51 protein-coding genes and 2 pseudogenes (2 of these 53 cut by a window edge) are annotated in these 57,671 nt (G+C 72.8%); 42 read left to right on the top strand and 11 right to left on the bottom strand.

Translation table 11 applies throughout. From position 1 onward, the window contains the following. On the bottom strand, positions 1-116 hold the 5' portion of the coding sequence (locus tag ACFVWY_RS27010) for a DUF397 domain-containing protein (protein ID WP_389877002.1). 100 nt of this gene lie to the left of the window's left edge; the window shows 116 of its 216 coding nt (coding positions 1-116); its start codon is at positions 114-116; its stop codon lies beyond the left edge, outside the window. Continuing rightward, positions 113-949 (bottom strand): helix-turn-helix domain-containing protein, encoded by an 837-nt coding sequence (locus ACFVWY_RS27005; protein WP_389877000.1) that lies wholly within the window; start codon positions 947-949, stop codon positions 113-115. The genes ACFVWY_RS27010 and ACFVWY_RS27005 overlap by 4 nt, the downstream gene beginning before the upstream one ends. Before the next feature lie 107 nt (positions 950-1,056). Here ACFVWY_RS27005 and ACFVWY_RS27000 point away from each other — a divergent pair, with 107 nt between their 5' ends. Then, positions 1,057-1,272: a hypothetical protein gene (locus ACFVWY_RS27000; RefSeq protein WP_389876998.1), complete on the top strand. Its 216-nt coding sequence runs from the start codon at positions 1,057-1,059 to the stop codon at positions 1,270-1,272. Beyond that, positions 1,269-1,463 (top strand): hypothetical protein, encoded by a 195-nt coding sequence (locus ACFVWY_RS26995; RefSeq protein WP_389876996.1) that lies wholly within the window; start codon positions 1,269-1,271, stop codon positions 1,461-1,463. The genes ACFVWY_RS27000 and ACFVWY_RS26995 overlap by 4 nt, the downstream gene beginning before the upstream one ends. A 19-nt stretch (positions 1,464-1,482) precedes the next feature. On the opposite strand, the gene ACFVWY_RS26990 is transcribed toward ACFVWY_RS26995, so the two are convergent. Both ACFVWY_RS26990 and ACFVWY_RS26985 read right to left on the bottom strand, forming a co-directional pair. Next, positions 1,483-2,151, bottom strand: a complete 669-nt coding sequence (locus ACFVWY_RS26990; protein WP_389876995.1) for a response regulator — start codon at positions 2,149-2,151, stop codon at positions 1,483-1,485. Continuing rightward, positions 2,115-3,386 (bottom strand): sensor histidine kinase, encoded by a 1,272-nt coding sequence (locus tag ACFVWY_RS26985; protein WP_389877025.1) that lies wholly within the window; start codon positions 3,384-3,386, stop codon positions 2,115-2,117. Before ACFVWY_RS26985 ends, ACFVWY_RS26990 begins: the two co-directional genes overlap by 37 nt. Before the next feature lie 275 nt (positions 3,387-3,661). On the opposite strand from ACFVWY_RS26985, the pseudogene ACFVWY_RS26980 reads away from it, so the two are divergent. The 6 genes and pseudogenes from ACFVWY_RS26980 to ACFVWY_RS26955 all read left to right on the top strand — a co-directional run. Beyond that, positions 3,662-3,988: pseudogene (locus ACFVWY_RS26980) on the top strand (FAD-dependent monooxygenase); the annotation flags it as partial. Between the two features lie 219 nt (positions 3,989-4,207). After that, complete coding sequence (locus tag ACFVWY_RS26975; protein ID WP_389876993.1) at positions 4,208-4,945, top strand: ABC transporter ATP-binding protein; 738 nt, start codon at positions 4,208-4,210, stop codon at positions 4,943-4,945. Then, positions 4,939-7,395, top strand: a complete 2,457-nt coding sequence (locus ACFVWY_RS26970) for an FtsX-like permease family protein (protein WP_389876991.1) — start codon at positions 4,939-4,941, stop codon at positions 7,393-7,395. Before ACFVWY_RS26975 ends, ACFVWY_RS26970 begins: the two co-directional genes overlap by 7 nt. Before the next feature lie 69 nt (positions 7,396-7,464). Continuing rightward, entirely contained in the window at positions 7,465-7,782 is a 318-nt protein-coding gene (locus tag ACFVWY_RS26965; protein ID WP_389876989.1) for a DUF6191 domain-containing protein, read from the top strand. A 70-nt stretch (positions 7,783-7,852) separates the two neighbouring features. Next, positions 7,853-8,683 carry a M55 family metallopeptidase gene (locus tag ACFVWY_RS26960; protein WP_389876988.1) on the top strand — a complete coding sequence of 277 codons (831 nt, stop codon included), beginning with the start codon at positions 7,853-7,855 and terminating at the stop codon, positions 8,681-8,683. Positions 8,684-9,185: 502 nt separating this feature from the next. Next, a complete protein-coding gene (locus ACFVWY_RS26955) occupies positions 9,186-10,481 on the top strand; it encodes a cytochrome P450 (RefSeq protein ID WP_389876986.1) in 1,296 nt (431 codons plus the stop codon). 170 nt (positions 10,482-10,651) lie between these two features. On the opposite strand, the gene ACFVWY_RS26950 is transcribed toward ACFVWY_RS26955, so the two are convergent. Together ACFVWY_RS26950 and def are read right to left on the bottom strand one after the other, a co-directional pair. Continuing rightward, complete coding sequence (locus tag ACFVWY_RS26950; RefSeq protein ID WP_389876984.1) at positions 10,652-18,853, bottom strand: type I polyketide synthase; 8,202 nt, start codon at positions 18,851-18,853, stop codon at positions 10,652-10,654. A 109-nt stretch (positions 18,854-18,962) separates the two neighbouring features. After that, the gene (def, locus tag ACFVWY_RS26945) at positions 18,963-19,628 is read right to left on the bottom strand and encodes a peptide deformylase (protein WP_389876983.1); all 666 of its coding nucleotides are present in this window, start codon (positions 19,626-19,628) and stop codon (positions 18,963-18,965) included. Between the two features lie 113 nt (positions 19,629-19,741). Here def and ACFVWY_RS26940 point away from each other — a divergent pair, with 113 nt between their 5' ends. Further along, complete coding sequence (locus ACFVWY_RS26940) at positions 19,742-20,338, top strand: ArsR family transcriptional regulator (RefSeq protein WP_389876981.1); 597 nt, start codon at positions 19,742-19,744, stop codon at positions 20,336-20,338. Positions 20,339-21,114: 776 nt separating this feature from the next. Here ACFVWY_RS26940 and ACFVWY_RS26935 read toward each other — a convergent pair. Further along, positions 21,115-21,967, bottom strand: a pseudogene (locus ACFVWY_RS26935) (MHYT domain-containing protein). A 266-nt stretch (positions 21,968-22,233) separates the two neighbouring features. Then, positions 22,234-22,521, bottom strand: coding sequence for a DUF1905 domain-containing protein (locus ACFVWY_RS26930; RefSeq protein ID WP_389876980.1), 288 nt, complete (start codon positions 22,519-22,521; stop codon positions 22,234-22,236). 151 nt (positions 22,522-22,672) lie between these two features. Here ACFVWY_RS26930 and ACFVWY_RS26925 point away from each other — a divergent pair, with 151 nt between their 5' ends. Together ACFVWY_RS26925 and ACFVWY_RS26920 are read left to right on the top strand one after the other, a co-directional pair. Then, positions 22,673-23,407, top strand: coding sequence for a dienelactone hydrolase family protein (locus ACFVWY_RS26925; RefSeq protein WP_389876978.1), 735 nt, complete (start codon positions 22,673-22,675; stop codon positions 23,405-23,407). 94 nt (positions 23,408-23,501) lie between these two features. Next, positions 23,502-23,894: a glyoxalase/bleomycin resistance/extradiol dioxygenase family protein gene (locus ACFVWY_RS26920; protein ID WP_389876976.1), complete on the top strand. Its 393-nt coding sequence runs from the start codon at positions 23,502-23,504 to the stop codon at positions 23,892-23,894. Positions 23,895-23,905: 11 nt separating this feature from the next. Here ACFVWY_RS26920 and ACFVWY_RS26915 read toward each other — a convergent pair whose 3' ends face one another. Further along, positions 23,906-24,895: a LuxR family transcriptional regulator gene (locus ACFVWY_RS26915; protein ID WP_389876975.1), complete on the bottom strand. Its 990-nt coding sequence runs from the start codon at positions 24,893-24,895 to the stop codon at positions 23,906-23,908. A 151-nt stretch (positions 24,896-25,046) separates the two neighbouring features. Between ACFVWY_RS26915 and ACFVWY_RS26910 the strand changes: the two genes are divergently transcribed. From ACFVWY_RS26910 to ACFVWY_RS26890, 5 genes are all read left to right on the top strand, one after another. Then, entirely contained in the window at positions 25,047-26,456 is a 1,410-nt protein-coding gene (locus ACFVWY_RS26910) for an aminopeptidase P family protein (protein WP_389876974.1), read from the top strand. Between the two features lie 372 nt (positions 26,457-26,828). Next, complete coding sequence (locus ACFVWY_RS26905) at positions 26,829-27,506, top strand: class I SAM-dependent methyltransferase (RefSeq protein WP_389876973.1); 678 nt, start codon at positions 26,829-26,831, stop codon at positions 27,504-27,506. Then, positions 27,503-28,171 (top strand): DUF402 domain-containing protein, encoded by a 669-nt coding sequence (locus tag ACFVWY_RS26900; protein ID WP_389876971.1) that lies wholly within the window; start codon positions 27,503-27,505, stop codon positions 28,169-28,171. The genes ACFVWY_RS26905 and ACFVWY_RS26900 overlap by 4 nt, the downstream gene beginning before the upstream one ends. A gap of 314 nt (positions 28,172-28,485) precedes the next feature. Next, entirely contained in the window at positions 28,486-28,866 is a 381-nt protein-coding gene (locus ACFVWY_RS26895) for a hypothetical protein (RefSeq protein WP_389876969.1), read from the top strand. A gap of 367 nt (positions 28,867-29,233) precedes the next feature. Next, complete coding sequence (locus tag ACFVWY_RS26890) at positions 29,234-30,190, top strand: LuxR C-terminal-related transcriptional regulator (protein WP_389876967.1); 957 nt, start codon at positions 29,234-29,236, stop codon at positions 30,188-30,190. Between the two features lie 138 nt (positions 30,191-30,328). Here ACFVWY_RS26890 and ACFVWY_RS26885 read toward each other — a convergent pair whose 3' ends face one another. Next, positions 30,329-31,549, bottom strand: coding sequence for a hypothetical protein (locus tag ACFVWY_RS26885; protein WP_389876965.1), 1,221 nt, complete (start codon positions 31,547-31,549; stop codon positions 30,329-30,331). A gap of 324 nt (positions 31,550-31,873) precedes the next feature. Between ACFVWY_RS26885 and ACFVWY_RS26880 the strand changes: the two genes are divergently transcribed. The 6 genes from ACFVWY_RS26880 to ACFVWY_RS26855 all read left to right on the top strand — a co-directional run bounded on the left by ACFVWY_RS26880 (position 31,874) and on the right by ACFVWY_RS26855 (position 38,199). Further along, on the top strand, positions 31,874-32,539 hold the full coding sequence (locus ACFVWY_RS26880) for a DedA family protein (RefSeq protein ID WP_389876963.1): 666 nt from the start codon (positions 31,874-31,876) through the stop codon (positions 32,537-32,539). Positions 32,540-32,598: 59 nt separating this feature from the next. Then, complete coding sequence (locus ACFVWY_RS26875; protein ID WP_389876962.1) at positions 32,599-33,804, top strand: sensor histidine kinase; 1,206 nt, start codon at positions 32,599-32,601, stop codon at positions 33,802-33,804. Beyond that, positions 33,804-34,439, top strand: a complete 636-nt coding sequence (locus tag ACFVWY_RS26870) for a response regulator (protein WP_389877024.1) — start codon at positions 33,804-33,806, stop codon at positions 34,437-34,439. Before ACFVWY_RS26875 ends, ACFVWY_RS26870 begins: the two co-directional genes overlap by 1 nt. Positions 34,440-34,592: 153 nt before the next feature. After that, the gene (locus ACFVWY_RS26865; protein WP_389876960.1) at positions 34,593-35,504 is read left to right on the top strand and encodes an aminoglycoside phosphotransferase family protein; all 912 of its coding nucleotides are present in this window, start codon (positions 34,593-34,595) and stop codon (positions 35,502-35,504) included. Positions 35,505-35,710: 206 nt separating this feature from the next. Continuing rightward, a complete protein-coding gene (locus tag ACFVWY_RS26860) occupies positions 35,711-36,592 on the top strand; it encodes a hypothetical protein (RefSeq protein WP_389876959.1) in 882 nt (293 codons plus the stop codon). Positions 36,593-37,182: 590 nt separating this feature from the next. Beyond that, positions 37,183-38,199, top strand: a complete 1,017-nt coding sequence (locus ACFVWY_RS26855) for a carbon-nitrogen hydrolase family protein (RefSeq protein ID WP_389876958.1) — start codon at positions 37,183-37,185, stop codon at positions 38,197-38,199. 247 nt (positions 38,200-38,446) lie between these two features. On the opposite strand, the gene ACFVWY_RS26850 is transcribed toward ACFVWY_RS26855, so the two are convergent. Beyond that, complete coding sequence (locus tag ACFVWY_RS26850; RefSeq protein ID WP_389876957.1) at positions 38,447-39,160, bottom strand: TetR/AcrR family transcriptional regulator; 714 nt, start codon at positions 39,158-39,160, stop codon at positions 38,447-38,449. Positions 39,161-39,273: 113 nt separating this feature from the next. On the opposite strand from ACFVWY_RS26850, the gene ACFVWY_RS26845 reads away from it, so the two are divergent. The 20 genes from ACFVWY_RS26845 to ACFVWY_RS26750 all read left to right on the top strand — a co-directional run. Next, positions 39,274-40,497, top strand: a complete 1,224-nt coding sequence (locus ACFVWY_RS26845) for a saccharopine dehydrogenase family protein (RefSeq protein WP_389876955.1) — start codon at positions 39,274-39,276, stop codon at positions 40,495-40,497. A gap of 295 nt (positions 40,498-40,792) precedes the next feature. Next, the gene (locus ACFVWY_RS26840) at positions 40,793-41,857 is read left to right on the top strand and encodes a 2,3-butanediol dehydrogenase (protein WP_389876953.1); all 1,065 of its coding nucleotides are present in this window, start codon (positions 40,793-40,795) and stop codon (positions 41,855-41,857) included. A gap of 558 nt (positions 41,858-42,415) precedes the next feature. Continuing rightward, positions 42,416-43,162, top strand: coding sequence for a hypothetical protein (locus ACFVWY_RS26835; RefSeq protein ID WP_389876952.1), 747 nt, complete (start codon positions 42,416-42,418; stop codon positions 43,160-43,162). Between the two features lie 40 nt (positions 43,163-43,202). After that, entirely contained in the window at positions 43,203-44,081 is an 879-nt protein-coding gene (locus tag ACFVWY_RS26830) for a diiron oxygenase (protein WP_389876950.1), read from the top strand. Next, on the top strand, positions 44,081-44,326 hold the full coding sequence (locus ACFVWY_RS26825; RefSeq protein WP_389876948.1) for a phosphopantetheine-binding protein: 246 nt from the start codon (positions 44,081-44,083) through the stop codon (positions 44,324-44,326). Before ACFVWY_RS26830 ends, ACFVWY_RS26825 begins: the two co-directional genes overlap by 1 nt. After that, a complete protein-coding gene (locus ACFVWY_RS26820; RefSeq protein WP_389876946.1) occupies positions 44,320-45,150 on the top strand; it encodes a hypothetical protein in 831 nt (276 codons plus the stop codon). The genes ACFVWY_RS26825 and ACFVWY_RS26820 overlap by 7 nt, the downstream gene beginning before the upstream one ends. Further along, positions 45,150-46,154: an NAD(P)H-dependent flavin oxidoreductase gene (locus tag ACFVWY_RS26815; protein WP_389876944.1), complete on the top strand. Its 1,005-nt coding sequence runs from the start codon at positions 45,150-45,152 to the stop codon at positions 46,152-46,154. The genes ACFVWY_RS26820 and ACFVWY_RS26815 overlap by 1 nt, the downstream gene beginning before the upstream one ends. 22 nt (positions 46,155-46,176) lie before the next feature. Next, complete coding sequence (locus tag ACFVWY_RS26810; protein ID WP_389876943.1) at positions 46,177-47,010, top strand: alpha/beta fold hydrolase; 834 nt, start codon at positions 46,177-46,179, stop codon at positions 47,008-47,010. Further along, positions 47,003-47,266, top strand: coding sequence for a hypothetical protein (locus ACFVWY_RS26805; RefSeq protein WP_389876941.1), 264 nt, complete (start codon positions 47,003-47,005; stop codon positions 47,264-47,266). The genes ACFVWY_RS26810 and ACFVWY_RS26805 overlap by 8 nt, the downstream gene beginning before the upstream one ends. Before the next feature lie 12 nt (positions 47,267-47,278). Further along, complete coding sequence (locus ACFVWY_RS26800; RefSeq protein ID WP_389876939.1) at positions 47,279-47,848, top strand: 4'-phosphopantetheinyl transferase superfamily protein; 570 nt, start codon at positions 47,279-47,281, stop codon at positions 47,846-47,848. Positions 47,849-47,874: 26 nt separating this feature from the next. Further along, positions 47,875-48,135, top strand: coding sequence for an acyl carrier protein (locus ACFVWY_RS26795; protein ID WP_389876938.1), 261 nt, complete (start codon positions 47,875-47,877; stop codon positions 48,133-48,135). Continuing rightward, the gene (locus ACFVWY_RS26790; RefSeq protein WP_389876936.1) at positions 48,132-50,861 is read left to right on the top strand and encodes an aminotransferase class III-fold pyridoxal phosphate-dependent enzyme; all 2,730 of its coding nucleotides are present in this window, start codon (positions 48,132-48,134) and stop codon (positions 50,859-50,861) included. Before ACFVWY_RS26795 ends, ACFVWY_RS26790 begins: the two co-directional genes overlap by 4 nt. Continuing rightward, positions 50,858-52,561 carry a fatty acyl-AMP ligase gene (locus tag ACFVWY_RS26785; RefSeq protein WP_389876934.1) on the top strand — a complete coding sequence of 568 codons (1,704 nt, stop codon included), beginning with the start codon at positions 50,858-50,860 and terminating at the stop codon, positions 52,559-52,561. The genes ACFVWY_RS26790 and ACFVWY_RS26785 overlap by 4 nt, the downstream gene beginning before the upstream one ends. Continuing rightward, positions 52,554-54,053, top strand: coding sequence for an APC family permease (locus ACFVWY_RS26780; RefSeq protein ID WP_389876933.1), 1,500 nt, complete (start codon positions 52,554-52,556; stop codon positions 54,051-54,053). Before ACFVWY_RS26785 ends, ACFVWY_RS26780 begins: the two co-directional genes overlap by 8 nt. A gap of 2 nt (positions 54,054-54,055) precedes the next feature. Continuing rightward, the gene (locus ACFVWY_RS26775) at positions 54,056-54,232 is read left to right on the top strand and encodes a hypothetical protein (protein ID WP_389876932.1); all 177 of its coding nucleotides are present in this window, start codon (positions 54,056-54,058) and stop codon (positions 54,230-54,232) included. 140 nt (positions 54,233-54,372) lie between these two features. Then, entirely contained in the window at positions 54,373-55,359 is a 987-nt protein-coding gene (locus ACFVWY_RS26770; RefSeq protein ID WP_389876931.1) for a chlorinating enzyme, read from the top strand. 176 nt (positions 55,360-55,535) lie between these two features. After that, positions 55,536-56,813, top strand: coding sequence for a cation:proton antiporter (locus ACFVWY_RS26765; protein ID WP_389876930.1), 1,278 nt, complete (start codon positions 55,536-55,538; stop codon positions 56,811-56,813). Positions 56,814-56,840: 27 nt separating this feature from the next. Beyond that, a complete protein-coding gene (locus ACFVWY_RS26760) occupies positions 56,841-57,035 on the top strand; it encodes a hypothetical protein (protein WP_389876928.1) in 195 nt (64 codons plus the stop codon). After that, positions 57,032-57,379, top strand: coding sequence for a hypothetical protein (locus ACFVWY_RS26755; protein WP_389876927.1), 348 nt, complete (start codon positions 57,032-57,034; stop codon positions 57,377-57,379). Before ACFVWY_RS26760 ends, ACFVWY_RS26755 begins: the two co-directional genes overlap by 4 nt. A 118-nt stretch (positions 57,380-57,497) precedes the next feature. Continuing rightward, positions 57,498-57,671, top strand: partial view of an acetyl-CoA carboxylase biotin carboxylase subunit family protein gene (locus ACFVWY_RS26750; protein WP_389876925.1) — the 5' end (the start) only. Its footprint extends 1,041 nt past the window's final position; the window shows 174 of its 1,215 coding nt (coding positions 1-174); the start codon lies at positions 57,498-57,500; the stop codon falls past the right edge of the window.

Here is a 57,671-nt window from a genome sequence, read left to right as displayed (position 1 = left end):
CGGACGGGGATCACGCCGTGCGAGGCGGCAAGGTTCGCGGCGACCTCCACGCAGTCGCCGCCGTTGGAGCTGTACGAGGACTTGAACCAGCGGGGGAACCCGTTCGTGGTCGTCACAAGATGCCCTTTCGTGCCTCAATGATCATGGCCACCGATGCCGCCTGGGACAGCGCCTCGGCCTGTAGTTGATGGTAGGCGGCCAGCAGGGGCAGCACCAAGGTCGTATCGCGCTCCACATGGCCCCGCATCTGGGACTCCGCATAGGCGACTGCGGACAGATCCAGCATGGTCAGCAGGTTCATCGGAAGGTTGAACGGACGGTGCCCCGCCATGTCGAACGGGGCGATCTGGAGCACGGTGCTCGGCAGCTCGGCGAACTTCAGCAGCCGGTCGAGCTGGGCGGCCATGACCTCCGGTCCGCCGACCTGCCTGCGGATGCAGCTCTCGTCCATCACCACCAGTGTCGTGGGCGGGCGGGGGCGTACCAGGGCCGCTTGGCGTTCTGCCAGGAACGACACCCGGTCGGCGGCCTGTTCGGGCGTGATGGCGCCGCGCCACACATCGGCTTCCACCAGTGCCCGTGTGTACTTCGGTGTTTGCAGCAGGCCGGGGACAATGCCGACTTGGTACAGCCGGATCTCCGCCGCGCGGCCCTCGTAGCCCACGTACTGCGGGAAACCCTCCAGCAGTGAGCCCTGCCGGAGTTCGCGGAATTGGCGTTCGAACGTGTCTGCTGTTTCTCCGGTGCCGAAAACCTGGTCCGCGTTGCGCGAGAACCGAAGAGTCGGCATCTTGCGACCAGTTTCGACGGCGGATACGTGCGTGCCGGAGTAGCCTAGCCGACCGGCTAATTCCTCCTGCTTCCACCCGTTTTCCTCGCGTAGCTTGCGGACGCGTGCCCCGAAGGCGGCCTCGGGGCTGCTCTCGGGGTCCAACTCCTTGCGGTTCACTGGCTCCCACCTGGCTTTTCGTTCATTCTCAACAAGTTGAAGTGCTCCCGGCGCCAGGCAAGTCTAATCTCGCTCAGTAGTGGAGTGACTACAGAAGGGAGTGGCCTGTGTTCGCACGCATGGACGCCCAGGTCAGGCACGAACTGCCGCAGGAACCACCGCGGAAGCCGGATTCCGGTGACTGTCACGGGTGTCTGGAACTCCGCCGCGCCGAGGCCCTCGCCAGCGAGCGGCGCGACTACAGCGCGGCCACGGACTGCCGGGTGCTGCTCCGGCGCCACCAGGACACGGCGGGCTGCTCGCGGCGGCGAGGAGCGGAGTGAAGGAGCTGGAGCCGGAACCGGAAGAGGGGGCCGCCGGGTTCAACCCGCTGCGCTGGCCGCCGTGCGCGTGCGCGCGGTGCCGGGCCCGCCCGGAGGGCGACGGCGCCGCGGACTCCTCGGTGATACGACGGATCCGGGCCGGGGTCTGCGAGGAGAACGGGCTGAGAGACTCCCTGCGGCGTACGCGGTGAGCCCCCGGACCGGGTCGGGTCAGGACCGCAGGTAGGCCAGGACGGCCAGCACCCTGCGGTGGGTCCGGTCCGTCACCGGCAGGTCCAGCTTGGTGAGGATGCTGCCGATGTGCTTGCCGATCGCGGCCTCGCTGACCACCAGCTCCTCGGCGATCGCCCCGTTGGACCTGCCCTCGGCCACCAGCGCCAGCACCTCGCGTTCGCGCGGCGTGAGCTGCTCCAGCGGATCACGGCGGCGGCGCAGCAACTGCCGTACCACCTCCGGGTCGACGACCGTCCCGCCGTCCGCGACCCTGCCCAGCGCCGCCACGAACTCCTCCACCTGGCCGACCCGGTCTTTGAGGAGGTAGCCCACGCCCGTGCCGTCACCGGAGTCCAGCAGGTCCGCCGCGTACGTCCGTTGCACGTACTGGCTGAGGACCAGGACCGGCAGCGAGGGACGCTGCCCGCGCAGCCGCACCGCCGCGTGCAGGCCCTCGTCCTGGAAGCCGGGCGGCATGCGGACGTCCGTCACCACGATGTCGGGGGCCTGCTCCTCGACCGCCGCGACCAGGGCCCGCGCGTCTCCGACGGCCGCCACCACCTGGTGGCCGCAGCGCTCCAGCAGGCCGATGAGCCCCTCGCGCAGCAGCACACTGTCCTCGGCCAGCACTACGCGCAGCGATCGGCCGTCCCGGTCAACTCGCAAGGAAACTCCACACGCAGCAGGGTCGGCCCGCCCGGCGGACTGGTCAGCGCAAGTCTGCCATCCAGGACCGACACCCGGTCCGCGAGCCCGGTCAGGCCGCTGCCCGCCGCGGCGTCCGCGCCACCGCACCCGTCGTCGTACACCTCCAGGAAGAGCCGCCCGCCGTGATGGCCGCCGCTGATCCGCGCACGGGCGGCCCCGCTGTGCTTGGCGGCATTGGCGAGCGCCTCGCAGACCACGAAGTACGCCGCGGCCTCGACGGCCCCGGACGGACGGCCCGGCAGCTCCAGCTCGACATCGACGGGGACCACGCACCGGTCGGCGGCGTCGTGCACCGCTTCCGTGAGCCCGTAGTCGGTCAGGACCTTGGGATGGATGTTGTGGATGAGCTCGCGCAGCTCGGCCAGCGCCCGTCCCGCGTCCTTATGGGCCGCGGTGAGCAGATCGGCGAGCGGGCCGGGCGGGACGTCCAGGCGGGCCAGCCCGAGCGTCATCGACAGGGCCACCAGACGCTGCTGGGCCCCGTCGTGCAGATCCCGCTCGATACGGCGCCGCTCCGCCTCGAAGGCATCCACCAACCGGGCCCGGGAAAGAGCGAGTTCGACCACCCGCGCGTCCAGCTCCCCTTCCCGCGAGGCGATCAGCAGCCGGGCCAGCCCCGCACGGGCGCCCGCCACGGCGCCGAGCACGTACGCCCCGGCCCCCAGCAGCACCAGCCCCAGCACAAAGAACCCGAAAGCGGCCGGCCAGGTGGTCACCGTCCACTGCTTCAGCACCTTCACCTCATCACCGCCACCGACCGTGGCCATCAGCAACGGGGCAGCCGCCACGGACAGCGGACAGAGCAGCGCGGCCCCCACCGCAAGGGCGTCGACCGGCCACAACAGCCCGGCGAACAGCAGCGCGTACCCGAACTCCCGCCAGGTCGCCTGCTCCCGCAGCCGGGTCGTCAGCCACGCCCACAACCCCGGCGCCCCAGGTGTCCGGTGCCGCCCGGACACCGGCCCGCCGTCCACCAGACGCAGCCTGCGCCGCTCCACCCAGGCCACCGGAATCCCGGCCAGGGCCACCAGGACCAGCAACGGCAGCCCCACCAGGACGACGACGAGCACACCACCGGCCAGCGTCCCCGCCACCAGCCCCACCAGGACGACGGCACCCATCACCGCACCGCTGAGCAGATACCCGGCACAGCGCCAGGGCCACACCGACAGCAGGAAACCCGGCCGGGACATCGCCTGCCACACACTCCGCACATCCCGAGAACGCATGCGCACGACCGTAGACGGCCCGCACCCGCCAGGAACGTCGGGGCGCTGTTGCCGGAGGCTGCCGGCGCGCTGCCGGGGGTCCGGCCATCCGCCGGCCGTCCGACGGCGGCCTGCCCGGCGGGGCCTGCCGCCTTCCGGGAGACGGCCGCCTCCGCACCGGACGGCTGCCCCACCCCGAAGGAGCCACCATGCACACACCGGCCACCACCACCGGCGCGGGACTCGGCGGACTCACACGGGCCCGCGTCCTGCACCCCCACCACACCCTGCCGCCCGGCACCCGGTGGGGCCGGGTGCCGGAGGTGACCCTCCTCGGCGACGCCGCCCACCTCGCGGCCCCCAACGGCGAGGGCGCCAGCCTCGCCCTGCTCGACGGCGCCGGACTCGGCCGTGCCCTCGCCGCCCGCCCCGACGACACCGAGGCCGCGCTCACCGCGTACGAGCAGGCCATGTTCCCCCGCAGCAGCCAGGCCGCCCTTCTCGACGGCGCCGAGATCCTGGAGACCGGCCACGACGGCAACACGGCCCACGCCCTGACCGCCAGGACCACCGGGAACGCCCACTGAGCTGACGGTCCGGGCCGCCGCCTCCCGCGAAGGTTCCCCCACCACCCCGTGAACTCCGTTGGCGCGGCGGTCACCACGGCCGTCGCGCCACCGGCTCCCGCACCCCGGGGTATGCCTGGCCCTACCCCAGTTCTCGGCCTGCCCCTACTGCGCCGCCCGGGGTTCCCGCGGTTTCGTGGACACACCGACCAGAAGAAGCAGGCAGAGGTGGAACAGCACATGACCGAGAACGCGATCCAACTGCGTTCCGTGACCCGGCGGTACGGCGCGGGCGCCACCCTCGCCACCGCCCTCGACCAGGTGTCGCTCGCCTTCCCGAAAGGCACGTTCACCGCGGTGATGGGCCCCTCCGGGTCAGGCAAGTCGACCCTGCTGCAATGCGCCGCGGGCCTGGACCGGCCCACCTCCGGCAGCGTCGTCATGGGCGGCACGGAACTGACCGCACTGAACGAGACCGGACTGACCCGGCTCCGCCGGGGACGCATCGGCTTCGTGTTCCAGGCGTTCAACCTGCTGCCCGCCCTGACCGCCGAACAGAACGTCGCCCTGCCGCTGCGACTGGGCGGACACCGCCCGAAGAAGGCACAGCTGCGCGACGTGCTCCAGCAGGTCGGACTCGGCGACCGGGCCCACCACCGGCCCTCCCAGCTCTCCGGCGGCCAGCAGCAACGCGTCGCCCTGGCCCGCGCCCTGATCACCCGCCCCGAAGTACTCTTCGGCGACGAACCCACCGGCGCACTCGACTCCCGCACCGGCCGCGACGTACTGGCCCTGCTGCGCACCATGGCCGACCGGGACGGCCGCACGGTCATCATGGTCACCCACGACCCCCTCGCCGCCTCCTACGCCGACCGCGTCGTCTTCCTCGTCGACGGCCGCGTCCACGGCGAACTCACCGGCGCCCGCGCCGAGGACATCGCCGCCCGTATGACAGGGCTGGAGGCCGCACCGTGCTGAGCACCCTCCCGCACACCCTGCGCACCCACTGGGTCACCTTCGCCGGAAGCTTCACCGCCCTCGGTCTGGGCGTCGCCCTGATCACCGTCATGGGACTCGCCCTGGCCTCCGGCGCCGACACCCCCGACCGGCGGCCCGAACGGTTCGCCGCCGCACCCGCCGTCGTCCAGGGCCAGCGCACCCTCACCGTGCCCACCCCCGCCGGAGACCGCACCCACCGCCTCGCCCAGCCGCGCACCGTACCCGACGCCACCCTCACGAAACTGCGCCGCCTCGGCACCGTCGTCCAGGACCGCTCCTTCCCCGTGCACACCGGGGACGGCCCCGCCGGCCTGGTCGGCCACCCCTGGTCCACCGCGGCCTACGCACCCTACGAACTGCGCACCGGACGCGCACCGAAAGCCCCCGGCGAAGTCGTCGTCAGCGGCGCCCGGACCCTTCAGGGAACCCGGATACCCACCACCGAAGGCACCGTACGCGTCGTCGGCACCGTCACCCCGCTCGGCTTCGAGAACGCCGTGTTCTACACCGACGCCCGCGCCGCCGCACTGTCCCCGCACACCACCCAGCTCGTCGTCGAAGCCGACCCGGCGGCCGTACGCGCGACAGTGGGCACCGACCCGGGCATCCAGATCCTCACCGGCGACGCACGCCGCTACGCCGACGCCGACCCCGGCCGCGACAGCCGGGCCCGCACCGCGATGAACGCCCTGTTCGGCACCGCGGGAGGCGTCAGCGCCTTCGTCTGCGTATTCGTGGTCGCCTCGACCTCCGCGTTCGCGGTGGCCCAGCGGCGCCGCGAGTTCGGGCTGCTGCGCACCGCCGGAGCGACCCCGGGCCAGATCCGCCGCACCGTCACCCTCGAAGCCCTGGCCGTCGGCGTACTCGCCTCGGCCACCGGCTGCGCCCTCGGCGCCCTGGGAGCCCCGGAACTCGCCGCATGGGCCGTCGGCGAACACCTCGCGCCCCGCTGGTTCACCATCGGCGACCACACCTGGCCCTACCACCTGGCGTTCTGGACCGGACTGCTCGCCACCCTGTGCGGAGTGACCGCCGCGTCCTGGCGGGCAGGACGCACCGCCCCCGCCGAAGCGCTGCGCGAAGCATCCGCGGACACCCGGACCATGACCCGGGGCCGGCTGCTGCTCGGCACCGCCCTGCTGCTCACCTCCGCCGTGACCCTGGCCCTCGCCCTGGCGACGGACCCGGGCGAACTGCTCCAGCGCAAGACCTACATCACCCGCCCGATGCTGCTGATCACCGCGGCCGCCCTGCTCGCACCCCTCCTGGTACGGCCACTGACCCGGCTGCTTACCTGGCTTCCGGCCCAACTGCCGGGAGCCGGAGGGATGCTGGTGCGGGAGAACGCCGCCGCCGGGGCGCGCCGCACCGCCGCCGTCGCGGCGCCCGTACTGGTCATGGTCGCCCTCGCGGGCTCACTGCTCGGCGCCACCACCACCCTCAACGGGGCGAAGGCCGCCGAGGCCCGCGCCCGTACGGCCGCCGACTTCGTACTCACCCCGGCGGGCCCCGACGGCTTCGGCCCCGCGACCCTCCAGCGCCTGCGGGCCGTACCCGGAGTCACGGTCTCCCCGAGCGCGACGAGCGCCGTGTACGTCCTGGAGGACGGCGTGGCGCTCATCAACGCGCAGGCCACGGCCGCCGAACCCGGCCCGCTCGCCGCGACCACCCGCCTCCCGCTCATCGCGGGCCGCCTCACCGACCTCGACGACGACTCCATCGCCGTCACCACCGAATGGGAGCGGCACACCGTGGGGGAACGGGTCGACGTGTGGCTCGGCGACGGCACGAGGAAGAACCTCAGGATCGTCGCCGTCATGTCCACCGGCACCGGCGACAACGGCGCTCTCCTCACCCCGCACAACGCCCCCGGCGCCCCCGTCGGCCGGGTCGACGCCCGCCTCGCCGACGGCACCGACCCGGCCACCGCCGCCGCCGGACTGCGCCGCGCGGTGCACCCCTCGGGCGGGCACGTCCGCACCAGGGACGCCTGGCTCCGGGCGGCCTACCCCGTCACCGACCGGACGACCCGGGCCGGATTCCTCCTGGTCCTCGGCATCGCCCTTCTCTACACCGGCATCTCACTGGCCGCCACCATGGCCATGGCGGCCTCCGGCCGGGTCCGTGAACTGGCCGCACTGCGCCTGGCCGGTGCCACCGGGCGGCAGGTGCTGCGGCTGGTGGCCGCCGAGGCGCTGACGGTGGCCGCGGTCGGCGCACTGCTGGGGGCGGCGGTCGCCGCACTCAACCTGCTGGGCATGCACGGCGCGCTGGCCCTGCTCTCGGTGCGCGCACCCGCAGGGATGCCGTGGGCGGAGCTCGGCACGGTCACGGGCGCCTGCGCGGTGCTCGCCACGCTCTCGGCGCTCGTCCCGGCCGCCCTCACCCTGCGGCGCGGGGCGGCGAGTTCGGCAGGGGTGCGCGCATGACCCCGCGCGGACCCCGCCCGGCCCCGTCCGCACCTTTGCCGCGCGGGGGAGGGCGACGATACTGGCCCGATGGGATTCCTCGTCTTCATGACGCTGCCGGGACTGGTCCTGCTCCTCACCGCGCTCGCCCTGATCGACCAGGTGCTTCTGAGGGCGGGCAGGGCCGGGCTGCTGCCCTGGCGGAACAGCGCCCGGCAGGGGCAGGTCTCCGCGACCGGCTTCGAGCAGCTGCACGCCGCCTTCTCGGCGGGCAAGCAGCACGCACTCAAGGAACGGCAGTCGGCACTGATCCTGCGCGACGACGAGGAGGACGGCGCCCCGCCCCACCGCACCGAGGTGGACCTGGTGCGCGGCACGGCGGTGATCCGGCTGCCGGGAACCTGCTGACCGGCCGGGCACAGAACACCCCGCCGCCCGCGCGGTACCGGCCGGTGCGCACCGCGCATAGGCTCCCCGGATGACGAAGGTGCTGATCTCTGCCGACATGGAGGGCGTCTCGGGAATCGTGCACCCCACCGAGACGAACCCGGACGCCTACGACTACGAACGCGGCCGCGCGCTGATGACGGCCGAAGTGAACAGCGTGATCGCCGGTGTCCTGGACGCCGACCCCACCGCCACGGTGCGGGTCGCCGACGCGCACGGCCCGTTCCGCAACCTGCTGCCGGAACAACTCGACCGGCGGGCCCGGCTGGTCCGCGGCAAACCGCGCCCGCTGGGCATGCTCGGCGGCCTCGACGCACACACCGACGCGGTCCTGCTCATCGGCTACCACGCCCGCTCCGGCGGCGGCCCGGCCGTGCTGGCCCACACCATGAACGACGGCATCCTCGACGTACGCGTGGCCGGGCGCTCCATGGGCGAGATCGGCCTCAACACCGCCATGGCCGGACACCTGGGCGTCCCGGTCGTGCTGCTCAGCGGCGACGACCGCGCCTGCGCCGAACTGCACGACCTGGTCCCCGCCGCGAACACCGTCGCGGTCAAGGAAGCCCTCGGCCAGGCCGCCGCCGTCACCCTCCACCCCGGGGAAGCCCGGGAACTCCTGCGCCGTACGGCCGCCGAAGCCGTCGCCCGCCGCGCCCAGGTCCCCCCGCTCACCCTCACCGGACCACTGGACATCGAGGCCGACCTCTTCTCACCGGTCACCGTCGACCTGGCAGCCCTCGTACCGGGCGTCTCACGCACCGGGGACGGCCGCACGGTCGCCTTCACCGCGGCCGACTTCGCCGAGGCCTACCGCCTGGTCCTGCTGCTCGCCCAACTCGCCACCATCAAGCCCCGGTAGAGCCTTCGGCGTCCCGGCGGACCGGGAGGTGACGCCGGACCTTCCCGACGGCCCGCGGCGTCCGCGACGGCCGTCGGGAAGGGGCCGCGGCCCGGACGAGGAGAGCTCCACGTGCCCCGGGCCCCGGCCGGGCGGCCGGACTGCACCGGAGCGCGGCGCCCGCACCCGGGCGCCGCGAAGACGCCCGGGACGCGAGCGCCCCGGTCAGGCCTCGGGAAACAGCAACGCGCCTTATGGACATACATCGCATTTATGAAAAAATAGGAGATGCCGCATACGGTGAAACAGGCGAGAGGAGCACATCATGATCGCCAGGCTGCTCAGCAAGCTGTCCTTCACCCGCAACTACGGCGCGTACGGGGCCCACGACTGGGGTACGTCCGCCGACAAGGCCTGACCGCACAGCCGGCGGGCACTCCCGGGCTCCCGCCGGCCTCAGGCCGGGCCTTTGGCGTCATCGGCCTGCACAGGCACGAGCGCCAGGGGCGATCTCATGGGCCGGATGAACGAGCCGCCGCAGCTGCCCGACGGCAGCTTCGCGGCCTGGAACCGCGACCGGCTGGCAGCGGCGCGCCGTGGCGCTGCCGAGTGCGGGGACGTCTGGCAGCTGGAACCGGGTGTCTGCGTAGCCGCCGCAGCCGGGCCGTGTGAAGCGGTCCTGCACCGCGCGCAGGACTTCCTCAAGCCGTCCTCCCCCCTCTTCCCGCCGTTGAAGCGGGCTGGCGGAGCACCTGCGCCCGAGGAGCACGCCCACGCGCGCGCCGTCCGCATGCGCGGGCTGCGCCCGCAGGCCGTTGCGGCCCGGACCGGTGAGATCGCGTCCGGCACCGCCCGATGCGCCGACCAGTGGCCCACGGACCGGGACGTGGAGATTCTGCCTCTGGTCCGGCCCGTCCTGGCGGAGACCGGCGTGCGCTACCTCTTCTCCGAGGACGCTCCCGCCCTGCTGCCCTTCGCCTGGCAGCTCTTCGAGGCCCGGGAGGTGCTCGTGCGCCCCTCGCGCTGGGTATGGCCGCGCTGGGTTCCCACCCCGGCACGGCGGTTCCGTACCCGTCAGCAAGCCGCCTTCACCAGCGCTTTGCGGGCCGTCGTCCGCCAGCGCCGTTCATCGGGCCAGCTCGGCGACGACGTGCTGGGGCAGATGCTCCGGCCCTCCTCCCGCTACGGCCTGCTGCCGGAAGAGGTCATCTTCGACACTCTCCCCGGAATCACCGTCGCCACCTTCGAGACGCCTTCCCGGGCGGCCGGATGGATCCTGCTCCACCTGGCCCGGTACCCCTGGGCAGCGGACCGCATCGCGGCCGAAGCCGCCCTGCTGCCCGCGGACCCGGCCACGACGACCAGTACCCACCTCGACAGCCTGCGGTACACCCAGGCACTGGTGCGCGAGGTGCTCCGGCTGCACCCCCCGAGCTGGCTGCTGACCCGGCGCGCCTCACGGCAGGCCCAGCTCGGCGGCTACACCATCGACGCCGGGTCCACCGTGCTCGTCTGCCCCTACACCGCCCACCGCGACGCACGGCAGTACCCCGAGCCGGACCGGTTCCAGCCCGAGCGCTGGCTCGGCGATTCCGGCTCACCGGCCAGTCCCGGGGTCTTCCTCGCCTTCGGTACCGGGCCGCACGGCTGCGAGGGAGCCGCCCTGGCCATGGCCATGCTGACGCTCCTGACCGCGCAGACCGCCCGCCGCTACCGCCTGAGCGAGCCGCCCGGCCCGGAACCCGGCTACCGGGTCACCACCTTCGAAGGGCTCGCAACCGCCGGCCTGCGCCTGCGCGCCGTCGGGGGAGACCCGTGACGCTGACGACCGGGCCAGCAGATGCCCCGGCGCCGTCACCCCGGATCACCTGAACCGGCGGCACTGCGGCACCTGTTGCGCCCGGCCATCCGCCCGAGGGGACGCTGAGCCGCCAGAGGCCGCCCTGTCCCGCCCCGCGCCACGGCCGAGCCACCAGGGAACCGGGAACGTCACTCGGCGCCACCCGCCTCCCCGACGTGGCCGCGCGAGCACAGTGCCCGGCCGCGGGGCAGGCCGTCGAGCCACTGGTGGACGGCGAGGGCGGTGGTACGGGAGTGCTCCTCCAGCATGGTGAAGTGGTCGCCCGGCACGGTGACTTCGGCGTGGGGCAGCGGCCAGACGGGGGCGGGGGCGGTGCCGGGCAGGGGGTCGCGGGCCCGTACGTACAGGGTGGGACAGGTGAGCGGTGCGGGCTTCCAGTCGCGGAAGAGGCCGAAGTACCCGGCCATGGCGGTGAGCCGGCCAGGGCTGGCCGAGGCGAACTCCGCCGCGCGGCGCAGCATGTCCGACGTCATCGCGGAGAGCCCCTGGTCCTGGTCCTCGCGGGCGACGGGGTAGGTGTCCACCAGGACGACGGCCGCCGGGAAGACCCCCTCGGACTCCAGGCGCTCGGCCACCGCATGGGCCACCCAGCCGCCGGCCGACCGCCCCAGCAGTACCAAGGGGCTGCCGGCCGGGGCCGCGCGGACGGCGGCGGCCTGGGCGGTGACCAGCGCGTCCAGCGAGGCGGGCAGCTCCTCCCGGGGCCCGAACCCCGGGTGCCGCAGCGCGCAGACCGGCCGCAGTCCCCGCAGCCGGGCACCCAGGCGGGCGTACTCCTGCGGTCCGGACAGTGCGCTCAGCGCGGGAGAGCACACCAGCCGGGCCCCCGCACCGCCCTCCGTGAGCACGACCGGCTCGTGCCGCGCCCCGGCCGCCCCCGCCCGGCCGAAGACGGGGCGCAGGCGCGCGGCGATGGTGAGCAGCGCCATGCCGTCCCAGGCCCGGCCCCGGGCGCACGCGGTACGGAACAGCGCGCCCAGGGAGTCCGGGGACGCCGAGGACGCAGGAGAGTCCTGGGACGCGGGAGACGCAGGAGAGTCCGGGGGCGCGGGAGACGCAGGAGAGTCCGGGGACGCGGGGGGCGGCTCGGTGGACTGGCGGCGTGTCAGTTCGGCGGCGAGGCCGCGGGGCGTCGGGAAGTCGAACAGGAGGGTGGACGGCAGCGTCAGCCCCGTCCACGCCGCGAGTTCGTTGCGCAGTTCGACCGCGGCCAGGGAGTCCATCCCCAGGTCCGCCAGCAGGGCGTCCGCGTCGATCCCGTCCGCCTCCTCCCCGTGTCCCAGGACGCGGGCCGCCAGGGACCGGACCCCGGAGAGCACCGGGACCGCACCGCCAACCGCTGCGGGAGACACGGGAGTCCGGGACCGGGGCGGTGCCGGTACGGCGCCGGACCGGAGCGCGGCCGGGGCGAGGCGGGCCGCCACCACCACGGGCTCGTCACCGGCCACCGCCGCGTCGAACAGCGCCAGCCCCTCCCCGGGCCCGAGCGGCCCGAACCCGGAACGGGCCACACGGCGCAGGTCCGCGGCCCCGAGACCCGCCATCATGCCGTCGTCCTGCTGCCAGGGGCCCCAGGCGATCGACGTACCGGGCAGTCCGAGCCGTACGCGGTGCCGTGCCAGGGCGTCCAGCGCGCAGTTGGCGGCGGCGTAGCCGGCCTGCCCCGCGGAGCCGAACGTGCCCGCCACCGAGGAGAACAGCGCGAACACGGCCAGGTCGTCACCCCGGGTCAGCTCGTGCAGGGCGAGCGCGGCGTCCGCCTTGGGGCGCAGCACCCGGCGCAGGCGCTCGGTGGTGAGCGCCTGGACGACCCCGTCGTCCAGCACCCCCGCCGTGTGCACGACACCAGTCAGCGGGTGGTCCGCCGGTACGGCGCCGAGCAGGGCGGCGAGCGCGGTCCGGTCCGCTACGTCACAGGCGCGGACGGTCACCTCGGCGCCCGCCTCGCGCAGCTGTGCGACGAGCTCCCTGACCCCCGGGGCGTCCGGCCCGCGCCGCCCGGCGAGCAGCAGATGCCGTACGCCGTGCGCGGCGACCAGATGACGGGCCACCAGCCTGCCCAGGGAACCGGTGCCTCCGGTGACCAGGACGGTGCCCTCCGGGTCGGGCACCCGCGCCTTCCGGGGCCCCGGGCCGGGCAGCGGTGCCAGTTCCGGCACGTACACCCTTCCTTCGCGTACGGCCGCCTCCGGCACCGCCGCGGCCAGCAGGGCGGGCAGGGCGTCCCGGGAACCGGGGTGAGCGTCCAGGTCGACCAGGGCGAAGCGGCCCGGGTTCTCCCGCAGGGCCGAGCGGACCAGCCCCCACACCGGCGCGTGCGGAGGAACGGACGGGCCGTTGTCGCCGGAGCCGCCGCCCAGGGGCACGGCGCCGGAGGTCACCAGGACGAGACGGGAGCCGGACAGACGAGGCTCGGCGAGCCACGCCTGGACGAGCCGCAGCGCCTGGTCCGCCGCCTCCAGCAACGCGGCGGCCCCGCCCTCACCGGCCGCGCCGGGTGACGCGCACGGCGCCACCACCACGACGGCCGCCGCCGCGCCGCACGCCGCCGGGTCCGGGTACACCGGGATGCCGGAGCCCGGCGCGGCGAGGGCGTCCACCAGCGGTGTGCCCGCCGCGCCCAGCACCGCCCAGCGGGGCACCGCCACGGGCGAGGACGGCCCAGGCGGTGTCACCCAGACCGTCCGGTGAAGGGCGCCCGCGTGCGGGGGAGAGGAGGACAAAAGGGGCCGGAGCGTCAGTGAACGGACCGTCGCCACCGGCGAGCCCGCCCCGTCGGCGATCTCCACCGCGCGCTGCCCGTCGGGCCCGGGGGCCACCTGTACGCGCAGACGCGTCGCACCCGGGGCGTGCACGCGCACCCCGCCGAAGGCGAACGGCACGGACAGCGGCCCCCCGTCCGTCCCGGAACCGTCCGTCCCGGAACCGTCCGTCCCGGAACCGTCCGTCCCGGAACCGTCCGTCCCGGAACTGTTTCCGGTGACGCTGTCCAGGGCCAGGACGTGCAGCGCCGCGTCGAGCAGCGCGGGATGCAGGACGAACCCCGCGCCACCCGCCCCCGGGGTCCGGGCCGCGTCGGGCAGCGCGACCTCCGCGTACAGCTCCTCCCCGTGCCGCCAGGCGGCCCGCATGCCCCGGAAGGCGGGGCCGTAGCGCAGCCCGCTGCTGGCCAGCCGCTCGTACGGCTCCCGCTTCGCGCCGTCCTCGTCGTGATGCAGGGGCACTGCCCCTTCGGGAGGCCAGCGCGTGCCCTGCCCCCGCCCCGGCCCGTCCGGCGGGACGGGAGGCGTGGGGGAGAGGGTGCCGGTGGCATGGCGGAGCCAGGGGGCGTCGCCCGCCGCGGTGGACGGCCGGGAGTGGAAGAGCACCGGCCGCCGCCCCGCGCCGTCCGCCCCCGCCACCCGCACCTGCACCTCGACGGCCCCGTCCGGGGGCAGGGGCAGCGGCGCGGTCAGGACGAGTTCGTCCAGCACGGCCGAGCCCGTCAGCCTGCCCGCGTGCAGGGCCAGATCGACGAAGGCGGCCGCCGGAAGCAGGACCTCCCCGGCCACCGCGTGGTCGGCGAGCCACGGCAGGTCCCGCACCGACAGCACCCCGCCCAGCAGCAGGCCGCCGTCGTCGGCCGTGCGGATGCCCGACCGCAGGAACGGATGCGCGGCCCCCACCACCAAAGCCACCGGTTCCGCCCGTTCCGCCGGGGGCCGCTCCGGGGTGCTCTCCAGCCAGTACCGGCGGCGCTGGAAGGCGTACGTGGGCAGCGCGACGCGCCGCCCGCCGCTCCCCGCGAAGACCGCAGGCCAGTCGACGGGCACACCGCGGGCGTGCAGCGCGGCCACCGTGCCGAGCAGGGCCCCGGCCTCCGGCCGCGCCCCGCGCAGCGTCGGCAGTACCAGCGGAGCAGCCGCGTCCGCCGTGTCCGCCGCGTCGGGCGCGTCGGGTGCGGGCGGTGCGAGGCAGTCGCGTACCAGGCCGGTGAGGACCCCCTGCGGACCCAGCTCGATGTACTGTGCCGCGCCCCTCCCGGCCAGGTGCGCCACCGTGTCGGCGAAGCGGACCGGGCGGCGGACGTGATCCACCCAGAACTCCGGCACGCACACCTCCCCGGCGGTCGCCGCCCGGCCCCGCACGGCGGTGACCAGCACCAGCCGGGGCGCGGTGAACGACAACCGGCCCACCACCCCGGCGAATTCGGCGAGCACGGGTTCCATCCGGGCGGAGTGGAAGGCATGGCCGACCCGCAGCGGCTTCACCGCCCGGCCCCGTTCCCGGAAGTACGCGGCCACCTCCCGCACCGCGGAATCGTCACCGGAGACGACCACCGAGGCGGGCCCGTTGACCGCGGCGATCTCCACCACACCCCGTGTCCCGGCGAGCCGGGCGGCCACCTCCTCTGCCCCGGCGCCCACCGCCGCCATCGCACCGCCCGCGGGCAGCGCCTCCATCAGCCGTCCCCGGGCCGCCACCAGGGTGCACGCGTCCTCCAGGGACAGCACCCCGGCGACATGCGCCGCCGTCACCTCGCCCACCGAATGCCCGGCCACCAGACCCGGGCGCACCCCCCACGCCTCGAACTGCCGGAACAACGCCGTCCCCAGCGCGAACAGCGCGGGCTGAGCGAACCGCGTCGTCTCCAGCAGCGCACCCGCTCGCGTACCCGCCCCGGCGAACATGACGTCCCGCAACGGCACCGGCAGCAACGGGTCCAGCAGGGCCCAGCACTCCTCCAGCGCACCCGCGAAGGCCGCGAACCGCTCCCGCGCCCCGTACAGCTCACGGCCCATACCGGCCCGTTGGCTCCCCTGACCGCTGAACAGCACGGCCGACGGACCAGGACGCCGGCGGGCCACACCCGTGTACACCCCGGACCGGGCCGCGCCCCCGCCCCCGGCCACGGCCCGCAGGGAGCCGAGCAGCCCATCCCGGTCCCCGGTCACCACCACCGCCCGGTGCTCCAGCGCCGTACGCGTGGTGGCCAGCGCGTACCCGAGGCCGGCCAGGGGCACCCCGGGCGCGGCGGCCACATGGTCGTGCAGGCGCCGCGCCTGGGCGCGCAGCCCCGCCGCGCTGCGCGCCGACACCGGGAAGGCCAGCACCGCCCCGCCCGCCTCCGCGGTCCCCGCACCCGTCGGCGCGGCGGCCTCACCGCCGTCACCGGAGGCTTCCCCTCCCTCACCGGCCGGGGGCTCTTCGAGGACCACATGGGCGTTGGTGCCGCTGATCCCGAACGACGACACCCCCGCCCGCCGCGGACGCTCCGCCCCGGGCCACTCCACCGCCCGGGACAGCAGCTCGATCCGCCCCGACGACCAGTCGACCCGGGGCGTCGGCTCGTCGGCGTGCAGGGTGCGCGGCAGCACACCGTGCCGCATCGCCTGCACCATCTTGATCACCCCGGCCACCCCGGCGGCTGCCTGGGTGTGACCGATGTTCGACTTCACCGAGCCCAGGCTGAGCGGGCGTCGCCGCGCCCGGCTCCCGTACGTCGCGAGGAAGGCCTCCGCCTCGATGACATCCCCGAGCCGGGTGCCGGTGCCGTGCGCCTCCACCGCGTCGATGTCCGTGACCTCCAGCCCCGCGTCCGCGAGCGCCTGCCGGATCACCCGCTGCTGCGCCGGACCGTGCGGGGCGGTCAGCCCGTTGCTGGCCCCGTCCTGGTTCACCGCCGAGCCGCGCACCACCGCCCGTACGGGAAGCCCGGCACGGCGCGCCTCGGACAGCCGGCTCAGCAGCAGCATCCCGGCGCCCTCGGCCCACCCCGTGCCGTCGGCGTCCGCCCCGAACGCCTTGCAGCGGCCGTCGGGGGACAGCGCCCGCTGACGGCTGAACTCCACGAACGACGAAGGCCCCGACATCACCGTCGCGCCCCCGGCCAGCGCGAACGCGCACTCGCCCCGGCGCAGTGCCTGGGCCGCCAGATGCAGTGCCACCAGGGACGAGGAGCACGCCGTGTCCACGGTGAGCGCCGGGCCTTCGAGACCGAAGGCGTACGCGATGCGGCCCGAGGCGACGCTTCCGGCGTTGCCGAGGCCGAGGTATCCCTCGACCTGCTCGGGTGTTTCGGCCAGGCGGCGCGCGTAGTCGCTGTACATCAGCCCGACGTACACCCCGGTCGCCGAGCCGCGCAGCGAGCCGGGGACGAGACCGGCGTACTCGAAGGCCTCCCACGCCACTTCGAGCAGCAGCCGGTGCTGCGGGTCCATGGCCAGTGCCTCGCGGGGCGAGATACCGAAGAAGCCGGGGTCGAAGCGGTCCACGCCGGAGAGGAAGCCGCCCTCGCGCACATACGTCCGTCCGGGCCGCCCGGGGTCCGGGTCGTACAGCGCCTCGACGTCCCAGCCCCGGTCGGCGGGGAACGGGCCGATGGCGTCCCGCCCCTGGGCCACCAGCTGCCACAGCTCCTCGGGCGAGGTGACGTCCCCGGGGTAGCGGCAGGCCATCCCCACGATCACCACGGGGTCGTCGTCCCTCCGGGGCGCGCCCCGCCGTACGGGCCCGGCGGCAAAGGGCTGTTCCCCGAGGTGGGCGGCGAGCGCGGCGGCCGTGGGGAAGTCGAAGGCGACGGCCTCGGAGAGCCGGCGTCCGGTCGCCGCCGAAAGCCGCTCCCGCAGCACCGTCGCCGTCAGGGAGTCCATGCCCAGGTCGCGCAGCGCCGTGTCCGGCTCCACCGCCCCGGCCGTGCAGCCGAGCACCGCCGCCACCTCGCCCCGTACCAGGGCCAGCAGGTCCTCGGGCGGTTCTGCGGCACCCCGGCCGCCCAGCGGGCGTGCGGGCAGGGCGGCCAGGCCCCGCCGCAGGATCTTCCCCGAGCCGGTACGCGCGAGCTCTGCCACCTCGAACAGCTCGACGGGCACCTTGGCGCCGGGCAGCCGCGCACGGCAGGCGGCCAGGACACGCCCCCGGTCCAGCTTCCCGGCGGCACCGGGCGCGGCGACCAGATAGCCGACCGGCACCTCACCGAAGACGGGGTGCGGGCGCCCGGTGACGGCCGCGTCCGCCACCCCGGGCACCTGCCGCAGCACCGCCTCCACCTCCGCGGGGTGGACGTTCACCCCGCCCCGGACGATCAGGTCTCCCGCCCGGCCGGTGATCTCCAGCCCGCCGCAGGCGTCGATCCTCGCCAGGTCGCCCGTACGGAACCAGCCGTCGCGCAGCACCCGCGCGGTGGCCTCGGGCCGGTTGTGGTAGCCGGTCATCAGCCCGGGGCCGCTGACCCACAGTTCGCCCTCGCCCGTGTCCCGGCCGTCGGCGCCGCCGCCGACCCGGACCCGGGTGCCGGGCAGCACCCGGCCGCACTCCGCGCCCCGGTCCGCCCGGTCCGGCGACGGCATGGTGACCGGGCCCGCCTCCGTGCTGCCGTAGTGCTCCAGGTACGGCACACCGCAGACCGCCTCGAAGGACGCCCGGAACGCGGGCCCCGCCGCGGCGCCGCCGCTGACACAGCCCCGCAGCGCGGGGGCGCCGAGACCGGTGCCGTGCCCGCCGTCCGCCTCGCCCCGTACCGCGTCGAGCAGTGCCGAGTACGTGGCCGGAACCCCGCCGAGCAGGGTGAACGGGTCCTGTCCGCGGCGCAGTTCACCGAGCACCCCCGCCACCGAGAACCGGGGCAGCAGCACCGCGCTCGCCCCCACCGCGGTCACCCCGAGGAAACACACGATCTGGCTCATCGCGTGGTGCAGCGGCAACGGCCACAGCAGACGGTCCTGTTCGGACAGGCCCAGGACACCGGCCAGCCCCGCCGCGACCGGTGCGAGGCGGCCACGCTGCGTGGACAGCACCCCCTTGGGCGCGCCGGAGGACCCCGACGTGTAGAGCAGCCAGGCCACCTCGTCCAGCCCGAGATCATCCCGTGCGGGCGGCCCCGGCTCCCTGCCCGCCAGCTCCTCGAACCGCAGCACGCCGCCCACACCGGCGTCCTCCGTGTCCCCGTCGACCGAGACGACGGCCAGCCCGCCCCGCGAGAGCGCCGGCTGACACGCCGCCAGGCCCGCCGCGCCGGTGATGAGCACCCGTGCCCCGCAGTCGGCCAGCAGCCGCGCCAGCTCCTCCGGCGGGTTCTCCGGGTCCAGGGGCACGCCCACGCCGCTCGCCCGGGTGACGGCGAGCAGGCTCTCGGCCGTCTCGACCCGGTTGCCGAGCAGTACGGCCACCCGGTCGCCGCGCGCCACGCCGAGCTCCGCGAGATGACCGGCCAGCCGGGCGGTCCTTTGCTCCAGCTCCCGGTAGGTCACCCGCCTGGACCGGTCCTCGAACCAGACCTTGCCGCCGAGCCGCCGGGCATGCCGCCCGAGCAGTTCCGGCAGCGGTGCGACGACGTCGGCGCGGCTGTCCACCGTATGACCTCCCTGAGACGACCCGCAGGTGAGGACGGTGACGGGACGGGACCGGTTGCCTTTCCGGCGGCGGGAGGCCCTTACGGGGTACGGCGGGCACCGGGGCGGGTCAGGCGCGGCCCAGCCGGGCGAGACGCTCCGCGCGCCCGGCGAAGACCCCCTCCTGACGGTCCGTCATCTGCCGGAGCGCGTCTCTCCGGTCCCGTCCCGTGAGGCGGTCGAGGTAGGTGCGGCCCGAGAGGTGGTCGGTCTCGTGCTGGAGGCACCGGGCGAAGTATCCCGTCCCCTCGATGACGAGCGGGGCACCGTCCTTGTCGAACCCGCGGACCACGGCGCGGTCGGTGCGGGGGACCACCTTGGCCGCGCCGGGCACGGACAGACAGCCCTCGAACTCGTCGACGAGCCTGCGGTCCTGCGGGCCGGGCACGCTCAGGACCGGGTTGGCGAGGTGGCCGACATGGCGGACCCCGTCGTCGTCCAGGCAGTCGTACACGAACAGCCTCAGCCCGGCCCCGACCTGATTGGCGGCCAGACCGGCCCCCTCGGCCACGTGCATGGTCAGGAACATGTCGTCGATCAGCGCCGACAGCTCCGGGGCCCCGAACCCGGTCACCTTTTGGCACGGACGCCCGAGGACCTCCTCGCCCGTCACCGTGACCCTGCGGAACGATCCCCGTTCCGCTTCCGGCGGCAGCGCCGGATACGCGTCGACGGGGCGGCCCTGCACGCGGACGCGCCGGTCCGCGGAACGGGACCGCACGGGGTGGACGGACATGGCCGGCTCCTCTTCTCGCACGTGCCGCACGCGCCACGGAGGCCGTCGCGGCGGATGGCCGCGGCAAGGGCTGCCGCTTGCCAAGTGCTTTGCAAAGTAGCAGACTTTGCAAAGTGACAGGAGATGACCGGAACACTTCGAACGGCCGGACGGCCCGTACCGGCGAGGGGCTGCCCGCACACGAAGTCCGCACGGCGCTGCTCGGCCTGCTCGGCGAGGTCGGTACGGTCACGGCGACCGAGGCCGCCTCCCGGCTGGGCTACAGCTCCGGCCTCTGCTCGTTCCACCTGCGGCAGCTCGCCCGGCACGGGCACATCGAGGAAGCCCCGCACGGCCAGGGCCGCGCACGCCCCTGGCGGCTGAAGCGGCACACCCCGGCCCCCGGCGGCGCCGCCGGGGAGGAGTTCGGCGACCTGGCCCGGGGGCTGGAGGACGAGAGCTGGCAGCGATGGCTGGCCCGGCGGGACGGGGCACCGCCCCAGTGGCGCCACGACGAGGCCTTCAGCGCGGTCGCCTACCTGACGCCCGAGGAGATGAGCCGGGTCGCGGACGCGGTCCGGCGGGCCCTGGCGCCCTACCGGGACCGTGAGCAGCGCCCCCTGGCCCGGCCCGACGGCGCCCGGCCGGTGGCCCTCATCACCCGGCTGTTCCCCCTGCTTCCCCACCCGGAGGAGGACGGCCGGCCGGAGGGCGGACCGCGGCCGGACTGAACAGCCGCCGCCGGCCCCGCGGCCTTTTCGGCCGGCGTTCTCGGACATCCGGCCATCCGCTGCGGTGCCGTGGCCGGCCGTTCGGCCACCGCCGTTATTTCCGCGGAGTCCGGCACGGGGGACTCCGCCGGACCGGCAGCGAGTGGTGCGAACGGATGTGTGCGGCAAGCACGGGGACCGGCCGGTGCGCCGGACCGAAGTACGCGGCGGGACGGGGCGCGCGTGATGCCGCGCCTGCCCGCGCGCCGGGACTGCCGCTCCTGGGACCTGCCGCCGGTCCACGGATCGGTGCGGGCGGCCCGGGGCCTTCGCGGCCGGCGGCTGAACGGGGCCGGGACCGCACCGGGTCCGCCGCTCTCCGAGGCGGTGCCGCGGGTGGCGGCCGAGTCTGTCTCCGGCGCCGTCCGGCACGCCGGCCGCTCGCCGGACGTCCCCCTCTGCCTCGCGCTGGAGGGCTGCCTCCTCACGGCCAGCGTCGCGGACAAGGGCCCGCGCCCGGTGCCGCTCACGGGCCTCGCGCCCCGGCAGGGTCTCGCGGTGGTGGCCGTCCTCGCGCACGGCTGCTCCGGCGGCGTACGGACCGAACCCGCCGCCGACGGGCCGGGCAAGAGCGTCATCGTACGGTTCACGCGGCCGGATGGGCCGGGGCCCGGCCCGCCGGGGACCGGGCCCCCGCCGGACCGGCCGGGCCAACGGGGGAGGGGCCGTCCCGCGCGCGGGACGCGCGGTACGGCCCCCGGCCGGTCACGGCTTCCCCCGCGGGGAGCCGCCCCGCGCTACAGGCCGCTGCCCGCCTTCTGCCGTCCGGTCCGCTGCCGCGCGGCACGGCGCCGTCCGGCCGCCCTCGCGGGCTTCCCGGCGGAAGGGCCCGCCTCCGGGCCGTCCCACTCCCCGCCCAGCATCAGGACGGGGTCGAACATCACCACCGCCGCGGCCACCACCAGGAACACGGCCGGTCCCAGCAGCATCGGCACGAGCAGTTCCGTGCCGCTCATCCCGCCGGTGTGCGACCCGTGCCCTGCCCCGATTTCCACGTTCAGCGCGGCCATCCCCGTGTAGTGCATCGCGGCGACCGCGACCCCGAAGACCAGGCTGGCCCGGAGGCTCGCCCGGAACCCGTACGCCGACATCGCCGACCACAGCGCCGCCGTCGACGCGGCCACCGCGATCGCCACGGACAGCACCACCAGGGGCACGGAGTACGTGACCCCCGACCCCACGTGCATCGCCGCCATGCCCAGATAGTGCATACCGGCGATGCCCAGCCCCATCAGCACCCCGGCCGCCAGCAGCGCCGGACGGCGCGTCCCCAGGCAGCCGGCGGTGAAGATGCCGATGCCCACGACGACGACGGCCACCGCCAGGCTCGCCACGGTGAGCGTGCCGTCATAGGTGACGGACGACTCCGCCACGCTGAAACCGAGCATCGCGATGAAGTGCATCGTCCAGATGCCGACACCGATCGACGTGGACCCGAGCGCGAGCCACCCGGCCTTCGCGCCCCCCCTTGCTGTGCGTCGACCGGTTCGTGCACCGAAGCCCGAGGGCCCCGCCCAGCCAGGCGACCAGGAACCCGGCGACCGGGGTCACGAACCCCTGACTGAAACCATCGACGGTCGCGGAAGCCATCGCTCCGCCCCTCCTCTGCCCGACCCGTACGCGAACTCCCCTTCGGAGCTCCGCCCGATGACGATATGCAGACGCAATGGCCGAAAATCCACTCCCGGATAACCGAATCATTACGAATGGTGGAGATTGATCTTGAATCGGGCCTTCTGTGACACAGGGCACGGATAAATCGCCCATACCGATCGCCGGTGATTCCGATTCGAGACCTGACGAAGCCTCATCCGCCGTGCGGGCGGATCCAGGACGGCGCGGCGGCAGGACACCCTCTAGAGGCGCACGCTCATACGCACGCTCACCTCGTCCCCCGCCGCCAGGTGTTCCGGTGCGCGCACCGCCTTCCTGAGCGGCAGCAGATAGCCGCCGTCCCTGGGGAAGAGCGACGTCTCGAAGCCGACCGCGCCGATCCGGGCCTCGACGGGAACGACGCCCCAGCCGTACGTGGCCATCGACGCCACCTCACGTACGTCGGCGGCCTGCTCCTCGGGCAGCGGGACGAAGTAGAACGGGGAGGGCCCACGCCATTCGATGACGTGACCGGTGAAGACGATGTCCAAGTGGCCTGTCCTTTCCTGTCCTTGAGGGGGCTCGCGCCCGGCTCAGCGTACGGGCGGCGCGTACGGGCGCCGTGTACGGGCGGCGCACGGGCTCTGTCTCTGATGTGCTGGCACAAGCCCGACCGACGCATCAGCCACGGCAGGAGAACCCATGCGCACCAGCACACCGCACATCCCCACCGCGGACGGCAGAGCCGACGCCTTCGCCGTCTTCCCCGACGACGGCGAGCAGCACCCGGGGGTGCTGATGTACATGGACGGCTTCGGCATCCGGCCCGCGCTGCGGGAGATGGCCCGTGAACTGGCCGGGCACGGGTACTACGTACTCGTTCCCCACGTCTTCTACCGGAACGGCCCGTCCCCGGTGGTCGAACTCCCCGGGCACATCGGGGAGGAGGAGCGGCCCGCGGTCTTCGCCCGGCTGATGCCCCTGATCCAGGAGCACACCGCCGAGCGCACCCTGAGCGACGCCGACGCCTACCTCGGTTTCCTCGCCGCCCAGCCCGAAGTCGCCGCCGGACCGGTCGCGGTGACCGGCTACTGCATCGGCGGACTCCTGGCGATGCGCACCGCCGCGGCCCACCCCGGCCGGGTGGCGGCCGTCGCCGCGTTCCACAGCCCCGTGGGCGCCGACGGGCCCGGCCTCTTCTCCCGGATCGCCGCCCCCGTCCACCTCGGCCACGCCGAGGGCGACCTGACCCCCGAGGCCCTCGGCGCACTCAACCGCGACCTGGACGCCGCGGGGGCCGACCACACCTCCGAGATCTACCCCGGCACCGTCCACGGCTTCACCATGTCCGACACCGACGCCTTCGACCCCGCGGCGCTCCAGCGCCACTGGGACCGCCTGCTGCCCCTCCTCGGCCGCACCCTGACCCACGGCTGAGACCCCGGGCCCGCGCCCGTCCGGGCCCGGCACGCCGTCCGCCGGCCCGGACACGGACGGGGCCGGACGCGGCCGGGCCCGTAGGCATGGGGCCATGCCCGTCCCGTACCCGCGCGTGCTGACCGAGGACTACCCGGCCGCCTTCGCCTTCTACGCGGCCGTACTGCCCGCGCTGGCGCGCTGCCTGCCCGCCCGCGGCGACGCCGCCTCCGGGTACGCCAGCTGGGACACCCCCGAAGGGGCGACCGCGTTCGCCGTGATCCGGCGGGACCTGTTCGCCGCCACGGTCCCCCCGGCCCCCGCGCCGGGCGGCACGGTCCTCGTCCTGCCCGTCGCGGACGCCGCCGCGGTGGACGAGGCGGTCGCCCTGTGCCTCCGGCACGGCGCGACCCCGGCGGCACCGGCCCGGGACCTGCCCGGGTGGGGGCTGCGCGCGGCACACCTGCGCGACCCGGACGGCAACCTGCTGGAGATCCAGACGTACTGAGCCCGCCCCGGTCACAGCCAGCCGCAGCGCTGCGCCTGGAGAGCCATCTGGAAACGGTTCGCCGCACCCAGCCGGGCCATCAGGACCTGGAGGCGGCGGAAGAGCGTACGGCGGCTGATCCCCAGCTCGCGGGCGATGACCTCGTCACTCGCCCCGCCCGCCAGCAGCCACAGCAACCGGCGGTCGGCGGGAGGCAGACCGCCCGGACGGGTGGCGCGGCCGTGGAACGGCAGGGCGTTCGCCCAGGACTGCTCGAACAGCGCGATCAGCGCGGAGAGCAGACCGCACGGCTGCACGACCAGCATCGTGTTGTGCACGTCGGCCTCCCTGATCGACAACGACACCAGCGCGTACGCCTCGTCGATGATCACCAGCTTGACCGGGACCGACGGCATCACCCGGGCCTGCTCACCGGCCCGGATGCACGGCTCGATGACCTCCTCCAGACGCCCCGGATGCTCCAGCGACTCCCGCGCGTACACCACGCGCTGCCTGATCCCGCGGGCGAGCGTGGCCAGCGAGTCGTCCGTGCTCTCGGGCAGCGGAAAGTACGGCGGTGACTCGAACTGCCGGATCTGCTCCCGGGCGCTCGCCCAGGCCTGCCGCATCCGCGCTCCGACGGCCTCACCCGTGACGACCTCGACGAGATGATCGTTGTACGCGGCCAGCCGGTGGCGCCGGAACGAATCGAACGCGCCCCCGACCGCGATCCGCGACTCCTCGATCTCGGCCGCCCGGTGCCGGGCGAGGACCTCCAGACCCGCGGCGGGCGGCACCGGGGCCACCACGTCCGCCCCCTCCTCGGCGGCACTGGCCAGCCCCGCGTCGACCAGCGCACCGTACGCCCCGGCCAGCTCCGCACCGCTCAGACCGGACGCTTCCCCGATCGCACCCAGCGGCGCGGGCGCCAGCTCCAGCAGCGCCAGATAGACCCGGCCCGCCGCAGAGCCGATCCCCAGCAGCCGCAGCGCCTCGCCGAGCTTCCCGTTCTCCGTCCCCATACACCCCATTGTCGGGCCTTCCGCACCATGCCGTGGCCGATCAGTGCCAGTGGCACTCCCGGGCACCCGGCGTACACGTCAGCGGCTACCGTCCGGGAGACCGCCGCCGGGCGGCATGAACCCCACCCGGAAGAGAAGAAAGGTGTACACCGTGGCGAAAGGCCGCAAGAACGGTCTCTACGCAGAGATCTCCGAGGAACTGTCCGCCCTGATGCGGACCGGGTGGGCGGACACCGAACGGCACGGCCTGAGCCCCGACGAGCAGGCCCCGCACGCGGCCCGCCGCCGTGCCGCGCTCTCCGCACGCTTTCCCGGCGAGCGCCTCGTCGTCCCCTCGGGAAACCTCAAGGTCCGCTCCAACGACGACACCTACCCCTTCCGGCCGTACTCCGGCTACGTCCACATGACCGGCGACCAGGCCCGGGACGGCGCGCTCGTCCTCGAACCCCGCGCCGACGGCGGCCACGACGCCTACTGCTACCAGCTGCCGCGCGACTCCCGGGACAACAACGAGTTCTGGACCGGCTCCACGGCCGAGCTGTGGATGGGACGCCGCCGCTCCCTGGCCGAGGCGCAGCTCGTCCTCGGGCTGCCCTGCCGGGACGTGCGCACCGCGGCCGAGGACCTGGCCGCCTCCGCCGCCCCGACCCGGATCGTCCGCGGCATCGACCCGGCCCTGGAAGACGCCGTCACCACCGACGAGGAACGCGACGCCGAACTCGAAGAGGCGCTCGACGGCCTCCGCCTCGTCAAGGACGACTGGGAGATCGGCGAACTCCGCAAGGCCGTGGACTCCACCGTGCGCGGATTCACCGACGTGATCGGCGAACTCTCCCGGGCGGTCGCCTCCTCCGAGCGGTGGATCGAGGGCACCTTCTTCCGCCGGGCCCGCCTGGAGGGCAACGCCGTCGGCTACGGCACGATCTGCGCCGCGGGCGAACACGCCACGATCATGCACTGGACGGACAACGACGGCCCCGTACGCCCCGGAGACCTGCTCCTGCTCGACGCCGGGGTGGAGACACACACGCTCTACACCGCCGACGTCACCCGCACCCTGCCCATCAGCGGCACCTTCACCCCCGTGCAGCGCACCGTCTACGACGCGGTGTACGAGGCCCAGGAAGCGGGCATGGCGGCGGTCAAGCCGGGTGCCGCCTACCGCGACTTCCACGAGGCGTCCCAGCGCCACCTGGCGGCCCGGCTGGTCGAGTGGGGCTTCATCGAGGGCCCGGCCGACCGCGCGTACGAGCTCGGCCTGCAGCGCCGCTTCACCATGGCGGGCACCGGCCACATGCTCGGCCTCGACGTCCACGACTGCGCGGAGGCCAGGAACGAGGAGTACGTCGGCGGCGTGCTGGAGCCGGGCATGGTGCTCACCGTGGAGCCCGGCCTGTACTTCCAGCCGGACGACCTCACCGTGCCCGAGGAGTGGCGCGGCATCGGCGTCCGGATCGAGGACGACCTGCTCGTCACCGAGGACGGCCACCAGAACCTGTCGGCGGGGCTGCCGCGTTCGGCCGAGGCCGTCGAGGCGTGGATGGCCCGGTTCGCCGGCTGAGGGGACCGGCGGCCCGGTACCGGGGGCCGGGCCGCCGGCCGGTGGCGAGGGCCGGGCGGTGAAGCCGCCGTCGCCGTGGAACGGGCCGCCCCGCCCGGCCGGGAGGACCCGGGCCGTCCACCCGCGGCACGGGGAACTCCAGGTCCGCTTCCGGCAGGAGGCCGCGCCCGCCCGCCGGTTCAGCCCGGCGTCCACCGCCCCCGCCGTGGACGCCGGGCAGCCGTGGACGGCGGCCCCGTACGTGCCGGGCCGCACCGTCGCCCGCGACCGGACCGGCGGGCGGACGCGACCCGTCAGGACACGCGACCGGCCCGCCGGGCGAGGGGCCGCGCACCGCCCGCCCCCGGGCGGGCCGTTGGGTAGCCTGCGCCCATGGAGACCGGACCGGGCACCGACAACTGGCTTCACCACACACGGACGTCGTACGACACCGTCGCCACGAGCTACGCGGACCACACCCGCCACCTCCTGGACGACGCCCCCGGGGAACGGGACGTCCTGGCCCGCTTCGCGGGCCTGGTGCGTGCCCGGGGCGGCGGGCCGGTCGCGGACGTGGGCTGCGGGACGGGCAGGGTCACCGCCCACCTGAACCGGCTGGGCACCGACGCCTTCGGGACCGACCTGTCACCCGGCATGATCGAGGTGGCCCGGCGCGAGCACCCCGGCCTCCGGTTCGACACCGGCTCCATGACGGACCTCGCCCTCCCCGACGCGTCGGTGAGCGGCCTGATCGCCTGGTACACGCTGATCCACGTACCCGACCACGAGATCGGACCGGTCCTCGCACACTTCCGGCGCGTACTGAGGCCCGGCGGACCACTGCTGCTCGCCTTCCACGCCGGGGACGGGCAACGGCTGAAGACCGAGGGCTACGGCGGGCACCCCATGAACGTCCGCGTCTATCACCGCCGCCACGACCGGATGGCCGGGTGGCTCGACGACGCGGGCTTCACCGTCGATACGCACACCACGCTCACCTCCGCCGAGAGCAAGCGCGGCGGAATCATCCTCGCGCACCGCCGGACCACCGGCCCGCTGCGGAACCGGTGAAGCGCTTCGAGGCGGGAGCGGCCGTCGTACGGCGCGATGTGCACCGCTCCGGGCGGGTGTGGAGCGAACACGCCCTGCGGGTCCTCTCCGACACCGACGAGGCACTGGTGGCCGCCTGCGCACCCGGAGCACAGGTCCGCTGGCCCGTGCTCTACGCCAAAGCCCGCACCGAGGGCGACCGCGCGGTGCGCACCGGGGCGTTCGACGCCCTGGCGGCGGGGGAGTGGGAGCTCATGCCCGAGGCCTGGCAGAAGACCGAAATGCTGCTGTGGAAGCCGCCAGCGGTGTGGTTCAGCGTCAACGCCTTCTTCACCGCCGCAGGCCTGCGGAACTGGTACGTCAACTTCGAGCACCCCGCCCGCCGCACCGGCGACGGGTTCGACACCTTCGACCTGGCCGTCGACCTCGTCATCGACCCCGAACTGACCACTCTCACCTGGAAGGACGAGGACGAGTACGCCCACGTCCGGCGCCTGGGCATCATCACCGACGCCGAACACCGGGCGGTGGAGCTCGCCCGTGCCCAGGCCCTCGCCCTGGTCGAGGACAGGGCCGGGCCGTTCGCGCAGGCGGACCGGTGGGGCGCCTGGCGCTGGGATCCCGCCTGGCCGCCCCCGCGCCTGCCCGCCGCGGGGGAAACCCGTGACCGGGTCCGTGACCGGTGAGCCGGGGTTCCGCGGGGCACCGGCGCGGCGCGGCCGGGCCGCTGGACGGGCCGGTGATCCGGCGGCGCAGGGGGTGAAGAGGGCCCGCGGCGCTGCGGACCGGCCGGCCTGAGTCCCGTCCCGCCGTGACGGCCACCGGGCCAGGCGTGAACCGGCCTTCCCCGCACAGCCCGATCGCCCGGGTCTCATCCGGTTCGGCCTTGCTTGTCCGCACGCCATCCAGCCAGCCTTTTAATTGAAGTCTTGATTATCCGGGGGGCGGGGGCGAGGCTTGGCCGCGATCGGACGGATCACCCGACTCGTGAGGAGAAGGCATGCACATCCATGGTCTGAAGCGGGCCGCGGCCGGTGCCGCGGCCCTGGCCGCGGCGCTGCTGCTGGCCGGAGCCGCGCCGGGCCCGGCATCGGCGGCCACCGGCCCGGCCACCGGCACGGATCCGTCCCAGTGCGCCGTCGCGGGCAGCATCTGTGTCTGGGAAGGCGCCCTCACCGGCCAGTGGGCCCTGTACGAGGACATCGGCGACGCGTGCGTGACCGCTCCGTTCGGCGTACTGTCCACCGTGAACATGACGGACCGCCGGGTGGAGTTCTACCGCAGCGGCGACTGCACGGGCGCCTCCGCTCACAGCGAGCCCTCCCTGGGACTGCACTCCTGGAAGAGCGTCGGCCCGCTGTACAGCTTCCGGGCCGTCTGACACGGCCGCGCCGGGCCGCCGGGCACCAGGACCCGGCGGCCCGCGCCCCCGCACCAGCACACCGAACCCGCCCGGCGGAACGCCCGGTGGCGTCCCCCCACGTGCCGCCCGCGGACGAGGCCGCCGGATACCCTCACCGCCGGTGGCCGCTCGCCGGCCGCGGGCACATCCGCCGCCCCCACAGGTGCTGGTACGGGTGCTTTCACCTGCATCGCACGTCGCGCCGCCCGCCCCGCCCCGGGGGATCACTCCGGTGTTTGGCCGACGATCTTCGGCGGAATGACAGCCCGTAGGGGTGGGGTTGGGGCTGGTGGGCGGCATCGCGCGGTGCCGCCGGTTTTGGGGGGACATGCGCACGCTGCGCCCGTTGCAGGATCTCGGTCTGTCCGCGAGAGCGGAGAGCGTCTACCTCGCGCTCGTGGAACGGGGTCCGCAGACCCCGGCCGAGCTCACCGGCCGGCCGGAGCTGGCCGGGGTGCCGCTCGACGGCCTCAAGGACGCCGCCGCCGAACTGGGCGACATCGGCCTGGTGTCCCGTACGGGCGGCAGACTGGCCGCCCAGCCGCCCCGCGCGGTGCTGGAGGCGGTCGCCGAGCGGCGTGCGCGCCAGGCCAGGACCGCCTACGAGAGCGCCACGGCCCTGTCGCGGTACTGGCTCGACCACACCGCCGGGGCGAGCTACGTGGAGGTCGTCGACACCTCCGACCGGCGCGGGGAGGTGCAGTCGCGGGTGCACAACGGGGCCGTGTCCCAGGTGCGCGCGCTGTCGATCGGACCGGTGGGCGGAGGCGACCGGATGCCGGAGGTCGGCCCCGGCACACTGGACGCGCTGGCCCGCGGGGTCGCCTACCGGGTGGTGTACAGCGTCAACATCCTGCAGGATCCCAAAGCACTGGACGTGGCCCACGCCTGCGTCGCCCGGGGAGAACAGGCCCGGGTCTTCCCCGACGTCGCGCTGAACGTCCTGGTCTGCGACGACCGCTTCGCCGTGGTCTCCGTCGCCGCCCCGAACCGTACGGGACACCACAGCGTCGTCGTGCAGCCGTCGGGGCTCCTGGACGGACTGACCGGTGTCTTCGAGTCGTACTGGCAGCTTGCCGTTCCGCTCCCGCCGGCCGGCGAGGCGGTCAAGAGCGAGGCGACCCCCGAGGGGCGGCAGCTGCTGAGCTACCTCAGCGCGGGGCTCACCGACGAGTCGATCGCCCGTGAACTCGGGGTGAGCGAGCGCACCGTCGCCCGGCGCATCGCCCGCCTCCAGGAGATGCTCGGCGCCAAGACCCGCTTCCAGCTCGGTATCCAGGCAAGCCGCCGCGGCTGGCTGTGACCCCGCCCCGCCCCGCTCCGGGCCGCGCGGACGTGACCGCGCGGGGCGGGCCGGGAGGTGATCCGGCCCGCCCCGCGCGGGTTCCCGGCGGTCTGTGCCCTGTCCGGGGCGTTCACCGCCCGTGCGTGGTGGCGGCCGTTACTCGCTGTCCGGCTTGACCAGGTCGGGCAGCTTGGCCTCGAAGAGCTTGTCGAACGTGAGGGCGGGCAGTATGTGCCCCTGGTTCGGCGCCTCGTCGGCCACGCTCGCCCCCCAGCTTGACGAGTTGAAACGCTGGCCGGGCGTGCCGTGGTGGCCGGAGCTGGTGAAGCTGCAGTCGCCGACCTCGTAGAACGACTTCTCGGACTTCAGGACCCGGGCGGCGTTCAGCGACTCACCACGGGAGTGGGTCAGGTAGTACGTGCTGAACGCGTCCGCCATCAGCTCGGTGCGGCGGGTGGCCTCCGGGCCGGTCAGATCGCTCTCGAAGAGGTTCTTCTGGTACTGGACGTGATGGCCGAACTCATGGCCCAGGATGCCGCGCGGCGCGACATCGCCCAGGTTCACCTTGTCCATGCCCTGCAGGATGCCGTCGCCCATGATGATCCGGTCCGTGACGCCGAGCGGCGCCGGGTCGTCCTTGTCGCTGTAGGCGAAGGCGTTGAAGGAGAAGATCGGGTTGGCGCCGCCCTGGAGGACCGGCTCGGAGCCGACCAGCTCGATCAGCAGGTCGGCCAGGCCGAGGTTCTCCTGCGGCGTGCCGCCGTACAGCACGGAGAGGGTGCGCGAGAGCCGGTCGGAGCTGGTGAAGACATCCGCGCCGTGCATGGGGATCAGCTCGATGCCCGCCGAGTCGATGTCCCAGAAACGCTTGAGGTTCTTCATCTCGGACTTGAGCTGCCGGGTGTACTGGCCGTCGGCGCCGAACGTGTCCGACGACGACTCCTTGCCGTAGATCAGCGCGTCGTAGGTGGGCATGTCGAACCCGCCGAAGAGCGAGAGGATGAAGATGTTCAACGGGTCCTGGGCGCCGTCGAGGAGGGCGTTGGCGTACTCCGACAGGCCGGTGGTTCTGCACTGGTAGTCGCCCGGGTTGATCGCGCTGTCGCGGATCTGCTGCCACTGCCCGTCCTGCAGGCCGTACTTGGCCTTCGCGGCATTGAGGCGCGCCTCCCAGTCGGCGGGCAGCTTCGCCAGGATCCGGTCGACGACAGCCCGGTGCTGCGGGTCCATGGAGGAGGTGTCGAGGGAGGACTGCGCCGACCGGTCCGCCGCGGTCGTGACGCCGGTCGCGTCAGCGGCGTGCGCGGGAAGCGCCATGCCGAAACCGCAGGTCGCGGCGATGGCCAGGCTCGCTGCCACAGACAGGGTCTTCTTCACGAGGTCTCCTTTCGAGGGCGCCCGGACAAGGCACCCAAGGGCGACGCTCAGTCTGTAAGCACGGCTACCTGATCAAGAACAGTCGGTCACTGTCCGAAACCGGCATGTCTGGAACCTGACAACCTCGTCGGCGGCCCGCCGCCCGGATCCGCGCCGCCGGGGCCCGGCCGGAACACCGGACTCCGCGGTTTTCCGCAGGGAGGAGGTACGGACAACCCCCGCAGGCCCGGCGGCAATCCGCGTACCGGCGCGGACCTGGGTTTCCTAGCGTGCTGAACGGACCGCGGCAGCCGCCGCGGCACCGTTCCCAGCCTGGAGATCCCTGTGAACCTCACCGCCCTGGCCCTGCCCCACGAGCCCGCCGACGGCATCGCGGGGTGGGCGGCCGGTCTCGTGGACGCCCTGGGCGGCCCCGGGGCAGGCCTCGCCATCGCCCTGGAGAACCTCTTCCCGCCGCTGCCCAGCGAAGTGATCCTGCCGCTGACCGGATTCGCGGCGGGCCGGGGCGTCATCACCCTGGCGTCCGCGCTGTTCTGGACCACCCTCGGCTCGGTGGCCGGTGCCGCGCTCCTCTACTGGACCGGCGTGCTGTTCGGCCGTGCGCGCATGTACGCCATCTGGTCCGCACTGCCGCTGGTCAAGACGTCCGACCTGGAACGCACGGAGCGGTGGTTCGCCAGGCACGGCACCAAGGCGGTCTTCTTCGGGCGGATGGTGCCCGTCTTCCGCAGCCTCATCTCGGTGCCCGCAGGACTGGAACGCATGCCCCTGCCCGTCTTCCTGCTGCTGACCACCCTCGGGAGCCTGGTCTGGAACACGGCACTGGTCATGGCGGGCTACTGGCTGGGCGACCGGTGGGACACCGTCGAGACCTACGTCGGCGTCCTCAGCAAGGCCGTACTGGTCCTGGCCGGCGCGGCCCTGGCGCTGTACCTGGTGATCCGGGTGCGCTCCCGCAACTCCTCTCCCCAGCACCGCCGTTCCGCGTGAGAACCGGTGAACCCGGGCCGCTTTGCCCCTGCCGCACGGCCCGGCTAGGCTCGCTGCCCGTGCGGGGGGATTCGGTCGACATCACTGGTCACCGGCTTCCCCCTGACCTCCCGCCCGGCCCCGGACCTGGCGGACGTGGCCCCGGTCCTGCTTCCCGGGCCGCCGGTCTGCTCCTCGGCTGCTGCACCGCACTGGCCGGCCTCCTCTTCCTCGCCGCGGGCGGCGCGGCCCTCGCCCCATCGCTGCTGCGGCCCCGCACCCGCGCGAAAGCGCTCGCCGCGCTCACCGGCGGGGCCCGCCGCCTCGCCGGGTGGGAACGACGGCGCCGCACCTTCTTCTTCGGGGACGACTTCCCCGCCCGCCACGTCTCCGGCCAGCGGATACTGCGCTACCTCACGGCCCGCACCTGCGCCGGTCTGCTCACCGGCGTCGTGGCCGGTCTGCTCGCCGTCGGCGCGGCCCTGGCCGGTCTGCTCCTCGTCGGCGCCGTCCGCGGCACACTGCGCTGGGGGGAACTGCCCGCCCAGGCACTGCTCGGCGGGGTCCTGCTCTTCCTCGACGTACAGGGACTGCTCTTCCTGGAAGCGCTCGACTCACGTCTGGCCCGGGAGTGCTTCGGCCCCTGCGAACGGGAACTGCTCCGCCAGCGCATCGACGAGCTGGCCACCAGCCGGGCCGCGGTGCTGCGCGCCGTCGACACCGAGCGCCGCCGCATCGAGCGGGACCTCCACGACGGCGTCCAGCAACGCCTGGTGGCCCTGGCCATGCTGCTCGGCCGGGCCCGCCGGGGCCGTACCCCCGAGCAGGCCGACGCACTGCTGCTGCAGGCACACCAGGAGTCGCAGGAGGTCCTCACCGAACTGCGCGAGGTGGCATGGCGGGTCTACCCGACCGCCCTGGACACCCTGGGACTGCGGGAGGCACTGGGCGGGGTCGCCGAACGGTGCTCCCTCCCCATCCGGATGGACCTCGCCGCCATCGAGGCACTGCCGCCGTCCGTCGAGACCGCCGCCTACTTCGTCGTCTCCGAGGCAGTGACCAACGCCGCCAAGCACTCGGGGGCGGACACGGTCCTCGTCAGCGTGCACCGGCACGCGGACGTCCTCGCCGTCCGGATCGAGGACGACGGCACCGGCGGCGCGAACCCCGCGGGCAACGGCCTGACCGGACTGGCCGGCCGGGTCGGCGCGCTCGACGGCCGCCTCCGCGTCCACAGCCCCCAAGGGGGCCCCACCACGATCGTCGCGGAGCTGCCGTGCGGGTAATGCTGGCCGAGGACTCGACCCTCCTGCGGGAAGGACTCGTCCGCCTGCTCACCGAAGAAGGACACGACGTCCTGGCAGCGGTGGGCGACGGGGAGACCCTGCTGCGAAAGGTCCAGGAGTCACCCCCGGACATGGTCGTCGTGGACATCCGCATGCCGCCCACCCACACCGACGAAGGGCTGCGCGCGGCCGTCGAGATCCGCGGGAACCACCCCCGCGTCGGCGTCCTGGTGCTGTCCCAGCACGTCGAACGCGCCTACGCCACCCAGCTGCTGTCCGAGGACGCGGAACGGACCGGCTACCTGCTCAAGGACCGGGTGGCACAGGTCGGGGAATTCCTCGACGCGCTCAGACGCATCGACGCGGGCGGAGTCGTCATCGACCCCGAAGTCGTACGCCAGCTGGTGTTCCGCACCACGCACAGCGACCCGCTGGCCCGGCTCACCCCGCGCGAGCGCAGCGTCCTCGAAGAGCTGGTCCAGGGACACACCAACGCGGCCATCTCGCAGAAGCTGCACATCTCGACGAGCACGGTCGAGAAGAACCTCAACGCGGTCTTCGACAAGCTCGAACTCACCCGCACCACCGGCTACAACCGCCGTATCCTGGCGGTGCTGCGCTACCTGGAGTCCTAGGGTTTCCGGCACCTGCACGCGGCGTCGCCCGCACCCCTGTGCCAGTCCCAGAGCCGCCGTCACACCGCACCGTCAGCCGCCCCGGCTCCCTACTCTGGGACAAAGCCCGCCGCCCCGCAGCGGCCGTACGGCCGCCGGAAGGACAGCCCCACGATGCTCACGAACCCGCCCGACGGCCGCGCCGGAATCACCGCGGATCTGGTACGGCGCCTGATCCGCGCGCAGTTCCCGCAGTGGGACGGACTGCCAGTGGCCCCCGTGCCCGTCGACGGCTGGGACAACCGGACCTACCGCCTTGGCGGCACGATGACCGCCCGGCTGCCTACCGCGGCCGGATACGTCCCCGCCGTCGGCAAGGAACACGGGTGGCTGCCCCGGCTCGCCCCGCACCTCCCGGTCGCCGTCCCCCCGGTCCTGGCCAAGGGCAGGCCCGGCGAGGGCTACCCGTACCCCTGGTCGGTGCGCGGCTGGCTGGACGGCGAGACCGCCGCACCCGGGCGCGTCGATGACCTGAGCCGGTTCGCCGTCTCCGTGGGGGAGTTCATCCTCGCCCTGCAACGGTGCGACACCACCGGCGGCCCCGTCGCCGGAGAGCACAGCTGGTACCGCGGCACCCCTCCCGCGTCCTACGACGACGAGACCCGCCACTGCCTGGACCTGCTCAGGGGACGGATCGACACCAGACTCGCCGGGGAGGTCTGGGAAGCGGCACTCGCCGCCCGCTGGACCGGACGGCCGGTGTGGTTCCACGGCGACATCTCGCAGGGCAACCTGCTCGTGGACCACGGGAGGCTGAGCGCCGTCATCGACTTCGGCACCTGCGGCGTCGGTGACCCCGCCTGCGACCTGGTGATCGCGTGGGGCATGTTCTCGGACGAGAGCCGCGCGGCCTTCCGCGCCACCGTGGCCCAGGACGAAGAGACCTGGGCCAGGGCACGCGGCTGGGCCCTGTGGAAGGCCGTGCTGCTCCTGGTCGACTGCATCGACACGGACCCGGCCAAGGCCGCCGCAAACCGCCGGATCATCGACGAAGTCCTCGCCGAACACCGGCGGCCGGCGTCCTGACCCCGGCACCCTCCAGCGCTCCGTCACGACAGCGCCGTACCGTCGGGCAGCTCCGGCCACCCCGGCGGAACGCCGCAAGCCACCGGCGAAAACACCAACAAGCCTTCACCCAGGGCGTGTTGACGGTCCTCGTCCGCCGCTGCTGTAATCCACTCGCCTGTGAAAACAGCGTTCTGCACAGCAGAACAGAGGGAGAGCGGGACCGGATGAAGCTGGGCAGGATCTCGGCGGTCGCTGGAGTCGCGGCCGCGACACTCATCGGGAGCGCGGCGTCTCCCGCCATGGCCGCGACGGCCTGGACGCGGACCGCGCACTACGAGCGGTGGACCGGATTCAACGCGCTGGAGCGCGGACAGGGCGTCGCGACGGACGGAACGTACTTCTACTACGCCGGACCCGGCGGAATGGTGAAGGCCACCGCCGCCGGCGACTCCGAGACCGCGTCGTCGATAGCCCCGATCCCCTGGGACCTGAGCGGGACGTACGGCAGCGACCACATAGGCGACGTGGAGTACTACGGCGGCTACGTGATCGCCCCGGTCGAGGACGGCGGCAAGGGCTACCAGCACCCGCTGCTGGCGCTGTACAGCGCCGGTGACCTGAGCTACACCGGCCGCTATGTGCACCTGCCCCTCGCGCAGATGCCGGGAGGGGTGCCGTGGGTCGCGGTGGATGCCGCGGCCGGGCTGGTCTACACCTCGCCCTGGGACCACGACGCCGCACAGGGCACGGACAAGCTCGTCGCCTACCGCCTCGACGACCTGCTGAACCTGCCGTCCGGCTCGACGCTTCCCGTGGCGCGGACCGTGAAGCTGTCGCAGCCCCTGAGCCGGATCCAGGGCGCCGCGATGTGGCAGGGCAGGCTCTACGCCTCCGTCGACGACAAGGCGAAGTCCGTCTACTCGGTCGACCCCGCCTCCGGTCGGGTCGCCTACGAGTTCCACCAGGACGTGGAGCCCGGGGACGAGGTCCAGGGCATCGCCGCCTGGGACTTCGGCCCCTCGGGCGGCCAGCTGCACATCGTCAACGTGGGATCGGGCTGGAAGTCGATCTTCCTCTACCTGCAGCACTACACCCGGAACGGCTGAACCGGCACCGCTCTGGACGGAAGCGGGGCGGGACGCGGCGGACCATCCGCTCCATGACGGTGCCGGGCAGCGCCGGGCAGCGCCGGGCACCGGCCGGGGACAGCCGGGGGACCGGCGGCGTACCTCCTCGTCGCTGTCCCGGCCGGGGGCCGCCTCGACGGCAGCCGGGGGCAGGGGGTGTGCCGCAGCGGGCGGTGCGCCACGCCCGGGAGCCGGGAGAGGAGGCCGTCCGGCACGGCCGGATGGAGAGCACGCCCGTGCGACCGCCGCTCGCACAGCGGCCTGGAAGGCTCCGGCCCCTCAGGCAGCGCCGCCCACACGCCGGGCCGCCAGGCCGCTTCGTCCGTCACGGGCCCCAGCCCGCCCGGCGCCCCCGGACACACCCCCGCCCCCGCCCGCAGGATGTTGACGGAGCCTGCGCACGACGGCATGATGACCCACTGCGTGGCCTACGCCGAACCTCCCGCGACCGTCCCCAGCACGGTCTCCCACCGGAGGCAAAGGGACCAGTGTCTCAGGCCGTTGCCGCAGTCCGACCGCCTCGGGCGAGGCCGCTGGGGGAGCCGTCGTCCAAGGCGCGGAAGGCAGCGATGACCACCCGTAAGAACTTCAAGCGCCAGGTGCGCGCCCGCGCCGCCAGGACCGGTGAGTCCTACACCTCCGCCCTCCGGAACCTGCGCCCGGCCCCTTCGGCGGACGCCGGTACGGACGCGGACAGCCCCGGGAGTGTGCGGCTCGCCGTGGCGCAGACCCCCGTACGTGAGGACCCCCAGGACGCCGGAGCACTGCGTGCGAGCGGCCGCGAGGTCCGCTCCCTGATGCGCGAGGCCGGTGCGCGGGGGGCGAGGATCGTGCACTTTCCCGAAGGCGCGCTCTGCTTCCCCGGCAAGTACGTCATGTCCGCCGACGGCCCGGACACGGCCGGCCCGGCGGACTGGGACCGCTGCCAGTGGCCGGTGCTCCGGTCGGAACTCGCGGCGATCGCCCGGCTGGCCCGCGAACTGCGGCTGTGGACGGTGATCCCGTCCGTCCACCGCCTGACCGGACCGAACCGCCCGCACAACAGCCTCTACGTCATCTCCGACCGGGGCACGGTCGTCACGCGTTACGACGAGCGCCTGCTGTCCAGGACCAAACTCTCGTACCTGTACGCGCCGGGCATCTCGCCGGTGACCTTCGATGTCGACGGCGTGCGCTTCGGCTGCCTGCTCGGCATGGAGATCCACTACCCGGAACTGTTCGCACAGTACGAGACGCTGGACGCCGACTGCGTCCTGCTCTCCACGACCGGGGTCTCCCCGGGCAACGCCGCCGCCCAGGCCCAGGGCCACGCCGCGGCCAACGGCTACTGGGTCAGCCTGTCCGTGCCCACCCAGCACAGCGCCACCGCACCGTCCGGCATCGTCGCACCCGGCGGCGACTGGCTGGCACGCTGCCCCGTGGACGGCTCGCCGTCGGTGACCGTCGCCCACCTCGACGACAGCTCCGCCTTTGCCGCCGCGTCCGTGGCCTACGCACGGCCCTGGCGCCGTGAGTCACGCGCGGGCATCCACACCGGACACCGGGTGACCGACCCGCGCAGCCAGGACCGCACAGCCGCCTTCTGACACGACAGCGCACATCCGCAGACCCGCGGCGCCGCATCGGAGGAACGGGGTGCTGAGGGAGCGCCGGGCAGTACGAGGACGGCCCCGCACCAGGCACGCCGAGGCGGCCCCGCGGGGCCGTTTCCCGGACGGCCGCGGGGCTGCCGCGGACGGCCAGGAACGAAAGGGGGCCCACCCGCCCGGGGCCACCCATCCCGCCCGGACCGCCCGCCCGGACCACCGGCCGGGACCGCCCGTCCCGCCGGACTCACCCGCCCGGCCGGGCGGCGGCCAGCTCGGCGGCGATCTCGTTCAACAGCGTGTCCAGAAGCACCGGATAGGCGCTGTGCGGCATCCGGGCGGCCAGCATCGGGGCCGTCGCCGCGATGTTCGGATGGGACGCGGCGGGCAGCCGGGCGTAGATGGAACTCCACATGTCCTCATCGGCCCCACGGGCCTCCTCGGACAACGCCAGCGCCCCCGCGTCGAGCGCGGCGAAGGCCAGCGACAGATCGATGAACGCGTGGTAGAAGCGGACCGCCGCGGCATCGGGCATGCCCGTGCCGCGCAGAATCCCCAGGATCGCCTCGTCCACCGCGATCTCCCGCGGCCGTCCGCTGACACGGCTCGCCGTGAGCACGGCGGCCTGAGGATGGGCGAGATACGAGGCGTGCACGGCGAGCCCGAGAGCCCGCAGATCGCTGCGCCAGTCACCGGCAGCAGCCCACCCGTCCATCGCCCGGCCCATCAGCTCGTTGCCGATGGCACGGGCGATGTCGTCCATCCCCGCGAAGTACCGGTACAGGGTGCTGGGATCCGCCCCCAGCGCGGCCCCCAGACGCCGGGCCGTCAGCCCGGTACCCCCGTGCTCCCGCAGCACCCGCAGAGCGGTCCGCACGATCAGCGTCTCCGAGAGCACCGCACCCTGCCGCGTCGGCCTGCGCCTGCGGCGCGCCTCCTCGGGGACCACCTTCTTGGGCATCCCGCCCCCTCCGCTCCACCCTTATGCCAACGCGGTTGACCTTACAACAGGGGGTGCTGTTGCATCAGAGCCACTTCCCAAGGCACCCGCCTCCCGCAGGAAAGGCTTCTGACATGCGCGTACTTCTCGTCGGCGCGGGCGGCGTCGGCACCGCCGCGACCCGGATCGCGGCCCGCAGGAACTTCCTGACCCACATGGTCATCGCCGACTACGACCTCACCCGCGCGCAGGCCGCACTCGACGCCCTGCCCGCCCAGGACGGCCGGTTCAGCGCCCTGCGTCTGGACGCCTCCGACGAGGAGGCCGTACGGCAGGCACTCACCGAGCACCGGTGCGACCTCCTGCTCAACGCGACCGACCCCCGGTTCGTGATGCCCCTGTTCCGCGCGGCCCTCGCCACCGAAACGCACTACATGGACATGGCGATGTCGCTGTCCGCACCGCACCCCTCCCAGCCCCACGAACAGTGCGGAGTGAAGCTCGGCGACGAACAGTTCGCACTGAGCGGGGCATGGGAGAGCGCGGAACGCCTCGCCCTGGTCGGCATGGGCGTCGAACCCGGACTGTCCGATGTCTTCGCCCGGTACGCCACGGACGAACTGTTCGACGAGATCGAGGAGATCGGCATCCGCGACGGCGCCAGCCTGGCCGTCGAGGGCTATGACTTCGCCCCGTCGTTCAGCATCTGGACCACCATCGAGGAATGCCTCAACCCGCCGGTGGTGTACGAGAGGGAACGCGGCTGGTACACCACCGCGCCGTTCAGCGAGCCCGAGGTCTTCGACTTCCCCGAAGGCATCGGCCCCGTGGAATGCGTGAACGTCGAACACGAAGAAGTGCTGCTCGTGCCCCGCTGGATCGACGCCCGGCGCGTCACCTTCAAGTACGGCCTGGGCGACGACTTCATCGAGAAGCTCAGGACCCTGCACGAACTCGGCCTGGACTCCACCGCCAAGGTCACCGTACCCGGCGAGGACGGACCCGTACGCGTCTCCCCGCGCGACGTCGTCGCCGCCTGTCTCCCCGACCCCGCCGCACTCGGCGACCGGATGACCGGCAAGACCTGCGCCGGTACCTGGGTCAAGGGGACCAAGGACGGCAGGCCCCGCGAGGTCTACCTCTACCACGTCGTCGACAACCAGTGGTCCATGCGGGAGTACGGCTCACAGGCCGTCGTCTGGCAGACCGCGATCAACCCCGTCATCGCCCTCGAACTGCTCGCCACCGGCGCGTGGTCGGGCACGGGTGTCCTCGGCCCCGAAGCCCTGCCCGCCCAGCCCTTCCTCGACCTGCTCACCGCGTACGGCTCCCCCTGGGGCATACGCGAACAAGCCTGATTCCGCCGCCCCCGGCCGGCCGGGGCACCGGCGTGAGGCGCCGCGCCCCCAGGCCGGGGGCGCGCCCGCCGCGCCCGCCCGCGCCGCACCGTCCGGCGCGGCCGTCCGGCGGACCGGGCGTCCGGGCAGGCACAGCCGTCACCGCGCCAAGGGCGTCTCGCGCCCCGCCCCGGACGTGAGTGACCCGCGGCGACGAGCGCCCGGCCGGATCGAACCGTACCGTTGGCTACAGGTGTGAATCTTCCGCACGAGAACACGGAGTGTGAGCAGAACACGGCCTAAGGAGTCGACCAAGGTGAAGGCTGCGCGCTACTACGACCGCGGTGACATCCGTATCGAGGACATCCCGGAACCCGCCGTGGAACCAGGCACCGTGGGCATCGATGTCGCGTACTGCGGGATCTGCGGCACCGACCTGCATGAGTACCTGGACGGACCGATCTTCGTCCCACCGGCCGGCCACCCGCACCCGGTCTCGGGCGAGTCCGCACCCGTCACACTCGGCCACGAGATGTCCGGCACCGTGTACGCGGTCGGCGAGGGCGTCGACGACCTGAAACCGGGCGACCGCGTCGTCGTCGAGCCCTACATCCTGCGCCCGGACGTCGACACCAGCGAGAACAACCCGACCTACCACCTCTCGCCCGACATGAACTTCATCGGGCTCGGCGGCCGTGGCGGCGGACTCGCGGAGAAGATCGTGGTCGAACGCCGGTGGGTTCACCCGGTCGGGGACGTCCCGCTGGACCAGGCGGCACTCATCGAACCGCTCTCGGTGGGCTACCACGCCTTCCAGCGCTCGGGCGCGAAAGCGGGCGACTTCGCCCTCGTCGGCGGCGCGGGCCCCATCGGACTGCTCACCTGCGCGGTGCTCAAAGCGACGGGCATCACGGTCGCGGTCACCGAACTCAGCTCGCTGCGCAGGCAGAAGGCCCTGGACACCGGGGTCGCCGACCACGTCATCGACCCCGCCGACACCGACGTCGCCGAGGAAGTCCGGCGTCTTACCGGCGGCAACGGCGCGGACGTCGCCTTCGAAGCCACCTCCGTCAACGCGGTCCTCGACACGCTGATGGACGCCGTCAGGCCCGGCGGCGTCATCACCGTCATCTCGATCTGGGGCAAACCGGCTTCGCTCGACATGCAGAAGCTCGTCCTCAAGGAAATCGACCTGCGCGGCACCATCGCCTACGTCAACTCCCACCCGCAGACGATCGGACTCGTGCGGGAAGGCCGCGTCGACCTGGCGCCGTTCATCACCGGAACCATCGGCCTGGACGACCTCGTGACCAAGGGCTTCGACACCCTGATCCACCACAACGAGACAGCCGTCAAGATCCTGGTGGATCCCCGCTCCTGACACCTCGCTCCCACGGCCGCGCCAGGCACGGCCGCCCGCCGCGGGAGAGCCGGACCGTCCCGGCCGATACCCGCGCCCCGGTGCCCGGCCGAACGTACGGCGGGCCCCGGGGCGCGGGAAATGTGCACACCGCACCGAGACATACGCACGTGCCTCCAGGAAACGCGCGCCTTTCCCCGGGAAATACGCACGCCGATACCAGGAAATACGCATACGGGCATAGGGAAACGCACGCACCGACGTGCGGAAATAATGTTCCGTATTGCGATGACCCGCTGGTAGCTTCATCGGCGTCGGGCAGTCAGCTCGGTCGTTTTCCTGGAGGGACGGGCTGTGCCACCTCAAGCTATGACAGCGAATATTCCCTGGGAGGAAGTAGCGGATTCCATTGAATTCGTTCCCCCCGAGTACTCGGTAAAGACCCGGCCGGAGTCCGCGGCACAGGAAATGCTGAGGTGCGAGCCGGGTGATATCGACACACTGGTCGCCGCGGGCCTTCCGTGCGAACAGCGGTCGGGTGTACGTCATTTCGATGTCAACGATGTGTACAACCTCGGAATGTATTCCGGCAGGTCCCACACGCAGCCGGAACTCGCGTTCCGTATGCTGTTCCGCTTCGCCGGCCGTTCCGCCGAGGCGCTGCTGCGGCCGAAGTCCTGGGACTTCCGGGTCCGGTTCGACTGCGCCGAGTGCGGCGGTCTCGCCCCCTGGAGGTTCGAGGCGCCCGACGTCACGCGCTTCGGCGGGTCTGTCACCGAGGTGACGGCGCCGACGGCGAGCGAGGGAACGGCCGAGTACCGGGCGACGGTCACCACGACCGGTGCCCGCACCCCTCTGGTCTCCCCGGAGCTCAGGAAACTGACGGGGGAGTACCTGGAGGCGGGCTACCGCTGGCAGATGATCCCGGTCGCCATGCAGGCCGACCACCGGCTGGTGCACGGCCTGGGCGCGACGAGCTGCATCGCGGCGAGCCTGTTCCTGGCCGAACGCTTCCGCGCGGCCGGGTACCGGGCCGAGGCGAAACGCGGCTGGTTCTGCGGAGTGCTGGGCGGCGCCCTCGACCTCCCGCACGCCTGCGTGGAGGTCGAGGACGACGACGGTGTGTTCAAGACCGTCGACATCGCCAAGGCGCAACTGGCCGCGCGGCTCTCGTCGAACACCGGCGAATTCCAGGAGCTCTGCCTCGGGTCGATCTACAACAAGGTGATCCCGTCTACCGCGTCCGGGAACGCGGGATTCGCCACTCATGCGTGCGGGTCACAGATACCGGTCGAGGTGCGCGCGGACATCCAGTCGCTGCGCTGAAGCCATATCCCCGCGCCACTCAGTCTGGAAGGACGTGGAAATGGCGGTACGTGAAATAGAGCCGGTCGTCCTGGACCTGGACCGGCTGGAGAACCTTGCCGAGTCCGGCTATTACAACCCTTACACCATGTTCGACTGGCCCGAATCCATCGGCCCCGAGATGCCGTGGATGTCGGAGAGCCTGACCACGCTGGCCGGCACACCGATGTGGGACGAACTGACCCGCGAGCAGCAGATCGCGCTGACCAGGTTCGAGGCCGTCAACTTCTTCAGCCTCAACATTCACGGAATCCGTGAGCTGATGAGCGAAGTCATGATGCGCATCCACGAACGGACGTACGCGGACGTCTCGGAGTTCCTCCACCACTTCATCGGTGAGGAGAACGAGCACATGTGGTTCTTCGCACAGTTCTGCCTGCGCTACGGCGGCAAGCTGTACCCGGCCCAGCCCACCCTGAAGGCCGACTCGGTGGACCATCTCTCGCCGGTGGCCCGCGAGCTGATCGTGTTCGCACGCATCCTGATCTTCGAGGAGATCGTCGACTACTTCAACGCGCACATGGCGACGGACCAGTCGCTGCCGCCCATCGCACGCGAGATCAACCGGGTGCACCACCAGGACGAGAGCCGGCACGTCGCGTTCGGCCGGATGATCTTCACGCACCTGCTCGGCCAGGTGGCCGAACGCGACCCGGACGAGGTGCCGGTGGTCGCCGAGTACCTCGAGAGCTACCTGAAGTACAGCATCAGCACCCTCTACAACCCCGCCGCCTACCGGGACGCGGGCATCCCCGACGCGCTGGCGCTGCGACGGCGCGCCATGGCACACCCCGCACGGGCGGAGGCACACGACCAGGTGCTGAAGCGGACGCGGAAGTTCCTCACCAAGGCCGGAGTGGGACGGGAAGTGATCAAGTGATGTCCGAACCGATGCAGGCGGTCCGCGAGTTCATCCAGGGCCGCAACCCCAAGATCGGTCCGCTCACCGACGAGCTCGACCTGATCGACAGCCGTGCCGTCGACTCGCTCGCGTTCGTCGAGTTCATCTTCCTGCTGGAAGAGCTGACCGGCGAGCCGATCGACCCGGAAGACCTGAACCTCGACGACTTCCGCACGCTCAAGGCACTCGAAACCCGATTCTTCGAGAAGGAAGCGGCATGCTGACGACAGAGACCGACAATGGCCTCGGAGTCCTCAACAACAGCCAGCTCAGGCTGCTGAGGGCCATCGACGCGGTGTTCCTGCGACTGGCCGGGGACTGGCAGGCCCCCGAGTTCCGGTTCCCGTTCCTGATGCGGTGCAAGGACCTCGACACCTTCGACTACTACGACAACTTCCCGCACCTGGGCCTCGCCGCGACCCGCCTCGACCCGCCGAGCCTGGCCGCGGAGCTGGCCACCACGTCCCGGCCGGTCCAGCGGATGCCCGCGGAGGTGATGGAGCCGACCTCGTTCGCCCTGCCCTCGGCGGCCTGCTACGCCGTCTACGTCGACCTGGCGGGCTCCGAACTGCCCGCCGACGGAGTGCTGCGCACCACCGTCGGCACGTGCTTCCGCAACGAGGACCACTACGAGGGCCTGCAGCGCCTGCTCGGCTTCTCCATGCGCGAGATCGTCTGCGTCGGACCGGAGCACGCGGCCAAGAGCCATCTGGTCCGTGCGAAGGAAGCCGTGGTGGCCCTCTGCGCCGAGCTCGGGCTCGACCTCCGCATCGAGGCCGCCACCGACCCGTTCTTCGACAAGAACAGCGGCAAGGCCAAGATGCAGCGCCTCTTCCCGGTCAAGGAGGAGTTCGTCGTCAACGGACTCGCGATCGGCTCGGTCAACTACCACCGGAACTTCTTCGGCGACCGCTGCGCGATCCGCGCCGGCGGCGACACGGCGCACACCAGCTGCCTGGCCTTCGGCCTGGAGCGCTGGGTGCACGCCCTGACCGACCGGTTCGGCGGCGCCGACGCCGCGGCCTGTGCGGTCGAGAGCCTGAACTGATGCGTGCCACCGCGGCCGGGAGGCTCGGCCTGAAGGTGAGCCTGCTGCAGTCCGGCATGGGCGGCGTCGCGGGAGCCGAGCTGGCCTGTGCGGTGTCCAACGCCGGGGCGGCGGGATGCGCGGGCGGCTACAAACTGGCCGACGGCGCACTGTCCAAGATGCTCGCCCGCCTCACCAGGGGCACCGACCGGCCCGTCGGCGTGAACCTGATCCCGGAAGTGGTCGGGCCGGACGGGCTCGACCGCCAGGTGGCGCAGGTGCTCGACGAGACACCCGGGCGCGTGTACCTGTCCTTCTTCGGGATGCCCGGCGACGCGGTGTTCCGGCGCGCCGCCGCCGCGGGACGCCAGATCGTCGTCCAGACAGGCACCGTCGAGGACGGGCTGCACGCGGCCGCGCAAGGAGCGGTCGTGGTCGCCCAGGGCACCGAGGCGGGCGGGCACCTGCTCGGCACGTCGAAGCGGGACACCCTGGTGGCCGCACTGCGCGACCGGCTGCCCGGCGCGTGCCTGGTCGCCTCGGGCGGGATCGGCTCACCGCAGGAGGCAGAACGGGCACTGGCCGCCGGCGCCGACGGGGTGCTGCTCGGCACCGCCTTCGTCGTCGCCCACGAATCACGGGCCCACGCCCGCTTCAAGGCGGCGGTCACCGCCGCCGACGAGCGGGACACCGTCATCAGCGACGTGTACGAGATCGGCTGGCCGGGGCGGCGGCACCGCGTGCTGGCCACGGCCGTCACCGCCGATCCGCAACAGCCCGCGCAGTTCATCGGCCGCACGGTGGTCGAAGGGAAGCCGTACCTGGTCCCGCGGTTCAGCGCGGCCGTGCCGACCGACGCGACCAGCGGCCGTATCGAGGAGATGGCGCTCTACTGCGGCCGCTCCTGCACCGCGATCACCGCGCAGGCCGCGGCCGCCGAGGTCGTCGCCGCGTTCACCCGGGTCCTGCCAGGAGCCGGAACAGCCAAGAAATGGGAGAGGGCGGAAATCAGTGTCGGCCGATGAAGCACAGGACTACCACCACGACTTGAGCTACCGCGAAGGCCAACCGCGGATACGCACCCGGGAGGGAGTCGAACTCTACGCCGAGTCCACCGGCGAAGGAACGGCGATCACCACGCTCAACAACTTCTTCTTCAGCGCCCCCTTCTGGCGGGAGTACACCGAAGAACTCGTCAAGCACTACCGGGTGGTGAGCTACGACCTCGCCAACCACGGCCGGTCCGCCCGGACGGGCAGGGAACCCACCTGGGAGGAGCACGCGGCGGACCTCATCGCCCTGCTCGACGCACTGGAGATCGACTCCACGTACCTGATCGCCTCGTCGGCCTCCACCCAGCTCGCCCGCGACGTCGCCCTCGCCCACCCGGACCGGGTCAGGGGCATGGTGCTCGCCGGGCCGGTCGTCGGACCGCAGGGCATGCGGCGCCACCGGATGCTCCAGCGCGCCTGGCTGCGCACGCTCAACAGCTATGGCATGCCCGAGCTGTACAGCCACATGTATCCCGAGGTGATCAGCACGGACATGAACGAGGAGACCCGCACACCGGGCTTCCTCGGACTGCGCGAGAGCTTCCTGGCCATGTCCACCGCCGAGGAACTCAACAACGGTCTCAAGCTCGCCCAGGAGGGCGACCCCAGCCCCGAGCTGCTCACACGCATCGAGACACCCACCCTGATCGCCCTCGGTGACGACGACATCCTGCTCGGCCCGACGGCAGGCCACGAACTGGCCGCGCTGTTCCCGAACGGCTCCTGCGCCATCATGCCGAAGGCCGGCCACGTGCCGTTCCTCGACGACCCGGTGGGCTTCCAGGAACTCGTCCGCAAGTTCGTCGAGGAAGTGGAAACGCATGCCTGACACAGCCGTCGGCATACGGGAAGCGCGTGAGCGGATCCGCGAGCTGCTGGCCGACGTGTTCGGCGGGTGGACCTTCGTCAAGAGCGTGCCGGAGGCCGTCTCCCTGCGCGAGGCGGGAGTCCCCTCCACCGCGCTGGTCGCGCTGCTCGTCGCGATGGAGGACGCGTTCGGCTTCGAGTGGGACGACGACGTCCGGCCCGAGGTGCTGCGCTCCATCGACTCGCTGGCCGGACATGTCGTGGCACTGCGCGGCTGAAGGCCCGCGGGCATGACGGCCGTCGCACTGGAAGCGCCCCGGGGCACGGCACCGGAGATGTCGATGCGGACATGTCCGGTGCCGCCGCCCCACGGACCCGCGGAACAGACCACGGCGGGCCGCCGCGCCGCCGCCGAAGCGCTTGCCTCGGCCGGGTCGGCCGACCGGACGGTACCCCGGGAACACGGCGGCAGACCGCTCTTCCCCCCGGGGTTCGCCGGTTCCATCTCCCATGCCGGCCAGCTGGCGGTCGCCGTGGTGGTGCCCGGCGCCGCAGCCGTCGGCGTCGACATCGAGACCGCCGCCATCACCCCTCGGGTGGCCCGGTTCGTCCTGCGGGAACGGGAACGCCAGCAGATGCTCTCCCCGGCCGGGCGGCACACCGCGCGCGACCTGTTCGCCGCCAAGGAAGCGGCGTTCAAGGCGCTGAGCAGCCTGGGAACCCTGGGGGAGTTTCTGTTCTGGCAGATCGAACTCACCCACTCCGGCGGTGCGTTGACCGCAACGTACCGCGGTGAATCGGTCCCCCTGTGGATTCGCTCGGAGGCAGCTATTTCGTTCGCCGTGGCGATACGGCGCTGAATTTCATGGAATGGGGATAGAGCACTATGGGCTTCGACCTTCTCGAAACCGTCGACGAAATGTTCCGCCGCGAACTGCAAGTGGCGGAGATCAAGCCCGGAGTTCCTTTGGTGGACTACGGCCTCGACTCGATCCGGTCCATCAGCCTGGTCGTCGAGATGGAGGTCAGGTTCGACGTGCGCATCTCGGACGAACAGGCCGCCGCCATGAGGACGCTGAGCGACGTCGTGGACCAGATCGCGGGTCTGCTGACCGTGCGGGTCGGCCACGGGGAGGACACCGCATGAGCGCCGAGTCCGACTTCGAGCGGTACACCCGGCCCGAGCTCTCCCGGCTCTTCCGGGCACTGCGACTGGACGTGACCTACCGGGCGGGCCAGGGCGACCACCTGACCCGGGAACTGCGCGAGGCGGAGGACGGCGCCGCGGGAACGGAACAGATCCTGGACCTGGTCGGCGGCGCGGGCTCCTCGCTCTTCGGGCACAACCATCCCAAGCTGCTGGGGATAGCCCGCCGCGTCCTCGACGAGCGGATCCCGTTCAACGCCCAGATCAGCGTCCGCCCCGGCACGGCCGAACTGGCCAAGCGGCTGTCCAAGGCCGTCGGCGCCACGACCGGAGCCCGCTACGTCGTCACCCTCGGCAACACCGGAGCGGACGCGGTCGAAGCCGCCGTGAAGCACGCGGCCGTCGAACACCGGCGGCGCCTCGGCGCCCTCCAGGAGGAGACCGAGCAGACCCTGCGACGCGTGCGGCGGGACGGCCTCGCCGACACCCCCCTCGCGAGCGGGCCCGCGCTCGGCCGCCCCTGCGCGGTGGTGCTGAACGAGGCACTCGAACGGATCGCCGCCATGCGGCGCCGCGACCCCGTCTACGTCTCCCTGCGCAACGCCTTCCACGGAAAGTCAGCCGGCGCCGGCACACTGACCCACGGCTCCAACGTCCCGCACGACCTGCACGTACCGGGCCCGGCACACCGCCGCCTGAGCGACTGGACACCGCAGAAGGTGGTCACCGCGCTCGACGCCGAGTGCGACTCGGTCTGCCTGGTCAGCATCGACGCCGCCGGTGTGCCGCACTCCGCCGTCCGCCGGCTGTCACCGGTGGCCGCCTGCTTCGCCGAACCCATCCAGGGCGAGTCCGGTGTCCACGAGGTCCCCGCCGAGACCCTCGCCGCCCTGCGGGAGCTCGCCGACCGCCACGAGGCGGCCCTGGTCTTCGACGAGATCCAGTGCGGCATGGGACGCACCGGCACCTTCCTCGCCTCCGAGGCCTCCGGCGTGGTCGCCGACTACTACACGCTCTCCAAATCCCTCGGCGGCGGCCTCGCCAAGATCTCGGCCCTGCTCATCGACGAGAAGCGCTACGTACCGGAGTTCGGCCGCCACCACACGTCCACGTTCGCCGACGACGACTTCTCCGCGCTGATCGCGACAGGAGCGCTGGAGCTCTCCTTCACCTACCGCGACCGCATCGTCGAGACCGGCAGGCTGCTGCGCGAGCGGCTGGACGAGGTCGCCGCGAAGTACCCGGACGCCGTCGTCGGGGTACGCGGACGCGGACTGCTGCTCGGCATCGAGTTCGTACTGCCGCGGCCCGAGTCGGGCCTGCTGCGCGAGGCGATCGACTCCGAATCGCTCGGCTACCTCATCGCGGGACGCCTGCTGTACACCCACCGCATCAGGGTCATCCCGACCCTCTCCGCACCCACGACGGTGCGCGTGCAGCCCTCCGCCCTGCTCGAACCCGCGGACGTGGAGCGGGTCGCCGCCGCGTTCGACGACGTCGCCGGCCTGCTCGCGCGGGGCGACTACGCGACCCTCCTCGAACACCTGACCGTACCGGCCGCCAGTGCGTGGCAGCCCAGGACACACGTCCCGCTGCCGCGCAGCGCATGGCGGCCACGCCACGGCACACGCCGCCCCGGCGTGCCGCGGGTCGCGTTCCTCGCCAACATCGACAGCCCCGCCAAACTGGGATCACTGGCGCCGGAACTGGCCTCCTGGTCGCAGGCACAGAGCGCGGCGGCCCTCGACCGCATGTGGGGAGAGATCGACCCGTTCGAGGTCATCCGCCACCACGTCACCTCGGCGGCCGGAGGCGAGGTCGAAGTCGTCATGGTGGCGGCCCCGTTCACCGCCGCGCAGGCCAACGCCGGACTGCGGGCCGGGCACGGGGCCTGGCTGCGCCGCGCCGTCCTCGACGCGGTCGACCTCGGAGCCTCGCTCGGCTGCGAGGTCATCGGCCTCGGCGGCCACACGTCGATCGTCACCAACGCCGCGCGCGACGTGGTCGAGAACGGCATGAAGGTGACCTCGGGCAACTCGCTGACCGCCGCCTGCGCCTACGACCTGCTGCGGCTGCAGCTCGCCGAGTCCGGCGGCGAACGCCGCGTGGGCCTCGTCGGCGGCATCGGGAACATCGGCGCGGTGATGGCCGAACTCATCGCCCCGCACTGCGACTCGATGGTGCTCGTCGGCCGCCCCGGCTCGACACGACGGCTCGCGACGGTCGCCGATCGGCTCACCGGCAGCGCCGACATCACGCTCGCCGAGGACATGTCCGCACTGCGGGACTGCCCGATCGTGATCAGCGCCACGAACTCCGCGGAGCCGGTGATCCTGCCCCACCACCTCGCCGACGACCAGAAGGTCCTCGTCTGCGACCTCGCCGTCCCCGGCGACGTGCACCCGGAGGTGACAGGCATGCCGCACGTCACCCTGGTGTCCGGCGGGCGCATCCAGCTCCCCGGGGTCCAGACGCCGCACTTCCCGGGCCTGACCCTGCCGCCCGGAATCCTCTACTCCTGCATGGCCGAGACGATGCTGCTCAGCTTCGAGCCGGAGATGCGCAGCCTGTCCTACGGCGGCCTCACCTCCACCGGCGTGCTCGCGGCACGCGACCTGGCGGCCCGGCACGGGTTCCACCCCGCGCGCATCGTCTGCGACGACATCTCCGTACAGCCGTGGATCGAGGAACGGTCCGGCACCACTACTGAGGAGCGCTTGGGATGACCGCATTGCACACGCGTTTCGCCAGTGCGTGGCACGCACTGCTGGCACACGCGGAACAGGGAACGGACGCACCGGCGATCACGGTGACCCCCACACGGGGCCAGGAGGAGTCCCTGCGCTTCGACACCCTCGTCGAGAACGCGGCGCGCTGCGCGGCGGCCCTCGCCGAACGCGGTGTCGGCCACGGCGACCGGGTGATGCTCTGCCTGCCGACCGGCCATGAGTTCATCACCGCCTTCTTCGGGATCCAGCTGCTCGGCGCCATGCCGACGGCGATCTCCGTGCCGGTGCGGTTCGGCGGTGCCTCCGGCATCGAGGGCCAGCTGAAGGACCTCGCGTCCTACCTGCGACCGGCCGCCGTCATCACCACCGGCGACGTGATCGGGGCCCTGCCCGGACTCGTCGACACCAACCTGGTCGACGGCGAGCAGCTGTACGCACGCGCCACCGCGAGCGACGCGCCCCAGCACCCGATCCGCCTCCCGAAGGGCGACGACCTCGCCCTGATCCAGTGCACGTCCGGTTCGACCGGCCGGCCCAAGGGCGTCACGATCAGCCACGCCAACATGGCCGCCAACTGCGAGCAGTTCGTCACCGCCGCCGGCTGGACCGGGGCGGACACCACGGTCAACTGGGTTCCCCTCTACCACGACATGGGGCTGTTCACCGGAGTCCTGTACCCCGTGTACGTCGGCGGGGACACCGTGCTGATGCCGCCCAGCCGCCTGCTGCGGGCCCCGGCCGACTGGCTGCGGCTTATTAGCGAACACCACGGCGCGGTCTCGGCCGCGCCGAACTTCGCCTTCGGGTACGCCACCGCACGGATCCGCGACGAGGACCTCGAAGGCGTCGACCTGTCCCACTGGCGTGTCTCGATCTGCGGCGCCGAACCCGTCCAGCCCGCCACCATGAGCCGCTTCCACGAGCGCTTCGCCCGCTGGGGCCTTCCGGCCACCATGCCGCTTCCCTCGTACGGCATGGCCGAGGCCTCGCTGATCATCACCACCACCCGGCCCGAGGAGCCGCTGCGCTACGACTCCATCGACCGCAACGCCGCGGCCGCCGACGCCCGCGCGGTCGATGTCGACCCCGGCAGCCCGGACGCGGTGCAGATCGTCGACTGCGGCACTCCCGTGACGGGTACGCACGTGCGCGTCGTGGACGGTGACGGGCAGCCCCTGGGCGAGAACGGCATCGGGCACATCCAGTTCCGCGGCCCCTCGCGCACGCCCGGCTACTTCGAACTGCCCGAGGAGACGGCGGCGACGACCGACGGGGAGGGCTGGTGGAGGACCGGTGACGTGGGCTATCTGCGCGACGGCGGGCTGCGTATCACGGGCCGCTCCAAGGACCTGGTCATCATCCGCGGCGCGAACTACTTCCCGTCCGACTTCGAACAGGCCGCAGAGACCGTGCCCGGGGTCCGCCTGGGATGCGTGATCGCGGTCGGGCACCGGCCCGAGCACGCCGACTCCGAGGAGCTCCACCTGCTGCTGGAGACGGAGCTGGAGAGCGAACGGCACGAAGCGCTCCGGCAGGCGGTCCGCGCCGAGGTCAGCTCGCGCACCGGAGTGGCCCCGGCCCGGATCCACGTCCTGCCGAAGAAGTCCATCCCCAAGACGACCAGCGGAAAGGTGCAACGGGCCAAGGCCCGCCAGATGTTCATCGAGCAGGCGGCCCCAGGAGGCGGCCATGGCTGAGAAGCCGTCGGACGGCGGGCGGCTCGCGCTCACTCTCACCACACCGAAGATCGTGTTCCTGATCATCGCGGCCGCCGCCCCGCTCGCCGCCATGGTCGGCACGGTGCCGCTGGCATTCGCCCTCGGCAACGGCCCCGGTGTGCCCGCCATGTTCGTGTTCGCGGGCCTGACCCTGATGTGCTTCTGCGTCGGCTACGCCGCGATCAGCCGCCGGGTGGTCAACACGGGCGGCTTCTACACCTACATCTCCTGCGGACTGGGCAGGCCGCCAGCCGTGGCCGGCGGACTCATCGCGACCGTCGCCTACAACACGGCGTCCGTGGGCCTTCTGGGCTCCTTCGCCTACTTCACCAAGCTCGCCGCCGCCTCGCACGGGCTCGACCTGCCCTGGGAGATCTGGGCGGCGGCCGGCCTGCTCCTGGTCGCAGTGCTGGGCTACCGCCGGATCGACCTGAGCGTACGGGTGCTGGGCGTGGCCATGTGCTGCGAGGTGGCCATCCTCCTGGTGCTTGCCGCGGCGGTGCTGATCCGGCACGGCGGCGACGCGCTGCCCGGCACGTCGTTCACACCGCACACGCTCTCGAACCCCGGCATCGGCGTCACGATGATGTTCGCGTTCATCTCGTTCATCGGGATCGAGTCGGCGGCACTGTACGGCGAGGAGGCGCGCAACCCGGAACGGAGCGTGTCCCGCGCCACCTACATCGCCATCTCGCTCATCGCCCTCTTCTACGGATTCATGAGCTGGATCGCGGTGGGCGCGGTCGGGCCCGGACACATCCGCAGCGTCGCGGGCACCCAGCTCGGCGACCTCTTCTTCCACCTGAGCGACGACTACCTCACCTCGGCACTCACCACCGTCATGCAGATCCTGCTGTGCCTGAGCCTGTTCGCCAGCTGGCTGGCCCTGCACAACGCGGCGAACCGCTACATGTTCGTCCTCGGCCGCGAGCAGATACTGCCCGGCGCCCTCGGACAGGTGCACGCGCGGCACGCCTCGCCGCACCGGGCGAGCCTGACGCAGTCGGTGTTCAGCCTGGCGGTCGCCGCGGTCTTCGCGATCGCCGGACTCGACCCGTACCTTGGCCTGACCACGAGCATGCTGGGGATCGGCACGCTGGGCATCGTGTTCCTCCAGGCAGTGGCGTGCCTGTCGGTCATCGGCTACTTCCGGCGCCGGCCCGGCCGCCACTGGTGGCGCACCACCCTCGCGCCGGGACTCGGCTTCGCCGGGCTCGTCTTCGCCACGTACCTCGTCGTGAGCAATTTCGCGACCATGACCGGTACGGACAACCCGGTGGTCGCGGCGTTGCCGTGGCTGATCCTGGCCATGGCGGGGCTCGGCGTCGGGTACGCGCTCTGGCTGCGCTCCGCGCGTCCCGGGCGCTATGCCGGCCTGGCCGGTGTGGAGACGAGACAGACGAGGCCGGCCCAGTCCCCGGCCGGGCCGGCCGTACGGCCGGCCGCGGACCGGGTGCCGGCGGGGAGGTGACCATGACCGCCACGACGGCCCGGCAGGAGTGGCCCGACATCGACCCGATGACCTGGGGAGTATGGGACTTCGTGGCGCTGCTGACCGCTCCGGCCACCCGCCCGCCCGCGGGCGCCGCCCGCGCGCCGCGGGCGACGGCACCGGAGCGAGGGGAACCGCGACAGGCCCGCGCGGTGTGACCGGGGCCCGGCCAGACCCCGTGCTCCCCGGCCCCCGGCGGCAAGGCTGTCCACGTGCCCCCCGGCGCACGTGGACACCTTCCGTCCCGTGACCGCCCCCACACCCCGAAAAGACCCGAGTCATCACCGAGGAGACACCCGTGTCCGCTCACCCTCACGACTTCCGGCTCACCGCACAGGAGCTGACGGCGTTCGACCGGAACGGATATGCGGGCCCCTTCACGCTCTACGCGCCCGACGAGATCGAGCGGGAGTGGGCCCGGACCCGCCAGGACCTCCTGGACCGGAGCGGCGCGGTGTACCGGGACGACCCCGAAGGCCAGGACGCGGTGAGCCTGTCCAACTACGACCGGCACCTCGACAACGCCTTCCTCGCCGACCACATCACGCAGCCGCGCATCGTGGACCGGGTGGCCTCCGTGCTCGGCCCGGACGTGCTCTGCTGGCGCTCCGACTTCTTCCCCAAGTACCCGGGGAACGAGGGCACGGACTGGCACCAGGCCGCCACCTTCGCCAACGCGTCCGGCCGTCCGCAGGTCCAGTGGCCGCACGGCACCGGCCCCGGCGGCTGCCTCACCGTCTGGTGCGCGTTCACCGACGCCACCTTCGACACGGGCTGTCTGCAGTTCATCCCCGGCACACACCGCACCATGTACTACGACGAGAACAAGCAGATGAGCTACGACCCGGGCCGGAACATCTCCGTGGTGAAGAACGGCGTCCGGCGCGGCTTCTTCGGCTACGACTACCGCGAACTCCAGATCGACCCGCACTGGCAGCCGGACGAGTCCAAAGCCGTCTCGGTGGAGATGCGGGCCGGACAGTTCGTCATCTTCTGGTCGCGCCTCATGCACGCCTCACGCCCGCACACCGGCCGGACCCGGCAGATGCGCATGGGTTTCTCGGCGCGCTACGTCCCCACGTCCGTACAGGTCTACCCGGGAGCCTCGGAGGTCGAGGAGTACGGCGGCCGGGCCAGCCTGGAGCGCTACGGGACGGTACTGGTCAGCGGCGAGGAGCGGTTCGGCCACAACCGCGTCGCCATGAGCACCACGGCCGGCCACGCCTTCCGGCGCCGCGGCGGCAGGTCCCTCGATTCTTCCGGCCCCCACATGCGAAATACATGAGCGGGCGTGCGGAAAGACCATTTCTCGGCGCATCCCGCGATGGCTAATGTCGAGGTCGTTCCGCCCAACTGCTCATCCCGTTCGTGGAGTCAAGGAAAACGGGACGGGATCTCCGTGCGGAATCGCCGCCGTACCGGCGCAGCCAAGGCGGCGCGGAACGAATCCGTGGAGGAGCTATGGCAGGGCTCGAAGCCCTTCCCCTGGACGCGATCGTCCTGGCCGATGTCGCGCTCGTACTGGTTGCCGGAGCCGTGATGGTGCGCCTTGCCCGGCGGCTGCGACAGCCTCCTGTCGTCGCGGAGATCACCGTGGGGGTCATGCTGGGGCCCAGCCTGCTCGGGCTGCTGCCGGGCAACCTGACCGAGGTGATCTTCCCCCCGCAGGCCCGGCCGGTCCTGGGCATCGTCGCGCAGATCGGGCTGGTCCTCTTCATGTTCCTGGCCGGATGGGAACTGGACCTGCGACGGCTGCGCAGCCGGGGAACAGCGCTGGGCACCATGGCCATGGCGGCCATGGCGGTGCCCTTCGTCCTGGGCCTGGGGGCCGCGGCGGTGATCTACGGCGCGCTCGGATCCGGCGGCACCGACCGCACCGCCTTCATGCTCTTCCTGGCAACCGCCTTCTCCATCACGGCGTTCCCGGTACTGGCCCGCATCATCAAGGACCGCGGACTGGCCAGCACCCGGGTGGGCGCGCTGGCCCTGACCTGCGCCGCGATCGGCGATGTCACCGCATGGTGTGTCCTGGTACTGGTCGTGGCACTGGCCGGCTCGGGCGGTGTCCTCGACTTCGTCACCGTCGTCGCACTGACCGCCGTGTTCGGGGCCGTCATGGGCCTGGTCGTGCGTCCCCTGCTCGCGTCGGTCCTGCGCAAGGTCTCGGGCCCGACGCAGTGGGTCCTGATCAGCGCCGGAGTGTTCCTCACGTCGGTGGCCACCACCTGGATCGGCATCCACGCCATCTTCGGCGCGTTCGCCTTCGGACTGGTGATGCCCCGCCACGGACCCCAGTGGCAGACGGTGTCCGCCCCGATGGAACGCACGACCGCCCTGCTCCTTCCCGTGTACTTCGTGGTCACCGGACTGGCCGTGGACATCAACGGCCTGGGCGCGGCAGGACTGTCGGTCCTCGCGCTGGTGGTGGCGGTGGCCGTCATCGGCAAGTTCGCCGGAGCCTCGCTCCCGGCGCGGCTGTGGGGCATGCCCTGGCGGGAGGCATGCGCCTTCGGCGCCCTGATGAACACCAGGGGACTGACCGAGATCGTGATCCTCGGCATCGGCCACGACCTCGGGCTGATCGGCCCCGAACTCTTCACCGTCATGGTGCTCATGGCGCTGATCACCACGGCGATGGCCGGACCCGTCCTGCACAAGCTGGGCATGGACCAGGCCGGCCCGCCCCATCCGCCTCCCGTCCGACCGGCCCGCGACGAAGAGCCGGTTCTGAGCCGGTAACCCCTGGCCCTCACCGAACGGAGAACCATGCGTACTCCACGCCTCTTCGGCTACCAGCAGCTTCCCGACGGAGCCATCATGATCACCCGCCGATGCCGCACCACCCGCGTCGTGCGCGGCAAGGAGCAGGTGTCCGCACTGCTGTCGGCTCTCCGGAGCGAGGACGCCCAGACGGTCCTCTCCCGCTACGCGGGCCCCGCGCGCGAGACGCACACGACGTGACCGCCCCCGGCCCCACCGCATACCAGGTGGAAGGCGCCGCGGTCCGGCTCGCCCGGCACCTCGCCGGCACCGAGATCGACGGCCTGCTGAGCTGGTCCTGCCAGCAGGACGACGTCACGATCGAACTGCCCGGGATCTCCCTGAGGGTCGGACTCCACCACCTCCAGGATGCGGGAAGCCTCCGCTTCTGGGCCGTGCCCCACGGCCCCGGCCACACCCGCACATGGCTGCGCCGCATGCCCGCCACCGCCACCTCCAAGGACGTCGCGGCCCGGATCGTGTCCGACGCACAGGCCGTCTACCACGAGTTCCGGCGAGGGGAGGCCCAGCACACCCCGTCGTGACCGCCGACCCGCCCGGCGTCATCAACGGCGCCTTGCCGCACCGCCGTTCACCGGCCCGGCCCACCGGCCCGACCGCCGTCGGCGACCGTACCCCTGCCCCGCAGACGAGAGACTCCCGATGAAGACCGGTATCGCCCTGGTGCGCCATCCGCTGACGCAGTTCTCCTACGAATCGGTGCCCGCCGACCTCGGCATGTGGCTGCTGTGCCACGAGACGAAGAGCCAGATCCGCCGCACCAGCGGCGGTGCGGCCCCCGAGAGGATCACCGCCTACGAGCACTACGAGACCAAC

The organism is Streptomyces sp. NPDC058195, from assembly GCF_042883525.1.
In the GTDB taxonomy this organism is placed as follows: domain Bacteria; phylum Actinomycetota; class Actinomycetes; order Streptomycetales; family Streptomycetaceae; genus Streptomyces.
The sequence above is the reverse complement of the archived record's forward strand: the minus strand, read 5'-3'. Positions and strand labels throughout refer to the sequence as shown.

Bases quoted from the DNA above. Each gene is read 5' to 3' on its own strand.
- ACFVWY_RS26965 (WP_389876989.1), top strand. From the start codon at position 7,465: ATGGGATTCCTCGTCTTCATGACGCTGCCGGGACTGGTCCTGCTCCTC.
- ACFVWY_RS26785 (WP_389876934.1), top strand. From the start codon at position 50,858: ATGACCGCATTGCACACGCGTTTCGCCAGTGCGTGGCACGCACTGCTG.
- ACFVWY_RS26865 (WP_389876960.1), top strand. From the start codon at position 34,593: ATGCTCACGAACCCGCCCGACGGCCGCGCCGGAATCACCGCGGATCTG.
- ACFVWY_RS26845 (WP_389876955.1), top strand. From the start codon at position 39,274: ATGCGCGTACTTCTCGTCGGCGCGGGCGGCGTCGGCACCGCCGCGACC.
- ACFVWY_RS26960 (WP_389876988.1), top strand. From the start codon at position 7,853: ATGACGAAGGTGCTGATCTCTGCCGACATGGAGGGCGTCTCGGGAATC.
- ACFVWY_RS26855 (WP_389876958.1), top strand. From the start codon at position 37,183: ATGACCACCCGTAAGAACTTCAAGCGCCAGGTGCGCGCCCGCGCCGCC.
- ACFVWY_RS26955 (WP_389876986.1), top strand. From the start codon at position 9,186: ATGAACGAGCCGCCGCAGCTGCCCGACGGCAGCTTCGCGGCCTGGAAC.
- ACFVWY_RS26920 (WP_389876976.1), top strand. From the start codon at position 23,502: ATGCCCGTCCCGTACCCGCGCGTGCTGACCGAGGACTACCCGGCCGCC.
- ACFVWY_RS26915 (WP_389876975.1), bottom strand. From the start codon at position 24,895: ATGGGGACGGAGAACGGGAAGCTCGGCGAGGCGCTGCGGCTGCTGGGG.
- ACFVWY_RS26765 (WP_389876930.1), top strand. From the start codon at position 55,536: ATGGCAGGGCTCGAAGCCCTTCCCCTGGACGCGATCGTCCTGGCCGAT.
- ACFVWY_RS26830 (WP_389876950.1), top strand. From the start codon at position 43,203: ATGGCGGTACGTGAAATAGAGCCGGTCGTCCTGGACCTGGACCGGCTG.
- ACFVWY_RS26905 (WP_389876973.1), top strand. From the start codon at position 26,829: ATGGAGACCGGACCGGGCACCGACAACTGGCTTCACCACACACGGACG.
- ACFVWY_RS26775 (WP_389876932.1), top strand. From the start codon at position 54,056: ATGACCGCCACGACGGCCCGGCAGGAGTGGCCCGACATCGACCCGATG.
- ACFVWY_RS26895 (WP_389876969.1), top strand. From the start codon at position 28,486: ATGCACATCCATGGTCTGAAGCGGGCCGCGGCCGGTGCCGCGGCCCTG.
- ACFVWY_RS26870 (WP_389877024.1), top strand. From the start codon at position 33,804: ATGCTGGCCGAGGACTCGACCCTCCTGCGGGAAGGACTCGTCCGCCTG.
- ACFVWY_RS26795 (WP_389876938.1), top strand. From the start codon at position 47,875: ATGGGCTTCGACCTTCTCGAAACCGTCGACGAAATGTTCCGCCGCGAA.
- ACFVWY_RS26975 (WP_389876993.1), top strand. From the start codon at position 4,208: ATGACCGAGAACGCGATCCAACTGCGTTCCGTGACCCGGCGGTACGGC.
- ACFVWY_RS26925 (WP_389876978.1), top strand. From the start codon at position 22,673: ATGCGCACCAGCACACCGCACATCCCCACCGCGGACGGCAGAGCCGAC.
- ACFVWY_RS26835 (WP_389876952.1), top strand. From the start codon at position 42,416: ATGTATTCCGGCAGGTCCCACACGCAGCCGGAACTCGCGTTCCGTATG.
- ACFVWY_RS26825 (WP_389876948.1), top strand. From the start codon at position 44,081: ATGTCCGAACCGATGCAGGCGGTCCGCGAGTTCATCCAGGGCCGCAAC.
- ACFVWY_RS26780 (WP_389876933.1), top strand. From the start codon at position 52,554: ATGGCTGAGAAGCCGTCGGACGGCGGGCGGCTCGCGCTCACTCTCACC.
- ACFVWY_RS26860 (WP_389876959.1), top strand. From the start codon at position 35,711: ATGAAGCTGGGCAGGATCTCGGCGGTCGCTGGAGTCGCGGCCGCGACA.
- ACFVWY_RS26815 (WP_389876944.1), top strand. From the start codon at position 45,150: ATGCGTGCCACCGCGGCCGGGAGGCTCGGCCTGAAGGTGAGCCTGCTG.
- ACFVWY_RS26790 (WP_389876936.1), top strand. From the start codon at position 48,132: ATGAGCGCCGAGTCCGACTTCGAGCGGTACACCCGGCCCGAGCTCTCC.
- ACFVWY_RS26800 (WP_389876939.1), top strand. From the start codon at position 47,279: ATGACGGCCGTCGCACTGGAAGCGCCCCGGGGCACGGCACCGGAGATG.
- def (WP_389876983.1), bottom strand. From the start codon at position 19,628: ATGTCCGTCCACCCCGTGCGGTCCCGTTCCGCGGACCGGCGCGTCCGC.
- ACFVWY_RS26985 (WP_389877025.1), bottom strand. From the start codon at position 3,386: ATGTCCCGGCCGGGTTTCCTGCTGTCGGTGTGGCCCTGGCGCTGTGCC.
- ACFVWY_RS26760 (WP_389876928.1), top strand. From the start codon at position 56,841: ATGCGTACTCCACGCCTCTTCGGCTACCAGCAGCTTCCCGACGGAGCC.
- ACFVWY_RS26805 (WP_389876941.1), top strand. From the start codon at position 47,003: ATGCCTGACACAGCCGTCGGCATACGGGAAGCGCGTGAGCGGATCCGC.
- ACFVWY_RS26820 (WP_389876946.1), top strand. From the start codon at position 44,320: ATGCTGACGACAGAGACCGACAATGGCCTCGGAGTCCTCAACAACAGC.
- ACFVWY_RS26850 (WP_389876957.1), bottom strand. From the start codon at position 39,160: ATGCCCAAGAAGGTGGTCCCCGAGGAGGCGCGCCGCAGGCGCAGGCCG.